48 protein-coding genes and 1 other RNA gene (1 of these 49 running past the window's edge) are annotated in these 57,671 nt (G+C 50.5%); 22 read left to right on the top strand and 27 right to left on the bottom strand.

Annotated elements, in window-relative coordinates; translation table 11 throughout:
- The 4 genes from gyrB to AS151_RS03505 all read left to right on the top strand — a co-directional run.
- Positions 1-2,052, top strand: partial view of a DNA topoisomerase (ATP-hydrolyzing) subunit B gene (gene gyrB, locus AS151_RS03520; protein WP_071515682.1) — the 3' portion only. The gene continues 393 nt to the left of window position 1, outside the view; the window shows 2,052 of its 2,445 coding nt (coding positions 394-2,445); the start codon falls outside the window, past its left edge; its stop codon occupies positions 2,050-2,052.
- A 180-nt stretch (positions 2,053-2,232) separates the two neighbouring features.
- Positions 2,233-2,574 carry a hypothetical protein gene (locus AS151_RS03515; protein ID WP_071515681.1) on the top strand — a complete coding sequence of 114 codons (342 nt, stop codon included), beginning with the start codon at positions 2,233-2,235 and terminating at the stop codon, positions 2,572-2,574.
- A 261-nt stretch (positions 2,575-2,835) separates the two neighbouring features.
- Positions 2,836-4,461, top strand: coding sequence for a S8 family serine peptidase (locus AS151_RS03510; RefSeq protein WP_071515680.1), 1,626 nt, complete (start codon positions 2,836-2,838; stop codon positions 4,459-4,461).
- 30 nt (positions 4,462-4,491) lie between these two features.
- On the top strand, positions 4,492-5,268 hold the full coding sequence (locus tag AS151_RS03505) for an ADP-ribosylglycohydrolase family protein (protein WP_071515679.1): 777 nt from the start codon (positions 4,492-4,494) through the stop codon (positions 5,266-5,268).
- Here AS151_RS03505 and AS151_RS03500 read toward each other — a convergent pair.
- The 7 genes from AS151_RS03500 to speB all read right to left on the bottom strand — a co-directional run bounded on the left by AS151_RS03500 (position 5,265) and on the right by speB (position 12,978).
- Positions 5,265-5,648 (bottom strand): LuxR C-terminal-related transcriptional regulator, encoded by a 384-nt coding sequence (locus AS151_RS03500; protein WP_071515678.1) that lies wholly within the window; start codon positions 5,646-5,648, stop codon positions 5,265-5,267. The genes AS151_RS03505 and AS151_RS03500 overlap by 4 nt on opposite strands.
- 1,087 nt (positions 5,649-6,735) lie before the next feature.
- Positions 6,736-9,030, bottom strand: a complete 2,295-nt coding sequence (locus tag AS151_RS03495; RefSeq protein ID WP_071515677.1) for a GH116 family glycosyl-hydrolase — start codon at positions 9,028-9,030, stop codon at positions 6,736-6,738.
- A 101-nt stretch (positions 9,031-9,131) separates the two neighbouring features.
- Entirely contained in the window at positions 9,132-9,689 is a 558-nt protein-coding gene (infC, locus tag AS151_RS03490) for a translation initiation factor IF-3 (protein ID WP_071515676.1), read from the bottom strand.
- 331 nt (positions 9,690-10,020) lie between these two features.
- Positions 10,021-10,569 (bottom strand): ribosome recycling factor, encoded by a 549-nt coding sequence (frr, locus tag AS151_RS03485; RefSeq protein ID WP_071515675.1) that lies wholly within the window; start codon positions 10,567-10,569, stop codon positions 10,021-10,023.
- A complete protein-coding gene (gene pyrH, locus AS151_RS03480) occupies positions 10,556-11,284 on the bottom strand; it encodes a UMP kinase (RefSeq protein ID WP_071515674.1) in 729 nt (242 codons plus the stop codon). The genes frr and pyrH overlap by 14 nt, the downstream gene beginning before the upstream one ends.
- A gap of 127 nt (positions 11,285-11,411) precedes the next feature.
- On the bottom strand, positions 11,412-11,978 hold the full coding sequence (locus AS151_RS03475) for a thioredoxin family protein (protein WP_071515673.1): 567 nt from the start codon (positions 11,976-11,978) through the stop codon (positions 11,412-11,414).
- A 43-nt stretch (positions 11,979-12,021) separates the two neighbouring features.
- Complete coding sequence (gene speB / locus AS151_RS03470; protein WP_244532842.1) at positions 12,022-12,978, bottom strand: agmatinase; 957 nt, start codon at positions 12,976-12,978, stop codon at positions 12,022-12,024.
- A gap of 1,540 nt (positions 12,979-14,518) precedes the next feature.
- On the opposite strand from speB, the gene AS151_RS22445 reads away from it, so the two are divergent.
- Positions 14,519-15,304 (top strand): hypothetical protein (locus AS151_RS22445; protein ID WP_211517507.1); only part of this gene is annotated, 786 nt, incomplete at its 5' end.
- A 596-nt stretch (positions 15,305-15,900) separates the two neighbouring features.
- Here the strand turns inward: AS151_RS22445 and AS151_RS03460 are convergent.
- Both AS151_RS03460 and AS151_RS21280 read right to left on the bottom strand, forming a co-directional pair.
- Positions 15,901-18,132: a transketolase gene (locus tag AS151_RS03460; RefSeq protein WP_071515671.1), complete on the bottom strand. Its 2,232-nt coding sequence runs from the start codon at positions 18,130-18,132 to the stop codon at positions 15,901-15,903.
- Positions 18,133-18,397: 265 nt separating this feature from the next.
- Positions 18,398-19,216: a hypothetical protein gene (locus AS151_RS21280; RefSeq protein WP_071515670.1), complete on the bottom strand. Its 819-nt coding sequence runs from the start codon at positions 19,214-19,216 to the stop codon at positions 18,398-18,400.
- A gap of 78 nt (positions 19,217-19,294) precedes the next feature.
- Here AS151_RS21280 and AS151_RS03450 point away from each other — a divergent pair, with 78 nt between their 5' ends.
- Positions 19,295-20,731: a DUF3370 domain-containing protein gene (locus AS151_RS03450; protein WP_071515669.1), complete on the top strand. Its 1,437-nt coding sequence runs from the start codon at positions 19,295-19,297 to the stop codon at positions 20,729-20,731.
- Between the two features lie 479 nt (positions 20,732-21,210).
- On the opposite strand, the gene AS151_RS03445 is transcribed toward AS151_RS03450, so the two are convergent.
- From AS151_RS03445 to AS151_RS03435, 3 genes are all read right to left on the bottom strand, one after another.
- A complete protein-coding gene (locus tag AS151_RS03445; protein WP_071515668.1) occupies positions 21,211-22,143 on the bottom strand; it encodes a DUF1517 domain-containing protein in 933 nt (310 codons plus the stop codon).
- Positions 22,144-22,435: 292 nt separating this feature from the next.
- Complete coding sequence (gene thiS / locus AS151_RS03440) at positions 22,436-22,639, bottom strand: sulfur carrier protein ThiS (RefSeq protein WP_071515667.1); 204 nt, start codon at positions 22,637-22,639, stop codon at positions 22,436-22,438.
- A gap of 50 nt (positions 22,640-22,689) precedes the next feature.
- A complete protein-coding gene (locus AS151_RS03435) occupies positions 22,690-23,751 on the bottom strand; it encodes a thiamine phosphate synthase (RefSeq protein WP_071515707.1) in 1,062 nt (353 codons plus the stop codon).
- A gap of 343 nt (positions 23,752-24,094) precedes the next feature.
- On the opposite strand from AS151_RS03435, the gene AS151_RS03430 reads away from it, so the two are divergent.
- Complete coding sequence (locus tag AS151_RS03430) at positions 24,095-25,834, top strand: DUF1565 domain-containing protein (protein ID WP_071515666.1); 1,740 nt, start codon at positions 24,095-24,097, stop codon at positions 25,832-25,834.
- On the opposite strand, the gene AS151_RS03425 is transcribed toward AS151_RS03430, so the two are convergent.
- A complete protein-coding gene (locus tag AS151_RS03425) occupies positions 25,831-26,997 on the bottom strand; it encodes a hypothetical protein (RefSeq protein WP_071515665.1) in 1,167 nt (388 codons plus the stop codon). The genes AS151_RS03430 and AS151_RS03425 overlap by 4 nt on opposite strands.
- A 139-nt stretch (positions 26,998-27,136) precedes the next feature.
- On the opposite strand from AS151_RS03425, the gene AS151_RS03420 reads away from it, so the two are divergent.
- On the top strand, positions 27,137-28,534 hold the full coding sequence (locus AS151_RS03420; protein ID WP_071515664.1) for a glycerol acyltransferase: 1,398 nt from the start codon (positions 27,137-27,139) through the stop codon (positions 28,532-28,534).
- Here the strand turns inward: AS151_RS03420 and dapF are convergent.
- Positions 28,491-29,378, bottom strand: coding sequence for a diaminopimelate epimerase (gene dapF, locus AS151_RS03415; RefSeq protein WP_071515663.1), 888 nt, complete (start codon positions 29,376-29,378; stop codon positions 28,491-28,493). The genes AS151_RS03420 and dapF overlap by 44 nt on opposite strands.
- A 277-nt stretch (positions 29,379-29,655) precedes the next feature.
- Here dapF and AS151_RS03410 point away from each other — a divergent pair, with 277 nt between their 5' ends.
- The 7 genes from AS151_RS03410 (at position 29,656) to AS151_RS03380 (ending at position 36,205) form a co-directional block, all read left to right on the top strand.
- Positions 29,656-29,868 (top strand): RNA chaperone Hfq, encoded by a 213-nt coding sequence (locus tag AS151_RS03410; RefSeq protein ID WP_071515706.1) that lies wholly within the window; start codon positions 29,656-29,658, stop codon positions 29,866-29,868.
- Positions 29,869-29,936: 68 nt separating this feature from the next.
- On the top strand, positions 29,937-30,845 hold the full coding sequence (locus AS151_RS03405) for a M23 family metallopeptidase (protein ID WP_084639375.1): 909 nt from the start codon (positions 29,937-29,939) through the stop codon (positions 30,843-30,845).
- A 115-nt stretch (positions 30,846-30,960) separates the two neighbouring features.
- Positions 30,961-31,521 (top strand): late competence development ComFB family protein, encoded by a 561-nt coding sequence (locus tag AS151_RS03400; protein ID WP_071515662.1) that lies wholly within the window; start codon positions 30,961-30,963, stop codon positions 31,519-31,521.
- 147 nt (positions 31,522-31,668) lie between these two features.
- The gene (locus AS151_RS20560) at positions 31,669-32,202 is read left to right on the top strand and encodes an LptA/OstA family protein (protein WP_343327417.1); all 534 of its coding nucleotides are present in this window, start codon (positions 31,669-31,671) and stop codon (positions 32,200-32,202) included.
- Entirely contained in the window at positions 32,199-32,927 is a 729-nt protein-coding gene (gene lptB / locus AS151_RS03390; protein ID WP_071515661.1) for an LPS export ABC transporter ATP-binding protein, read from the top strand. Before AS151_RS20560 ends, lptB begins: the two co-directional genes overlap by 4 nt.
- Before the next feature lie 56 nt (positions 32,928-32,983).
- A complete protein-coding gene (locus tag AS151_RS03385) occupies positions 32,984-34,159 on the top strand; it encodes an LptF/LptG family permease (protein ID WP_071515660.1) in 1,176 nt (391 codons plus the stop codon).
- A gap of 633 nt (positions 34,160-34,792) precedes the next feature.
- Positions 34,793-36,205, top strand: a complete 1,413-nt coding sequence (locus AS151_RS03380) for a hypothetical protein (protein ID WP_071515659.1) — start codon at positions 34,793-34,795, stop codon at positions 36,203-36,205.
- A 107-nt stretch (positions 36,206-36,312) separates the two neighbouring features.
- Here the strand turns inward: AS151_RS03380 and AS151_RS03375 are convergent, their stop codons facing one another.
- Positions 36,313-37,059: a phycobilisome rod-core linker polypeptide gene (locus tag AS151_RS03375; RefSeq protein ID WP_071515704.1), complete on the bottom strand. Its 747-nt coding sequence runs from the start codon at positions 37,057-37,059 to the stop codon at positions 36,313-36,315.
- Positions 37,060-37,487: 428 nt separating this feature from the next.
- On the opposite strand from AS151_RS03375, the gene AS151_RS03370 reads away from it, so the two are divergent.
- Positions 37,488-37,781, top strand: a complete 294-nt coding sequence (locus AS151_RS03370; RefSeq protein WP_071515703.1) for a DUF2103 domain-containing protein — start codon at positions 37,488-37,490, stop codon at positions 37,779-37,781.
- On the opposite strand, the gene AS151_RS03365 is transcribed toward AS151_RS03370, so the two are convergent.
- The 9 genes from AS151_RS03365 to AS151_RS03330 all read right to left on the bottom strand — a co-directional run bounded on the left by AS151_RS03365 (position 37,770) and on the right by AS151_RS03330 (position 45,589).
- Positions 37,770-38,411 carry a HEAT repeat domain-containing protein gene (locus AS151_RS03365; protein ID WP_071515658.1) on the bottom strand — a complete coding sequence of 214 codons (642 nt, stop codon included), beginning with the start codon at positions 38,409-38,411 and terminating at the stop codon, positions 37,770-37,772. The two genes, AS151_RS03370 and AS151_RS03365, sit on opposite strands and share 12 nt — an antisense overlap.
- A gap of 16 nt (positions 38,412-38,427) precedes the next feature.
- Positions 38,428-39,237 (bottom strand): HEAT repeat domain-containing protein, encoded by an 810-nt coding sequence (locus tag AS151_RS03360; RefSeq protein ID WP_071515657.1) that lies wholly within the window; start codon positions 39,235-39,237, stop codon positions 38,428-38,430.
- 177 nt (positions 39,238-39,414) lie between these two features.
- On the bottom strand, positions 39,415-39,657 hold the full coding sequence (locus AS151_RS03355) for a phycobilisome linker polypeptide (protein ID WP_071515656.1): 243 nt from the start codon (positions 39,655-39,657) through the stop codon (positions 39,415-39,417).
- A gap of 306 nt (positions 39,658-39,963) precedes the next feature.
- The gene (locus AS151_RS03350) at positions 39,964-40,824 is read right to left on the bottom strand and encodes a phycobilisome linker polypeptide (protein ID WP_071515655.1); all 861 of its coding nucleotides are present in this window, start codon (positions 40,822-40,824) and stop codon (positions 39,964-39,966) included.
- Between the two features lie 178 nt (positions 40,825-41,002).
- A complete protein-coding gene (locus AS151_RS21905; RefSeq protein WP_170861297.1) occupies positions 41,003-41,164 on the bottom strand; it encodes a hypothetical protein in 162 nt (53 codons plus the stop codon).
- 100 nt (positions 41,165-41,264) lie between these two features.
- On the bottom strand, positions 41,265-41,753 hold the full coding sequence (gene cpcA, locus AS151_RS03345; RefSeq protein WP_071515654.1) for a phycocyanin subunit alpha: 489 nt from the start codon (positions 41,751-41,753) through the stop codon (positions 41,265-41,267).
- 115 nt (positions 41,754-41,868) lie between these two features.
- Positions 41,869-42,387 carry a phycocyanin subunit beta gene (locus tag AS151_RS03340; protein ID WP_071515653.1) on the bottom strand — a complete coding sequence of 173 codons (519 nt, stop codon included), beginning with the start codon at positions 42,385-42,387 and terminating at the stop codon, positions 41,869-41,871.
- Between the two features lie 755 nt (positions 42,388-43,142).
- Entirely contained in the window at positions 43,143-43,436 is a 294-nt protein-coding gene (gene clpS, locus AS151_RS03335) for an ATP-dependent Clp protease adapter ClpS (RefSeq protein WP_071515702.1), read from the bottom strand.
- A 131-nt stretch (positions 43,437-43,567) separates the two neighbouring features.
- Complete coding sequence (locus tag AS151_RS03330; RefSeq protein WP_071515652.1) at positions 43,568-45,589, bottom strand: FAD-dependent oxidoreductase; 2,022 nt, start codon at positions 45,587-45,589, stop codon at positions 43,568-43,570.
- Between the two features lie 145 nt (positions 45,590-45,734).
- Between AS151_RS03330 and AS151_RS03325 the strand changes: the two genes are divergently transcribed.
- Positions 45,735-47,210, top strand: coding sequence for a leucyl aminopeptidase (locus AS151_RS03325; protein WP_071515651.1), 1,476 nt, complete (start codon positions 45,735-45,737; stop codon positions 47,208-47,210).
- Positions 47,211-48,148: 938 nt separating this feature from the next.
- Positions 48,149-49,021, top strand: coding sequence for an NF038130 family PEP-CTERM protein (locus AS151_RS03315; protein WP_071515649.1), 873 nt, complete (start codon positions 48,149-48,151; stop codon positions 49,019-49,021).
- Between the two features lie 118 nt (positions 49,022-49,139).
- On the opposite strand, the gene ssrA is transcribed toward AS151_RS03315, so the two are convergent.
- Positions 49,140-49,527, bottom strand: a transfer-messenger RNA (tmRNA) gene (gene ssrA / locus AS151_RS03310).
- A 212-nt stretch (positions 49,528-49,739) separates the two neighbouring features.
- On the opposite strand from ssrA, the gene AS151_RS03305 reads away from it, so the two are divergent.
- Together AS151_RS03305 and AS151_RS03300 are read left to right on the top strand one after the other, a co-directional pair.
- Complete coding sequence (locus tag AS151_RS03305) at positions 49,740-51,029, top strand: lipid-A-disaccharide synthase-related protein (RefSeq protein WP_071515648.1); 1,290 nt, start codon at positions 49,740-49,742, stop codon at positions 51,027-51,029.
- 53 nt (positions 51,030-51,082) lie between these two features.
- The gene (locus AS151_RS03300; RefSeq protein WP_071515647.1) at positions 51,083-51,748 is read left to right on the top strand and encodes an acetoacetate decarboxylase family protein; all 666 of its coding nucleotides are present in this window, start codon (positions 51,083-51,085) and stop codon (positions 51,746-51,748) included.
- 15 nt (positions 51,749-51,763) lie between these two features.
- Here the strand turns inward: AS151_RS03300 and AS151_RS03295 are convergent, their stop codons facing one another.
- Entirely contained in the window at positions 51,764-52,522 is a 759-nt protein-coding gene (locus AS151_RS03295; RefSeq protein ID WP_071515646.1) for a 2-phosphosulfolactate phosphatase family protein, read from the bottom strand.
- Positions 52,523-52,929: 407 nt separating this feature from the next.
- Positions 52,930-53,160 carry a hypothetical protein gene (locus AS151_RS21275; RefSeq protein WP_139240479.1) on the bottom strand — a complete coding sequence of 77 codons (231 nt, stop codon included), beginning with the start codon at positions 53,158-53,160 and terminating at the stop codon, positions 52,930-52,932.
- Positions 53,161-53,702: 542 nt separating this feature from the next.
- Here AS151_RS21275 and AS151_RS03290 point away from each other — a divergent pair.
- Together AS151_RS03290 and AS151_RS03285 are read left to right on the top strand one after the other, a co-directional pair.
- Positions 53,703-55,769: a GAF domain-containing sensor histidine kinase gene (locus AS151_RS03290; RefSeq protein WP_084639373.1), complete on the top strand. Its 2,067-nt coding sequence runs from the start codon at positions 53,703-53,705 to the stop codon at positions 55,767-55,769.
- 82 nt (positions 55,770-55,851) lie between these two features.
- Positions 55,852-57,531, top strand: coding sequence for an AarF/ABC1/UbiB kinase family protein (locus AS151_RS03285; protein ID WP_071515644.1), 1,680 nt, complete (start codon positions 55,852-55,854; stop codon positions 57,529-57,531).
- Positions 57,532-57,671: the final 140 nt, after the last annotated feature.

Raw genomic sequence — 57,671 nt, 5'->3', positions numbered from 1 at the left:
AAAGTGAAGCGCAACAATCGGATTTATCGGCAGCGTTACGAACGGGGAATTCCTGTTGGGGAAATGGAAAACCAGCCGTCGCCAGACGACCAAACGGGAACTTCGGTTCAGTTTAAACCCGACCCGCAAATTTTTACTTCGGGAACGGATTTTGATTTTACCACCCTCAGCAACCGCATTCGGGAACTTGCCTATTTGAATGCGGGATTAAAAATTACATTTAGCGATCGCCGCTTTTCCCAGTTAGAAAGCGACGAACCCGTGGTAGAAAGTTATTGCTACACTGGCGGGATTCGCGAATACGTTGCCTATATTAATCGGGAACGCCAACCAATCCACGAAGAAATTATCCACATTCAAAGCGATCGCGATGGCGTCCAGGTAGAGGCAGCGCTACAATGGTGTTCCGATGCCTACACCGACAATCTATTTGGGTTCGCCAACAACATTCGTACCATCGACGGTGGCACCCACATGGAAGGGTTAAAAGCCGTTCTCACCCGGACCACCAACAATATTGCCCGCAAGCGCGGTAAGCTAAAAGAAGGCAGTCCCAACTTGGGTGGCGAACATGTTCGCGAAGGTCTGGCAGGGATTATTTCGGTGAAGGTACCAGACCCAGAATTTGAAGGTCAGACCAAAACCAAGTTAGGCAACCCAGAAGTACGGGGTATCGTCGAATCCGTCATTGGGGAACACCTGCAAGAGTATTTGGAATTTCATCCTAAAATTGCCGATGCGATTTTAGATAAGGCGTTACAGGCTTTCAATGCAGCGGAAGCGGCGCGGCGCGCGCGGGATCTCATTCGCCGCAAGTCGGTTTTGGAATCTTCCACGTTGCCAGGGAAGCTAGCTGATTGCAGTTCCAAAGACCCCAGCGAATCGGAAATTTACATCGTGGAGGGGGATTCCGCCGGTGGCTGTTTCCATCGCGATACGTTGGTGGCGCTAGCCGACGGTCGCCAGCTTAGTTTTGGAGAACTGGTAGCCGAACAAGCGCAAGGAAAAGAACATTTTTGCTATACGGTACGTGACGATGGCAGCATCGGTGTCGAACGGATCTTGCATCCCCGGGTGACGAAAGTCCACGCTGAGGTGGTTCGGGTCACGTTGGATACGGGAGAAACGCTGATTTGTACGCCAGACCATCCCTTTATGTTGGGCGATCGCTCTTACAAACCAGCCGCCGAACTCACCCCCAACGATGCTTTGCTGGGATGGAAAACGCAGCGGTTACCGCAACCGGAATTCGCTGTGGCTGGGGAACAACGCGACCCGGCGATTCCTCCATCGGCTAATATAAAATTACCATCTACCGAACGTCGGGTGGTAGCGGTGGTTTCCCTATCGCAACGCTACGACGTATACGACATTGAAGTTCCCTATACCCACAATTTTGCCCTTGCTAGCGGTGTTTTCGTCCACAACAGTGCTAAGCAAGGACGCGATCGCCGTTTTCAGGCTATTTTACCCCTGAAAGGGAAAATTCTCAACATCGAAAAAACCGATGATGCCAAAATTTATAAAAATAACGAGGTACAGTCATTAATTACCGCCCTCGGTTTGGGTGTCAAAGGAGAAGAATTCGATTTATCTCAATTACGCTACCATCGCATCATCATTATGACGGATGCTGACGTGGATGGCGCTCATATACGTACGCTTTTGCTGACTTTTCTCTATCGCTATCAACGGGCACTCATCGACCAAGGATATGTTTATGTTGCCTGTCCTCCTTTGTATAAAGTAGAACGGGGTCGCAATCACCATTATTGCTACAGCGATAACGAATTAGACGAACACCTGGCGAGTCTCCCCAGCAATGCCAACTATTCTATCCAACGGTTTAAGGGATTGGGGGAAATGATGCCAGAACAGCTGTGGCAAACTACGATGAAGCCGGAATCGCGCCTTTTGAAACGGATTGCCATTGAAGATGCTGCGGAAGCCGATCGCATATTTACTATTTTAATGGGCGATCGCGTTGCCCCCCGGCGGGAATTCATCGAAAAATACGGTTCTAACTTGGATTTAACCGATTTGGATATCTAGTCGCTATCGCAGGGAAGCATGGGAGGAATTTAGAAATTTTCCTCCTCTTCCGACTCTTCTCAAAAATCCTCAGCCTACTCTCATCCCACCCACAGCCACCTCTCAGCCACAGGCGTCACGATAAGAATCAAAGGAGAAAATCTTCTCTTTTCGTTATCTGCCCTTTAGGAGGTTGCAATTATGCGACAATGGATTATGGCTGGTATATTTTCTCTAACCCTGGCAACCTCTTTCCCCGCCGTTGCCAACGCGCAAACCGAAACCAAAACGCAACAATTTTCCCTGAACCCCCATCAATTGGTTTCCCTCGCGCGTCAGGGAACGTTCCGCGAACTTGATATTCCCGGCTACAGCAAATTAATTGCCGGCTATCGTACGAGTAGCATCGAAGCTGAAGACCTCATGCGCGCTGCCATCGAAACCAATCGGCTTTTACCCAATATACTCAGCGATCGCTCTTTTATTTCTGCTGTCGAGTTTGAATTGCAACGACTAGCCCACGATGCCGGAGCCGGTAATTAACCATCTCTGCTTCCCAATCCCCAGAAATTGGTTACCAACCGTAAAAATTTTCCTGAGACCTGCTTCAATTTGGGGATTTCCTCCTGGGGGGTATATATAAGCGCGCGCCTTTCCCATCTTGACATATCAATATTATAAAAAATCATTTTTCACTTGTCAACCCCAATTTCCCCAAAATTGACGGAGACTTTTTTCCGATACGTTTTGCTGCTCGCACAAGTTATAACAGAAATAGCAGATACTGCGTTCTAGGTCGAGACCATGTTAGAATTTCTTTCTCCCACTACCAACGAAGCAGCCACAACGCCACAAGGGCAGGTAGGGGAGTCTGGTTTTGCTTCTCACAGCGCGATCGCTTCTTTGATGCCGCCGCAGCTAACGGAATTTTTTTCCCAAATAGCCGATAGCGCCATAGCAGACAATCTCCCTACCTTTGACGAAACGACCATTGATGCCGATGAATGGTTGGTTCCCCATTCCTTTCCGTCAGCCGAGATCCAATCCCTGGAAACCAGCGCCACCCCTACCAATATCGATCCGATTACTGGGCAACCGGAACCAGGCAACACCCCCGCCGATGCCCGGAATTTGGGGAATTTAACCGGAACCCAGGTACAATCGGACTTTGTTGGCAACAGCGATCGCGATGATTTTTATCGGTTTACTTTAGATAATCCCAAGGATATCACCCTGGAACTCAATGGCATGAGTGCCGATGCCGACCTGGGATTGCTGCGTTCTCCTGATGAAAATAGCCGTTTGCCCTCGGCAGATTTTATTGATATTTCGGTAGAACCGTTTAACAATCCCGAACAAATTACCTATAAAGGATTGCAGCCGGGAACCTATCTGGTACAAGTGCATCAATTCCAGGGAAATACCCCCTACAACCTTACCCTATCTGCCCAACCCACGCAAACAGCCTTTAACAGCGGTTACGGATTTGGCTTGGTCGATGCTGCCGCCGCTGTCAATCGCGCTACCAACGCCCCAGCGCCCTTTTCCGAAGTTCCCGATTTGGGGGGAAATAACGCGCCACGGGATGTGGTGAGAGCGCCAGAAGTTTGGAATCAGGGTATTACCGGTGCCAATACCGTTGTCGCTGTTGTGGATGGCGGGGTTGACTACGACCATATAGACTTGAATGATAATATTTGGCGCAATACTGACGAAATTCCCAATAATGGTATTGATGACGATCGCAATGGCTTTGTAGACGATACCGTGGGTTGGGATTTTGTGGATGGCGATGCTTCCCCCGACGATCCGAACGGTCACGGTACTCACGTAGCTGGTGCGATCGCGGCAGAAAATAATAACATCGGCATTACTGGCGTTGCCCCCGATGCCCAAATTATGCCCGTGCGCGCGGTGGGCAGTCAAGGGGCAGGAAACATTGCCGATATTGTGCGGGGAATCCGCTACGCCGCCGACAATGGTGCTGATGTCATCAATCTCAGCCTGGGCACTCAAATGCCTTCGCCTCTGTCTTCTATGATGTTTCAATCTGCTATAAATTATGCAAGCGATCGCGGTGCGGTTACCGTCATGGCAGCCGGCAACAGCGGTGGCGATATCCCAGCTTCACCAGCCAATTTAGCGGTACAACAAGGTATTGCTGTCGGTGCTACTGATAATAATGGTAATTTAGCTGATTTTTCCAATCGCGCTGGTGCCGTATCGTTAGATTATTTAGCAGCGCCTGGGGTGGAAATTTCTTCTACTCTCCCCAACGATAATTTTGGCAGTTTCAGCGGTACTTCCATGGCAGCGCCCCACGTATCCGGCGCAGCGGCTTTAATCCAAAGTGTCAATCCCCACCTAACGCCAACGCAAGTGGAGGATTTGCTAACGGAAACGGCGCGTTCTAATGTTAAAATTGCCTAGGTTGGATGGAAAATTTAGGGGGATGTGCTGATGTTAGGCGCGATCGCTGGTGATATTATTGGTTCGGTTTACGAATTTAACAATATCAAGAGCAAGGATTTTCCCTTGTTCTCCCAATATTGTGATTTTACCGATGATACCGTTCTTACGGTAGCTGTTGCTGATGCTATTTTAAACGGTGATGCCTACGTTGGCTATTTCAAAAGCTACTTTCATCGTTATCCCAATCGCGGATATGGAGGCAATTTCAGCCGTTGGGGGGTTGCCGACAGTCTCCAACCTTACTACAGTTTTGGCAACGGTTCTGCCATGCGGGTTTCGCCGGTGGGATTTGCTTTTGACAATTTGCAGACGGTTTGCCAAGAAGCAGAACGTACTGCACAAGCAACGCACAACCATCCAGAAGGCATCAAAGGCGCTGTGGCTACGGCGACGGCTATTTTCCTGGCACGTACGGGCAGCAGTACCGATGAAATTCGCTATCACATCGAACAAAGCTTTGGCTACGATTTGAGTCAGTCTTTGGCAAGCATTCGTCCCCACTATTCCTTTGATGTCTCCTGTCAGGGGTCGGTTCCTCAGGCAATGGTGGCTTTTTTGGAATCTACGGATTTTGAGGATGCCATCCGCAATGCTATTTCTTTGGGCGGCGATAGCGATACCATCGCTTGCATTACCGGTGGTATCGCCCATGCTTACTACGGTGGCGTTCCCGATGCGATCGCAGCCTCGGTTTGGCAATATTTGGATAACTCTTTGAAAGAGATAACCAAGCGATTTTTAGCCACCTACGACGGCAAAAACTAATCCAGCAAGTCTTCTTGCATGAGTTTGGCAATGCTGGCGGTTCTTGAAGTGACTTGCAATTTAGCAAAAATCCGACGCATGTAACTGGCTACTGTCCAAGGACTGATGTTTAATTGTTTGGCAATGCATTTGTTGGGCAATCCCTGGGCAACCAAACGCGCGATCGCTCTTTCCCGAGGACTCAAACGAATGGTATTGTGCGATCGCGGTCGGCGGCGTACCAAATAATACTGAGTTCCGTCGATCGTGGAGTCCAAAACAATTTCGTCAATGTTTTCCCGATCTTTGTGCAGAAGGGGAAATTCTTGGGCTGATTCCCCCGATGAAACTGTTTTTTCGGCTTGTTCTACCAGTTGCCTGAACATTTCCTGGGCAAGCATAGTTTGTCTCCTAGTTGCAATTGCATAGGACGGTGTCTCCGTACTTACCCTGACGGCTTTTTTGGTCGTTGGTGGCGATCGCGAGGAGACCGCCAGCGACCCAACCAGAACGAGTTACTGTTCTAGTTTCTTTATAGGAACTTCTGGAGCAAAACAGCAATTTCCGCAGACAGAAAAAAAATTGACCCGCTTTGTTCTTTACCATCAGAGAAAATACTTAGACTTCCCTCCGCCAAACGCTCTGAAAATGGCAATTGGACACTTACCATATAGCCAGTCGCACGACTGTCCCATCCCATCTGTCTCTACACCAACGTTCTAGCAGAAAGATAGTCTCTTGACAAACGGAAAAAATCGTTGTACACTATCTCTATACGCTAAAGACAACTTCATCAAAAATTAGGTGCAAAGAAAAATTTTTCTCACTGCCCGAGGAAGGGGAAAGTTTCGTTTTTGAGAATCTTTCGCTCAAACATCTAACCTGGGCAAAAATAGTTTTTTCTTGCAGGTATGTAGAGTACGGAAAAAGAGTTGACTGCCAGCTAGAAAACCAATATAGAGGATGGCGATCGAAAAAATACTGTACTCAATCAACTTGCAATCAAATACGCGATCGCTTCAAAAAACTTAACAACCTACATGCCGCTGTTCGATATCTATCCTCAACCGACTTTGGCTTTGAACTCCCAGAATGGGGAAAGTGAATTTTTTTGATGACTGGGGATTGATTTTGGGAAATTTTTGACGTATACTTTAGATAATGGGAATAGTGTCTTTTTTTCTGAAAATCGCCACTACTCCCATTATTTAGATAGCGTCTACTAATAAAATACCATATTTGGGGCGATAGTGGGAAAAAATTTCACTTTTTTCTTTCGTTTCTCAAAGACCAAGCCACAGTCTTTCCAAAAAGGGTTAATTTTCGGAAAACTCCATCATGCCAAATCCGTCTGCGAAGACCCGATAAATCCCCCAAGCTAAGGCGAAAACTTCTTGTGGTTTTCCCCTCCTCCCACTCCTCCCACTCCTCCCCCTCCTCCCACTCACCGCAAAGACCCAAGAAAGAACCCGCCCGCCCATTTTTTTGTCAATTTGTCAATACCGCAAAAACCGCCCAAACCGCCAAACCATGTAAAGAATAGCTTTCGCGAACTTGACCATCGGCGGTGAGAACGGCTGGGGTACGAAACTGCCATCCTCCCTCGTAGATGCGTTGGACCATCGCTTCGCCCAGGTGAAAGCCTGATTCGCTACGCTGGTTTTGTACCATCAAAGCAGCCAATCCCCAGGTGATACCTGTAGATCCTTCTACACCAGCTGCATCGGTTTGCTTCTCAGAAACTGTATTTTCTGCAAAGTGACTGGCTATGCTGGGAGAATCTTGCTTGTTGGTAGCTTTCACCAAGCAGGTTTGGTAAATGGTGTCGAGGGCGGTTATCAAGCGATCGCGCGGTATAATATCCGGCAAACCCAGCAATTGGGTAAAAAACGGTCCCCACAGTTGGTCGGCAACCACCACATCGGTTTCGCTGTTGTTATTGGCACGATAGTAGCGACCGTTCCAAAGTTTTTCTTGGTAGACCTGAGTTGCTGTTTCCAGCCATTGTTGGTATTTGGTAATGGCCGCTTGCGGGTCTGGTTCTATATCGATTTGAAATTCTAATAGTTCCTGACCCATCGCGATCGCAGCTTCCAAAGCCGCCAACCACAAACCACCGCCATAGGCAGTTATTCCCCCAGGTTCGGGCATGCCATCCCCATCAGCATCCAACTGTTTGGCATAGTCCAGGGTTTGTACAACCCCAGGCCAGCATTCTTGCAAAAAATCCCCATCTGTGCTAGCCGTTAATAGATAATCCCGATAAACCTGCAAAGGAAAAAGACTGGATAACGATAAATCGGTTTGCCCGTTGCCCCCGCCAGTATAGTTGGTTTCCTCGATGGGATGTTCCCCAGGATATCCCAAATCACGGGGAGTGGCACCGGGATGCTTGCGAATACTGGGATTTGGTTGGGAATAATTCTCATTTATCTCCGCTTCCCGCGCATCGGCTTTGGGAATGGAATGGGCAAACGCTAGCATCACGGATTTTTCCAGTTCCGGCCACAGCAGCAATAAAGCAAAAGAACCGTACAATCGGTCATCCAAGCTTTCGTAGTATGGGGAATCCCAGCTTGCCAATACGCCAAACCGACCGAAAGGATATTCGTTTTCCATGGCACTCCAGAACGTACCGCCAGTCGCTAGCAGGTACAGTTCGTTAAATAGCGCCATTTTGATGCTATCGGGGAGGTCGGGATGGTCGAGAATGGGTTGCTGCCAGGCTTGGATTTTTTGCCGCCAATCTTGGTGGTGTTTTAAAACCGTACGTATCACCGACCAAGCTTGATTGCCATTGCGACCGAAAAAATCGGTATAGCGGCGGTAGTAGGTGTGACCATTGCCAAAGGAACGGGTGGGAAAATCCCAAGCGAGAAAAAAAGGAATGGTACGGGTTTTGCCGGGTCGCAAGGTAAATCGAACGGCAAGGGCAACGGCAATTTGTTCGTCTTCGGTGGCTGGTTCTTCGTTTTCGATATCGTTTAAAGACCCATCCCGGACAAAGGGGTCCCAAATTTCGCTGCCGTCTCCGGTGGGATGCCAGCGGGTATGGTAAAAAACTTCTACGGCAGGATTGTCTACGGTAGCGATCGCCCATTGCCCGTCTCCAGACCCCACATCGCCGACTTTCACGCGACTCATGACGCAGCCGAGGCGATGGAAATCTTCCACCAACCGGTTGTAGTTGCCCCGCCTGGACTCGCCAGCTTCTGTGGCGGTACCAATGGTATTTTGCCAGCTCATTAACAGGCTAACGGTAATGGGGCGATCGCTGGGATTGTGGGCGACCCAGGAAAAAACGGCAGTGGGATAGCTGGTTTCCTGGTAGTTCCCCGCCCAAATGGGAGAAAATTGCTCGCAATAGAGGGAAGTTGCCAGCACTCCCTCATATTCGTACCAACTCCGCGGGTATAACACCCGGTAGGTGCTCGTACTACCAGCATCTTTTGTTTTTTGGGGATACCACTGCCAAGCCGACAAACGCCCATCAGCGGGAGGGGCTGCAGACAAAGCATAAGCGTGGCGGCGTTCCCCCGTATCCTCAAACACCGCAAACTGACAGCCGGGCAAAGATTGCCATTGGGGAATTGGGCGGTCAAATGGGCACCAGCGAAAATCCCCATGTGGGGAACGTTGCAAACAGCCAGACCCAAAGCCCCCCAAGGGCATGCCGCCTTCTGCACCTGGATGGGGGGAAGTAGAGGAAGAAGCTGTATAAAGGTCGTCCCAATCTAGACCTATGGGACGACGCCAAGAATAGGGAGGAAAGTTGGCTGGCATAGCGAACGGATAGGTAGAGGCACTGTTAGCACGCTGGCGAGATTCGGACGACTCCCCTCGCGATCGCAGCTAGAAGTTCCACAGCGGCGATCCTCCCTGCATCAATTTTTGCTTTTTGATTCCGCTTTCTTGGGACTCAGCATCATCATCATGCTGCGACCTTCCCGTTTGGGTCTTTGCTGGATTTCAGCCACCTCTTCTAAGTCTCCTGCCAAGCGTTCGAGCAGTTCTTTGGCTAGATTGGTGTGCTGAATTTCGCGCCCCCGGAACATCACCGTGGCTTTGACTTTGTCGCCATCTTTCAGGAAGCGTTGGGCTTGATTGAGGCGCACTTTATAGTCGTGTTCCTCAATCTGATAGCGCATCTTCACTTCCTTAACTTCTGCCGCGTGTTGCTTTTTCTTGGCTTCCCGCGCCCGTTTTTCCTGTTCAAATTTGTACTTGCCGTAGTCCATGACCCGGCAAACGGGGGGGTCGGCTTTATCGCTAACCAACACCAGGTCGAGTTCTTTTTCAGACGCGATCGCCACGGCATCCCGGGTAGACATAACCCCGAGTTGCTCGCCGTCGGTGTCGATCACTCGTACCTTGGGATAGGAGATGTTTTGATTGATTTGAGGTAGATTGCGCTTGTTGGATTTTTTTGGACTCACGGTAATAAAGCTAAGCGATCGGTGCCTCGTCTTTAAAAAAACGGGGGTGAATCGGCTAACAACCAGCCTTCAGATATCGGTTGGCATCGAGGTAGGTATCCCACTTGGGGCATCCCCTCCCCCACCGTTATCGATGGTTGGGCTGTCAGTAGACCGATTGAATACTATACTATCAAGACTTCACCTGCCATTTTAATCAGAATACCAAGATTTCAACAGGTGTTTGGCCGGAAAATATGATGAAGTTTTGTTATTGATGCCTGCTGTTGGGTCAATGGGGGGACCGTTGCCAGGGGGAATACCCCCCATTGCCCCAGGGCGATCGCCGTCCTGCCAATTAGACGGTCATAATCTCATCTTCTTTTTCTTTCAGCATATCATCAATTTTGCTGATGTATTTATCCGTCAGCTTTTGGATTTTTTCCTGGTTATCCCGGGAATCATCCTGGGAGATATCCCCATTCTTTTCCCGCTTACGGGTTTCTTCAACGGCATCGCGGCGTACGTTGCGGATAGAAACGCGCCCCTCCTCCGCATATTTGCTGGCTAATTTCACAAATTCTTGGCGGCGTTCGTTGGTCAGCGGTGGAATATTGAGGCGCACGACCTTACCGTCGTTGTTGGGGGTTAGCCCCAAATCGGAAATGGAAATGGCTTTTTCAATAGCACTTAGGGTGCTGGGGTCAAACGGCTGAATGGTAATCGTAGTCGCATCCGGCGCGCTAATATTGGCCAGTGCCTTTAGAGGTGTAGCGCTACCGTAGTAATCCACCGTTACCTTATCCAGCAATGACGGGTTGGCCCGACCCGTGCGAATGGTATTAAAAGCTCTTTGCGTTGCCTCTACGGCTTTTTTCATAGAACTTTCAACTTCAGATAACTTCACAGTAACCTCCTACGATGGTTCCTACAGACTCTCCCATAACCGCTCGGTGAATGTTGCCTTGCACCGAGAGGTCGAATACCACAATCGGAATATTGTTTTCCTTGCACAACGCGATCGCCGTACTATCCATCACCCGCAGGTCGTTGGTGAGGACGTGGCTGTAATTCAAACTTTGGTACCTTCGGGCATTGGGGTCCACGAACGGATCGGCATCGTACACCCCATCCACCTTCGTGGCTTTGAAAATCACTTCCGCATCCACTTCCGCAGCACGCAAAGCCGCTGTGGTATCGGTGGTAAAAAACGGATTCCCCGAACCCGCCGCACAGATCACCACCCGACCCTTCTCTAGATGGCGAACCGCGCGACGCCGAATGTAAGGTTCCGCCACTTCTTGCATGGCGATCGCAGATTGTACGCGGGTGGGAACGCCAATTTGTTCCAGGGCATCCTGCAGGGTCAAAGCATTCATCACGGTGGCAATCATGCCGATGTAATCAGCCGTTACCCGATCCATGCCAGCCGCCGCCGCCCTGACCCCGCGAAAGATATTGCCGCCGCCAACTACGATGGTAACTTGTACGCCTTCAGCCACCACATTGGCCACCTCCTGGGCGACGGCTTGGACGACTTGGGAATCGATCCCGTAGCCCATATCTCCCATGATGGCTTCCCCACTAATCTTTAATAATATCCGCTGATATACTTTCCCCATTCGATAAATATTTGCAACTCTAATAACCTCCCCCCATACGATAGCAGCACAAAGTCAATTTGCCACTATATTTCTGGGGGGATTCGTACAGCTGCCTTGCTTGGACACTGGCGGTCCCATCCCTGCTTTAGGTGTTTGTTTCCCCCCGCCATACAATGGCACTGCCAATGGCTTCTGTCTGGGGAGGGTCTACTGGCTGTGCCGCCATCACCCGGGTCACCGCATCTTGTAGGTAATTGTGCGTGACCCCCGCCGGGGTATCGGCGCAATCATCAATAGCCCCTTTGTAACACAACACCCCTTCTCGATTGACCAAAAAAACCTCCGGTGTTTTGCTAGCCCCAAAGCATTTGGCCACATCTTGGTTCACATCCCGCAGGTAGGGAAAATTGAGCTGCTGCTGTTCGGCAAAGGTGCGCATGTGTTCGAGACTTTCTTCTGGGGCTTGCAGGGTATCGTTGGCATTAATACCAATCGCTGCCAAACCGCTTTCTTGCCAGTCAGCCTGCAATTGTTTGAGTCGCTGCAAGTACGATTGCACGTAGGGACATTGATTGCTTAAAAAGACAACCACCACGGCTTGATAAATTTCCAAATATTTGGAAAGGTGATGCACTTGCGTATCCGTACCGGGTAGCTCAAAATCCGGCGCATAGCTACCGATGGGCGTACCCCTCATTTCTATTACGCTCATTGTTCTGTATCTATAAAATGGGCTTAACAAATTCGCAACTTCCTTAAACGAGCCACTGGGCAGCCAGCGCTTTATAGCCAATGACTTTGTAAAGAAGTTTGGCCGCCGTATACTGAGACACCACAGAATCCATGACGGGGGCTAACTCCATAATGTCACAACCCAGCACTTCGTGGGCAGCAAAAATGCGCCCCAGGAAAGCTGTGGTCTGATACCAGGTCAATCCCCCCGGATCGGGCGTTCCCACACCAGGCATAAAACTGGGGTCGAGACCATCTAAATCGATGGTAACAAAGACCTTTTCTGTGGAAATGGCTGCCAAAGCACGTTCTATCCAGTGGGCGTCGGCGGCAAGGTCTCGCCCCCAAATCACTGGCAGCTGTCGGTCTTTGATGAAATCGGCTTCTTCTTTACACAAATGGCGAATCCCCACATGCAGGGTGGGCACCCCCATATCCACCACGTGGCGCATGACGCAGGCGTGGTTGTTCTCCGAACCTTCGTATTCTGGGCGTAAATCCGCATGGGCATCGATTTGCACCACGGTGAAGGGTTCGTTGGGAGAAACTTGGCGGTAGGCTTGTACCACGCCCCTGGTAATGCTGTGTTCGCCACCAATGGCTACGACAAATTTGCCGTCGGCTACCAACCGAGCCACCTTTTCTTGGGTAGCGGCTACCATGCTTTCTGGAGAGATGGTTTGCCCGGCGCGAGTATCGGCGAGGGCGGCGGTGGTATGGATGCCCACCGGCCAACAGATTTCGCAGTCGAATTCGTCGTCGTAATATTCCAACTGGTCGGAGGCTTCTAACAAGCTGGCAGGTCCGTCCTGGCACCCCCGGCGGTAGGTGGTGGTAGCTTCAAACGGAACCGGCAAAACCACAACTTTGGCTTGCTGGTAGGGAACTTGCACTTCGCTACCAATAAAAGGCAACAGCGATCGCTGGGTCGCCGGTGCCATGCTGGAATCTGTTATAGTAGAGCGGGCAGTATCGGTCATGGGTGGCAATATCGCTGCAGAACACTATTTCTAACCAAGTTTGGGGATTGCTTGGCACCCAATGCTTGGGAATTTCCCATTCCCTACGGGTGGCAAGATCGAGCGCTATATTTAGAATTCCCCTAATTTGGCGATTTTATCGGTTTCCATCTCGGCAAAACCATGGAAAGTGCCGGTAATTTTCCCTTTTCAATGGCAAATTTTCTAGGATTTATCCTCCATGGAACCTGCTATTCAAGCCACTGCTGAAAATTCTCCAGTTCGCTCTCTCACCATCTCGGACGATAGCATATCCGGTAGCGAGCAAGCGGACCGAATTGTCGCTTTGGGGGGCATCGATGCGATCGCTGGTCTTGGTGGTCACGACTGGCTGGCTGGCAACACCCAAAATGACGTTCTCAATGGCAACCAGGGCAACGATACCCTCTACGGCGGTCAAGATGACGATCGTCTCTACGGCGGTGATGGGGATGATTGGCTGTTGGGGAATTTAGGGGTTGATGTTCTGATAGGCGATCGCGGTAGCGATTCTCTCGCCGGTGGCAGCGAAAACGATTCTTTATTTGGCAACACCCAAGCCGACGTTCTCAACGGCAACCAGGGCAGCGATACCCTCTACGGCGGTCAAGATGACGATACCCTCCATGGTGGGGCTGATAGCGATCGCCTCTTTGGCGACATGGGGGCTGACGAACTCTACGGCGATGCCGGTACGGATACCCTAACTGGCGGCAGCGGTCGCGATCGATTCGTTTTGTCGGAAGCAAGTGGCGGTTTTGAAGCGGCCACTGCGGATGTCATTACCGATTTTACCGATGAAGTGGACTTTTTCCAGTTGGAAGGCGGTTTGAGCTTCAATCAGTTGGAAGTGACCGCCGGAACCGGAGAATTGTCAGGCGATACGGTGATTCGCGAGTTGGGGCGCGGTCGGTATTTAGCCGTTGTATCGGGAATCGACCCCAGTGCCATTACCAGTACCGATTTTGAAGCCACCACCCCCACTGAAGAAGGAGAAAGTACAGTTTCCTTTGCTCAAGAAACGGTGCAAGTTGACGAAAATGCTGGCAATGCCACCGTCACGGTAGAACGCAGTGGCGACCCCATTAGCGAGGTCGTTGTTAACTACAACACCGGTTCTGGCGGTACAGCTACTGCCGGCAGCGACTTTCAAGCAGTCTCCGGTAGTTTGACTCTAGACGTTGGTGAAAGTAGTGCCACCTTCACCGTTCCCATCAATGACGATAGCGAGGTAGAACCCGACGAAAGCATTGAAGTACAACTCACCAAGAGTACCGGCGTTCCTCTAGGCGATCGCGCCACCGCCACCGTTACCATTGTTGACGACGACAGCGACACTGGCGATACCGACGACACAGACGGTACTGAGGATACGGACAATAGCGATGGTACCAGCGATGGCGACAATACCGATGGAACTGATAACACCAATGAGTCCGACGATACCAGCAATAGCGATGGCGACAATACCGATGGAACTGATAACACCAATGATTCCGACGATACCAGCAATAGCGATNNNGACGATACCAGCAATAGCGATGGCGACAATACCGATGGAACTGATAACACCAATGATTCCGACGATACCAGCAATAGCGATGGCAGCACCGGTAGCGATAGCGCCGTCGAACCCGTCGTTTCTGTCAATAGCGACAACCGCGTAAACTTCTCTGGCGTCGATACCAGCAACGAACAAGCCGTCGCTGCTTTAAACGGACCTTCCGTCACCATTGACAACAGCAGCCTGTACATCGGCTACGAACAAGTTTCCACCAACAATCAAAATCCCATCTTGGTTCGCTATACCGACGGAGAACTAGCTTGGGAACGCACCGATTACGAAGTTAGCAACGACGACAGCCAGGGATATGGCTTGTTGTGGGATGGTACTGACAACTTCTATGCCATCTTTAGCGCTACCGGTACCCAAGGGCAACCCGAAGATGACTTCCGAGAATTTGCCAGTAATGGATGGCTCAGCAGCTACGGTCAAGGCGGTGGCGCTGAAGTTTCTATCATTGCCAAGGTCAATCCCGAAAACGGCAATATTACCAACGCAACCTTCCTATCTGCCGTGTTAAGCAATGGCAATAGCAACACTCTCACCGTCACCGATTTATCTCTAAACGGTGAAAATTTGGTGGTCCAAGCGGAATCTTTCTTCTCCCCTAGAAAAACCGATACCACAGCTATGGAAAACACCGGTTCGGATACCAGTTCTCCCTTTGATTACGAGATTGAATTTACTCCCGATTTAAGTACGGCTGTACGGGCAGAAGCACCTGGTTTTCAGGAACCTTCCTAAATCCAATATTTGATACTCTCACAAATAGAATTCGTGAGATGCTGGCTTCGTTGGGTGTGCCTGCGAAGGGATTCGCGAACAGAGCTAGTCCATCCCCGACGACATTCCATTCCCCTCGGCAAGCATTTTTCCGCCCTATCCGAACGTACTTTAACGCAATTGTAGCACATTTTGACGGTGGCGACCGCCGCACGGGTCGCTTTTCATCCCGGCTGGGAAAGAGGCAGAGCTTGAAAGCTCTCGTCTTTTTTCGGAAAAACCACCTTCAAGTAGTAGCATATCTAGGCTAAAATAGTGGGTAATTTAATGGCTAGATTGTATCCAATACGGGAACAGGCCATTGCTCGATCCACCAAATTCAAATAGATGTCCACCCAACAAACAAGATTCTTGGTTAATCTTCATTTGTTTTGGTATTTATAAAATCGGACGTTGCCCTGACAACAACCAAAATTATTGAGGGTTTTATAAAACGGATTCGGAGAATTGTATGGAAACGAGCCAAAAATGATTTCAAAGGGGTAGGGCCGATTGGCAAATCGACCCTACATAGGGATGTTAGCAGATTGACCCTCCAAACCAGGATTTCGTTAGCTCTAACCCATCAATTCCATAGCACGTTTGGCCAAATTATCTCCCGTGATACCGTTAATTTCCATCACTTGGGAAGCACTGGCAGCCGTTTCGCCACGCTTCCAGGCAAAAATATCTCGATTCACGGTACTGCGTAGCATGATAGGTTCAAACATGGCGCTGGAACCACCAGTAATGCCAATCAACGCATCGCCGCCAAACAAACGTTGGAAACTGGCATCGCTGAGAAAATCGCCGTCGGGTTCGGCACAGGTTTCCCAAGCGGTATCGTGGGAACGATACAAACGACGCGGGTTGATAACGGAAACAATTTTAGAACCAATATTTTGTTCGGCTAGTTTTTCCGCAGCTTCGTAGGCTGGAATCAGGGTCATATCACCAATAACGGCCAGAACCACAGTTTTGTCGCCGGGGGTTTCCTGCAAAATCACTGCGCCGTCGCGCAATGCCTGGTGGCTTTGTTCAAAGGTGCTCCGTACTGGTAGCGGAGACTTACTGGCGGTGATGGTAATGCCTTTATTTTTCGCGGTTAGCGCCCAACGATAGCAGACTTGGATGCTGTTAGCATCGCAGGGGAACAAAGGGAAAACATTGCCATTGCGCATCATGGCGGCAAAGTAGTTTTCAATTTCTGGACGTTGGTGGGTCCAGCCGTTGCGCCCTTGTTCCAAAGCGCCAGCGGTGAATAGGGTAATGGTGGCTGGGGTGGGGCGTCGCAATTCGGCCATAGCTTGGGTGACGGTCTGCCAAATGGGCAAGCCATTGATGGCGAAGGATTCGTAGGAACACCACAGCGATCGCCCGCCAAATAGGGACAATCCAGCCGCCAGACCAGCACAGGCATCTTCGCTGAGGGGTTCGTATACCTGTCCTTGGGGCGCTTGATGGTAGTCTTCGTCGGGGGTGGGGTGAATAATTTTCAGCGCCATGTTGATGTTGTTAATCCCGGAAGCAGCGTTGCCGTCGGCGTTGCTGACCAGGAAGTTGGGGTCTTTTTGTCCCACTTGCGCTGCGATCGCTCCCATGGCGGTGGTGGCTACTTTTTTCTCGCCGCCTACTTCAAATTCTTCTAGGGATAGTTCCCCTAAATCCGACAGGGGTAGTTGGTTTTCAGTGACTACAGTTTTCACGGCTGGTCCGCCGCTGGAACGCTCGAAGTTTTGACGTACCAATTCCCAAGCTTTTACCGGCAGGGCGCGTTTTTGCAAAGATTCGATAATGTGGGGTTTGTCTAGGGTATCTCCAGGTTTCAGGTTGTGGGATTTGGCACCGCGGGTGTGAACGCCGGCCCCTTTGAGCTGTTTGATGATAAAGACTGTCAGCTTGCCGCTTAAAGCGGATTTGGCTGCCCGATCCAACCCTTCCAAGACTGCTTTGGTAAAGGCCATGCGCTGTTTCCAGGAGAATTCTGTGCTGTCTACGTATTCTCCCGGCTGGTTGGCGTCGTCGTAGTCTTTGGCGTTGACCAAGATAATTTCTTGGAAGCCGTGACCGCGCCAGTAGTCGATCATTTCCTGGTTGGGTTTGGTGGAAACCATACTGTGGTGTTCTTGGGAAAATCCGTTCCATACCAGGATGGGTAGGAAGTTGGTGATGTTGGGATAGGCGGTGTTGAAGTGTGCCATGCTGCTCATGACGTAGGGTTCGCCCATGCCGCCATCGCCAATGGTGACTGGGAACAGAACCCCCGGATGCAGTTTGGCCCCTGCCATGGCAAAGTGTTGCCCTTGACCGAGGGGACCGGCGGGGTTGAGCAACCCAGGAATTTGCCCGGAGAGGTGTCCCAACAGACCTTGGTGTTCCCGGAAGCGATCGCGCATTTGCTGGACGTTGTAAATTCCCATTTCTTCTAGGGAACGGTCCAGAAACATGGCGCTGTAAAAACCAGGGGCGTGGTGTCCCACTTCGGTGATGATGTTTTTATACCCCAGCATGACCAAAGCAGCGTAGACTTCTGCCTTGCTGGCGAAGCCGCCGGGGTGTCCGGACCCTTTACTGGCGGTGACTTGCAGGGTTAAATAGCGCAACGCATCCGCTGCGAGGAGGGTTTGATATACGGCTGTGGGGTCGCTGGCCTTGGCGATCGCGGTCTTTTCCGCTGCGATCGCGGCTTCGTTGCCGTAAATATCTAGATCGGGTTTGGTTTCGCAAAAATACTGAATCCCTTCGCAAAAATCCGGTAGCTCGTTACCGCCGCGATTTTCTTGTGTGGTGGCATCGGCGCTGATGGTCATGCTGAACTCCCTTATATTCGTTTCGCCAAATGGTTTTGTTTTCTGGGTATTCTCTACTGTATGAATTGTTCCCCCATTTTACAACTTTTATGTTGCCAAAGTCGTCCCTTCGGACATAAAAAATGTTATATCCACTTTCGCAGATGTTTATGGGAAATGGGAAGTCTTCAAGAGGGGGTATGGTGGCATCGGGGCGTCGGGGGATGGGAGACAAAAATAAATTTATTTTCTACATCTCCCACACTCGGTACGCTCGCTGACTTTTCTATTTTCCCGTTAACTCAACCATAGCGGCGGTTGGTGATTCCTCTTGGTTGTCGTCGTCTTCTGAATCCGCATCTTCTTCCGAATCTTCTTTTGGAGGATTTTGGGGTTTGAATTCGCCGTTTCGCCAGATACCGCGGGTGCGATCGCCGTTGGCTGCGATGTAAACCCCTTCTCCCTGGGGAACCCCTTGTACGAAGTTGCCAATAAAGCGATCGCCGCCGGGAAAGGTACAAACGCCGCGACCGTCAAGCAAATTGTCGTCGAAATATCCCTCGCAGATGGTACCGTTGGCAAATCGATATTCGCCAAATCCCTGGGGAACGCCGTTGACAAAATGCCCTTCAAATCGCGTACCGTTGGTAAACTGACAAACCCCTTCTCCGTTGAGGCGATCGTTGGCAAATTCTCCCTGGCAACGACCTCCGTTGGCAAATTGAATTTCTCCCTGACCGTGGCGCTTGCCGTGGCGAAACTCTCCCTCGTAGCGATCGCCGTTGGCCATAAAACAAACCGCTTGTCCGTGCAAGCGGCCGTTTTGAAAATCCCCTTCACAGTAGGTGCCATCTGCCCAAACAAATCGCCCCTGACCGTGGGGTTTTCCCTGACGTAACGCTCCTTTGTAGCGATTGCCGCTGGGAAACTCGCAGGTACCTTCCCCGGTTAGAAAACCATCCGGAAACCTCCCCTCACAATAAGAAGATCTGGACTCAGATGGCTGGGGTCGGTTGGGGTCTGGAGCTGCCCATACCCGATTGTTAGCGTTGGGATTCCCATGGCCAATTCCAGCTAGGAAAAGAACTGTTGCTATAATTGGCACTCGAACTTGCCACCAGATCTTTACGCGAATTTTCGGTAAAAGTACGTTTTTGGTTTGTCGTTTTACGCAAGTGCGCCCATGCTTCCACATATTCTTGTCCTTACTCTATCGCAACCTAGATCGCTTCCTACACCGGTACGCGCTTTACCTCCGGAACAAACACCTCCTGCGGAGTCTACACTACCTCCCCACGAAATTATACAACCCAGTCGGGTACGAGCCCTGCCTGGGGAACTCAACGATGTGCCCGTTTTTAACAGCAATAGCCCGGAAGTGGTCGATACGGAAGGAATTCTTTTATCTACATTTCCCCCTACAGAAAAAAAACATCCTGAAGCCCACTTAGATTTTGCTTTTCAAGGACGTTTTGATATCTTTTCCCACCATTTGGCGAAAGCCCGAACGCCGGAAGAAACCCATACTCTGTTTCAAGGAATTTTGCTGCACAATCCCAACACACAGCCGGCCACTGTAGAAATTTTACAAGGACTCAGCTATCTAACCAAACCCGATGCTCCGTTTGTGGATTTGCCGGATTATCTGCCAGATCCGCGGGGCAATGTCTATTCGGGTCCGGGAAGTCGTTTGGTAAATGAATTTTTGCGGGGCAACAGCCAAGGCAACTGGCATCCGGAAATGGTGATTCCACCGCAGGAAAGTAAAATGCTGCTGAATATGCCGATTCCAGTGGGCAGGCGGACTCCTTCTTCCAATGCCAGGTCTACGCTGATGCGCCTGCAAAGCGATCGCTCGGTCTATGTGGCGAATTTGGCGATGTACGCGCCTTTGAACGAGCAGGGTCGCGAAACCATTCCCCAACTGGATGATTGGCAAAAATTGCTGAAAACCGGTGATTTGGCTGGTCCTCGGGATTTGAAACCTACGCCGTTGGGATTGCGGGGCATGAAAACCATTTACGGTCGCGTTGCTGGGGTGGCGCGCGGTTCGCGCTGGGAAGCAACTCTCACGGATCCGGAAAGCGATCGCTTGACGATTCCTTCTTCCGGCCGAGCGATCGCCTATGGGTTGAGTACCCTTCACCGCGGTCGTTTGGGGACCAACCAAGTGCAAAGCGGCGAAATGTTGGTTCGCTACGAAGATACAGCCTACTACGCCCACGGGAACTATGGGGTAGAATACGATTTAACCATCCCCCTGCACAATCCCACCGCACAACAACAAACTGCCACCATTTCCCTTTCTACCCCCCTCAAGCAAGACGACAACGCCCAGGAATTATTGTTTTTTACACCACCCCAACAGCGGGTCTTTTTCCGGGGAACGGTACGCTTACACTATCAAGACCAACAGGGCAACGAACAAACCCGCTACGTTCATTTGGTTCAACAACGGGGTCAGGCAGGCAAACCTCTACTGCGCTTGCAGCTGACCCCCCAACAAACCCGTACGGTGGAAGTAAATTTAATTTATCCACCGGACTCTACGCCACCGCAGGTATTGACCATCCAACAAGAACCCAATAACTCGGCAGAAACACAACGATCCAATTTCTGAGAAATGATGATTTCTGAGGATTTCCCAATTTTACGAAAAAAGACGGGAGTTTGAAAGCCCTGCCTCTTTCCCAGCCGGGAGGAAAAGCTCCCCGTGCGGCTTTAGCCGCCGTCAAAATCAAGTCCATGTACTAGGATCTAGAAAAGCAGGCGAAATTTCATAAATCTATTTTTGTTCATCATGTTGACTCTCAGCTACGAATTCTCCCCTCAAACCGACATGCCGCCAGGCTCAAACGATGGAGTCGTAGTTGGACATCTGTCGGCAAGTTGGCAATGATGGGCTGAGAGAACGCAAAGATAAAGATGAGACAAAGAGACTCGATTTTTTATTGCATAGTTTTAAGAAAATTGGATCGCTTTGTTGCTTCCCCATCGCAATTTCCAACTTCCAAAAGCCAAAAACCTACAAAAAAAAGACGTACAAACAATTGCTGTACGTCCTCCTTACCTATTTTAACGAGAATTTTCGGTTACAACTTAGAGCAGGTGCAGTTGGGGATATTCCGCTAGCAGATCGTCGGCGGTGAGGGTATCCCCTTGTGCTTGGGGGGTCCATAGGGTTTCCACCGCCAACAAGCTATCGCTGGAGACGCTACCCAGCTGCCGCAAGCTCTGTTCTAAATCCTTGCTGCTGTTGATTTCCGGTAGCTTGAGCTTGTCTTGTACAGCTACCACGACCGTGACCATGATGTATTCTCCTGGTGCTTGGTCTTTGTTGGGTTCGGTAATGGCAGAGGAGTCACTGTTCTGACGGCGACCGCTGACATTATAGAGGGTTTCTTCGGTAAATTTGCTGCGTTCTTGTAGGGACAGCTGGTTAAATTTGCTTTCTGCTTGCTGGAGTTTGGTTTGTTCGCTGCTAGCAGAGGCATAAACCCAGTACTCGGGATGGCGAAGTAAGGAAAGCGTGGTTTCCTGTAGGACTTGCAAGCGACCGCTGGAGGTGTTGGTATTGACCCGTTCTGCCAAGTTGTTGAGGTTATCCTGTAACTCTCGGGCTTCGGCGAGCAAACCAACCTGCACTTTGGCAACAGTTACGTTGGGATTGCTGGCAGCTTGTTCTTCGTAGGAATCGCTGATGCGGCGGAAACTTTGTAGGAGGAAATTGGCGATCGCGATAATCACGAGAATGCCGAAAATTCCGCCAAAACCGCCAAAGCCAAAGAAGGGCAGCAGAAAGGGAAAGCCAAAACCGCCACCGCGAGGACCGCCGCGGCTGGGTCCCTTGTAGGTAGGACCGGAAGAAGGACTCCGGGGGGCACCAAAGGAACCGCCGCCGATGCGACCGCCGCTGCGACGGGCAGCTGCCTCATCTACATGAATTTGGGAGAAAGCCAGAGCGACGACGAGAGTAAAGACCAACAGCGGTTTGAGAACCGATTTGAGAAAGGTTGCGATTTTTTGATACATGGTTGCCACGATGGAAATTGCAATCGGTGTTATCGTTTTTAGCGTCTTGCGTCAGAATGGCCAGAGATGTTCGCCAGGGGCCGTCAATTCGAGTCCCCGACAATCCAAATCAAAAACAGTGGAAGCACCTATAGATTGTTTGCTTGTCCGGTTTTTGTCCAGCTTTTGTTAAACTTCTTTAACGTTCCTCTCTTCCACTCTATCGTTTTTTGCTAGAGGTCGCAGTATTGGTGGCTGGTTCGGGGAAGCCAAAGCCTTTGGTACTGCCTATCTCAGCGATCGCTTTCCAAAACTAGCCGCCGCCAACAATGGTAACAATTTCCAAGCGATCGCCGGGGGCAATTTGCGTGGTTTCCCAATGCTGGCGGTGTAAAATTTCCCCGTTGTACTCCACAGCCACCAAACGCGGGTTGTACCCAAAATGTTCCAAAAACTCGGGAATTTTCAACCCATCGGGACAGCTACAATATTCGCCATTGACTTGTACGTTTGCCATAGATATTGATTCGCAATTCACCAGAGACTGCATGGAACAGACAAAACCATTTAAGACTGCATTTGATGCATCATGCGTGCTTGGTGCAGTTGGGAAACAAAATACTGGGTCACCAGGGTCGGCTGTTCTGCCTGCATGATAGCGCGGACCACCGCTACCCGTTCGGCACCGGCTGCGGCTACTTCCTGTACGTTGTTGGTATCCACACCGCCAATAGCAAACCAAGGAATTGAGGCGTGTTCGCTGGCGTAGCGTACGTATTCCAAACCAGCCGCTTCTTTATTGGGTTTGGTGGGGGTGGTGTACACTGGACCCACACCAATGTAATCGGCCCCTTCCGCGATCGCTGCTGCCATTTCTTCCGGATTGGTGGTGGACCGTCCGATAATCTTGTGGGGTCCCAACAACTGTCTGGCAACTTCAATGGGGAGGTCCTCTTGCCCCAGATGCACCCCATCGGCATCTGCCGCCAAGGCAATATCTACCCGGTCATTCACCAAAAACAAGGCACCGTAGCGGTGGCACAACTGGCCCAATTGCCGGGCTAGTTCCAAGCGATCGCCATCGCTAATGCTTTTATCTCGATACTGCACCAAGCTCAAACCGCCTTGCAAAGCTGCCTCGACCGTTCCCAACAGGTCGTCCGATGGCGAAGTGACCAAATACAGCTGCGCTTGTTGTAGCAATTGTTGGCGTTGGTAGGAAAGTAAGTTGCTCTCTAAGGTATAGACACGATAGCGCATTTGCTTGCCAGTTTCCCCCATTTGGGGATGGTATAATTTCCCATATTCCTCAACCACGCGCAATGCCTCTTGCACGCGACCGAAGTTTGCTTGCAATAGCTGGCTGATTGTAGCGCGTGTTTGTTCGTGAGGATGGGTCAGTTCAGTTCCCGGATCGCCTGGGGTATCTCTGGCAGCGCGCATTTCCGGAAGGTGCCATTTGCCCAACTCTTGGCGCATTTCCTTGCATTCGTTCGACCATTGGGTATGGCGCACGCCAAAGCGACACCATTCTTCAATAATGCGTAATCCCTCTCGCGCCCGGTCTAGATTGGCGTCTAAAATACGGTACAAGGCCGGTTGTGCTTGTGGATACGGGACACTGGCCATTCTGGTGCCGCGATCGCTGCGGTCGATTTGGTGGGCACCATCGCGTGGTGTTTCGCCCATGGGAACATCTCCATGCATGGTTTCATCAAAACGTCTAACAAAAAAATGCGTTCGCCAACTGGTTACTTGGTTGGTGGGGTTGACGGTTCCCGAAACGTAGGCATTGATTCTATCATCTATTCCAGTCCAGTAGGGACAGCCTGCTGGGACAGAAAATGTGTCAGCTACCTGGCAGCCCTCTACCTGCAAACTTCCAGGCAGATCGAGATCGGGGTTGACAAACAGTTCTACCACCCATTCTTAACCAACCAAGCCTGATGTATTATTTACTGAGGAAATTGCCATGGCACGTTCGTACCAAAACCACGCCGCCTCTACGCGCCGGTCTATCCAAATTGTAGCTGGCATCGGTTTTGCCGCTATGGTTTTGAGAATTGGTGCTTTGGGCACCGTGGTGGGTTGGGGAACTGGGCTGGTGTCTCCACCTGCTGTTGCCCAGAACGCCCCTGCCACTTCTGCCAATCCCACAGATGCGCCCAACTACCAAGTCCTCTACGTCGATCCCAACACCGGTAGCGATCGCGAGGGCAAGGGGACCCAAGCAGCACCGTTAAAAACCATTACCCAAGCCCTAGCCGTGGCCCCATCAAACACGGTCATTCGTTTGGCAGCCGGTACCTACAGCACAGCCAGCGGCGAACAGTTTCCCCTACGCTTGCAACCGGGGGTCACCCTCCAGGGCAATCCTAACCGTCGCGGCGACAATGTGACGATCGAAGGGGGCGGCCGGTTTACCAGCGACACCTACGCCCGGCAAAATGCGGCCATTGTGGCTTCCGATTGGTCGGGATTGACAGGGGTGACGGTGACCAATCCCAATCCCCGCGGTTATGGGGTTTGGGTGGAATCCGCCAGTCCGGTTATCGTGCGCAATACCTTTACCGGCAATACCCACGATGGGGTTGCCGTGTTGGGGGAAAGCGATGCCATTGTTCAAAACAATTGGTTTTGGCAAAACGGTGCCAACGGCATTACGGTCTATGGTAGGGCTACCCCACGCATTCAAGGCAATCAAATTCGCAATACGGGATTTGGGATTAATATTGCCGAACAAGCTGCCCCGTTGGTGGTGGATAATGTGATTGCTGGCAATCGCGATGGGGTTTTGGTGCAGGGAGAGGCACAGCCTATTTTGCGGCAAAACCGTATTGCCGACAACCAGCGGGATGGGGTGGTGGCGATTAACAATGCTTTGCCTGATTTGGGGATGCAGGGGCGTCCTGGCAACAATGAGATTCGCAACAACGGTCGCTACAATATTCACAATAACGCTACTTCCCGCATTATTCCAGCGTTCGGCAATCAGGTATCCCCCGATCGCTTGCAAGGACGGGTGGATATTGCAGGTAATTTAATGCCCAATCCCACTGCCTCGACGAATAACCGCCGCGAAGCGATCGCCCAACTACCCCCCTCCCTGAACCCACAACCAGCTGGGGCATCCCCCCATCGCTCCAATCGCCAAAATCAAAGCGAGCGCAACTTCCCGGCGATCGCAGATACCACCCCTGCTCAGACAGAAGTGCCCACCAGGGCCAATCCCATCGAAATTGAAGTACCGCAACCAGCCAGCGACCGTGGTCAGGATGGCCGCCGCCCAGCTGCCAACCGCAATGCTGGCAATACCGCCCCTCAACGGCAGCGCCGCCCTTCTCCCTTACCTAATTTGGACGCACCTCCCAACAACGTCCTGCCAGTGCCCGAGGCCAATATCCCCACCTCTGGGGAGGCACCCTCTATTACCATAGATACGTCCAACCGTCAAGCCCCCGGCGTCGATAATAACCATGCCGCGCGTTTGGGGGTAAACTATCGCATCCTGGTGGATGCCCAAAGCGAACGGGAACGAGAACGCTTGCGATCGCTGGTTCCTGAGAGCTTCCGGGTGGAAGTAGACGAGCGTACCTGGTGGCAAGCCGGCGCTTTCCGCGAACGCTACCGCGCCCTCCAATTACTCTACCAACTGCGTCGTCAAGGATTGCGCACCCTCATGCAGTCCATCGAAAGCCACACAAGCAACTAATCTTGGGACCCACGTTGTTCGGAAGCGAGGATTTTCTGCAAAATCCTCTCAAACGTATCCAGCACTTTATCCAAAGCCGTTTTATCGTTCACCGTCGATAGCAAGCAGTTGGGCTGCCTGCCTTCGGTGAGATTTAGGGGCAAAGCCAAGCCAATCGAACTCAACTGACTGCGCAACTCCAACCATTCCTGTTGCTCGTTAAACGGAGGTTGCTTGGCATATTCCCGCGAATCAATCCACAACCCACCATCAATCGCCACTGTAAACAAAGTCATGGGCAGGAGATTTTTGGGTTTGACTTCCGCACTGAAACCACCGTAGGTATCCCCCGTTCCCCAGTGAACCATCACATTCGGTGCCTTGCTAATTGCCCAATCGTAAATCCAGCGAGCTTTGGCCGCCTCCTCGCTGCTGTGTCGCGCTTGAAATTCTTGGAAAAAGGAAACCGGGTCCCATTTGCGTCTCTCCCGGGTAGCACTGGCTTTGCGTTTTCGGGCACCTGCCGTTTGGCCAATCGATCGCGGTACCAACGTTTTGAGCTCTCCCTCGCCCACAAATTGTTTGATTTCCAACGCCAAAACTTCCGCCGGGCTCATTTGCTCGTTGAGAAACTCCACCACTTGCTGCAATTGCGAGGAAATTTCGTCGGAAACAAAAATCAGGCGAATTTTGGAAGCCTGTAAGTTGGTTTTTACCTGCTGCCAAAATCGTTCTTCGTCGGCTTCATCCCCCAAAAACTCGGCAAATACCTGCTCCGGGTCGCGGTCGGCATGGCGGCAGTTGCTTTCAAATTGGGAGACGATAAATTCCAAAGGCCAAGCCACCATAGCATTAGCGGCATACTCCAACAGCTGCCCGATAACTTGACGCCGGCTGGCCGTATCATCGCTATGTTTGACCGATACCAGTGTGGGAATGGCATTCTGATCGACAAACAAATGCTCCAACGACCAGCGACCGTCGCCATCTTCATCGATGGGGAGGTCGATTTCCCGGTAAACAGTCAACCACTGCCTGGCAGTGCCCCGGTCAATGCGATCGCCGGCAAGCAGGTTGGGATATTTTTCTAGGAGTTCCTGTAACTGTTCTTCCGTTTCATAAGCTTGCTCTTTCATTTCTACAAGCCGATCGTCGTTTTGAATTAAATAAATACCACCGCTCATGAGCGTCCTTCGTAGCTACCGTTTCTATGTTGCCTGAATTGCCCAGCTTCAAAAACTGTATCATTGAAGCCAATCGGTCATTGTTCCTCTATTTTGCTGTTGGTACCGTTGCTTGTCCAGTATTTTCGTAGGTTCTTTCATGTCTAATTCCGACCTGCGCGCCCAACCTGCCCTGCCTTTTTTGCCCCCTCAGTACAATCGATGGGTTTGCCAGGGGGCCCAACTGACGCTTTTACCATTGCTACGCTGGCGCACTTCAGTAGCCCATATTAAGGTGGAAAACGGGGAACAGTTGCTGCAGACCTATCAGGATTTTGCCGATGGAAAAATTCGGTGGCTGCTGGCTTTTCGACATCCCAGCGTTGACGATCCGTTGGTTCTGTCTTATTGTTTGTGGCACTGGCTGCCCCGCTACGCCAAACGCCAGGGGGTGACTTTGCCCAAGCCGGTACACACCCATTTTATCTACGACCGCGGCATTCCTTTGTGGGCGGGTCGTTGGGTGAGCTGGTTGTACCCAAAATTGGGGGGGACTCCCATTCATCGGGGGAAGGTAGACCGAGTGGGGTTGCGCTCTGCGAGAGATTTGTTTTTGAACGGTCAATTTCCCATGATGGCAGCGCCGGAAGGAGCTACCAACGGGCACAATGAAATTATAAGTCCTTTGGAACCGGGGGTTGCCCAGTTGGGATTTTGGTGCGTGGAGGATTTGCAAAAGGCAAACCGGGGCGAGCGGGTACTGATTTTGCCGGTGGGAATTCAATATGATTATTTGCAACCGCCCTGGCAGGGGATTGAAAAGTTGCTGGGGAAGTTGGAGCAGGATATGGGGGTTCCCCAGGCACCGGATCGGGATACGCTGCCGGAGACGCCGGTTGATTTGGGCAGCGACCGACAGATGTATTTGTACCGACGCTTGTTGCGTTTGGGCGATCGCTTGCTATCGGTTATGGCTGAATTTTACCGCTACCACTACCAGCAACCCATTCCAGAGTTTTCCTCGGAAACCGACCTCAATGTCAAATTCCAAAAGCAGTTGCCGGTGTTGCTGGATGCGGCTTTGCGGGTGTCGGAAACCTATTTTGGGCTGTCGGGGAAAGGTACGTTTGTCGATCGCTGCCGTCGCATCGAACAGGCGGGATGGGAGTTTATTTACCGCAGCGATATCCAGGATTGGGAAAGTCTCTCCCTACTGGAACGGGGGTTGGCTGACTGGATTGCCGTTGAAGCCAATCGGTACATGTGGCACATGCGGCTGGTGGAGAGTTTTGTGGCGGTGACCGGGGATTACGTGAAGGAAAATCCCACAGCGGAACGTTTTGCCGATACCCTCTTTTTGATGTGGGATGTGATGGCGCGCTTTCGCGGTAGCAATCCGTTCAAACGCCCCCGCTTGGGCCAGCAACGCGCTACCATTCGGGTGGGTACGCCCATCGATGTCAGCCGCCGCTTCGAGCACTACCAAACCAGCCGCCGCCAAGCGGTTTCCGAACTTACCCAACAGTTGCAGTTGGCTTTAACGTCGTTGATTCGCTAGTCAATCGACCGGTGAATACGGCTTCGGCAGGACCGCTCATGTAAACGCGGTTGTCCGACTCGCACCATTCAATGTCTAAAGGACCGCCGGGCAGTTCTACGGTACAGTTGCGATCGCACAGGTGATTGAGAACGCCGGCCACAACGCAAGCACAAGCACCGGTACCGCAGGCGAGAGTGGCACCAGCCCCCCGTTCCCAAACCCGCATTTTGATTAAAGAGGGGTTGACAATTTCCACAAATTCTGTATTCGTCCGTTCGGGGAAGGCGGGATGGTTTTCCAATTGCGGACCGATGGTTTCGAGGGCTATTTCGTCGGCGTTTTCGGTGAAAATAATACAGTGGGGATTGCCCATGCTGACGGCGGTAACCTGCCAGGGGCGGCCGGCTGCTTCTAGGGAAGTGGCGATCGCGCGTTCGTCGGGGGCGACCAAAGTGGTAGGAATTTCCCGAGCGGTTAGCCGCGGCATGCCCATATTAACCCGGACGTTGCCATTTTCTAACAATTCGGGAATCATCATGCCGGCTGGGGTGTGAATTCGGTACTGCCAACTACGACCGCTTTGCTGGCTGGGGGAAACACCCAAATCGGCGGCAAATTTGGCCAAACAGCGAATTCCGTTGCCGCACATTTGCGGTTCCGACCCGTCGGCGTTGTAAATGCGCATGCTGCAGTCGCTATCTGCTTGGGGGGGTAGTAGAAAAATCACGCCATCGGCCCCAATGCCAAAATGGCGATCGCACAGTTGGATGGCTTGTTGGGCAGCGAGTAAGGGTTGGTTTTGCTGGCGATTGTCAATCAGGATAAAATCGTTTCCCAGGCCTTGATACTTGATAAATTCCATAGTTTTTCCGGCGCTTGCGTGCGGTTTTTTCCTCAACCTTGTACTATACCAAGGGGTCTTGGTGTCTGCTTGTGGATATTATCCTTTTTTCCCCGGTACGATCGAAAGATGGTACCGGCAGGCAGAAAAGGCCCTGGCAGCAGCTGGGTGCCCCGATGGGTGGATGTTTCTATTCGCGGCGGTTTCTGATGGCTTCTTGGGGCGAGCTAAGCTATAGCTGGCTGCAAAAATGCTCCCGTTTTTTTATAAACTTGAAAGAGTTCAATTTTTTTTACCTATGGCAGAATTTGATCCTGGATTGCCAAGCGTTCGCAAAATTGCCGACTATATCAAAGAGAAAAAGGAAGTGGAATTGCAATTAATCACCGGCGATCTCTTGGTAGGGAAGGTTTTTTGGCAAGATGCGGAATGTATTTGCTTGGTGGATAGTTACGACCAACAAACTTTGGTGTGGCGTCAAGCCATTGTTTACATGAAACCCAAATTCTAGGGTTCCTTGCAGGGGACCGGTTTGGGCAAGAATTCTGAAATTCAGTTTTGGAAGAAGGATCGACAGGCATGCTGCAAGCGAACCGGCTGACTTTTCGTCTGCCTCTAGGTAGGCGGTTGCGGGGAAGATTTTTTTGGCTTGGTTGGGGACTTTTGCTGGGGATTTTGTCTCCGGCGGCGCGATGTCTGGCTTTGGAAGTTGAGTTGACCCCACAAACCCCGCGTTTGGGGGAGACGATTTCCGTTACCATCGAATCAGAGGTCCCCGGCGGTTCTCCTCCGAAAGTGATTTGGGATGGAACGAGCTATCCGGCTTTTCCCCAGGCAGACAATCGATTTCGGGTGCTGTTGCCCACAACGCCCCTACAAGAGCCCGGTCGGCGGACTTTGCGCGTTCGCGATGACCAACAGGTGAGAAATTTGGCGGTCTACGTACGCGATCGCAATTTTCCTACCCAATCCATTTGGCTGAGCGATTCTAAAGCCAGCCTTACCGGCACTGATTACGAATTCGACCGGGTGGCAGAATTCAAGCAATTGGTGAGTCCGCAAAAATTCTGGCAGGGTCCGTTCCTACGCCCCCATCCCGGTTCCGTGACCACCGTGTACGGAGTTCGTCGCTACTACAACGGTGAATTTGCCAACAATTACTACCATCGTGGGGTAGACTATGCAGGCAGAAGGGGATCGACGGTGGTAGCGCCTGCCGCCGGACGGGTAGCTCTGGTGGGCCGCGAAACCGAAGGCTTTGCCCTTCATGGCAATACGGTGGGCATTGACCACGGACAAGGGGTGGTTAGCATCTTTTTACACCTCGATCGCATTGACGTGCAACCGGGACAAATGGTGGCTGCTGGGGAAGCGATTGGTACGGTGGGGTCTACGGGAATTTCCACTGGTCCTCACCTGCATTGGGGGTTGTACGTTCACGGCCGGGCGATCGATCCGGTTCCTTGGCGTTTTCGGGGAATTGAGTAATACAATCTTTGCCAGTAGGGATTCCATCAACGAGAACCTAGTTGGGCGATCGTATTTTTGCTAGCTATCGGTCAAAATTGGTAAACAGTCTTTTTGTAGAACGCGAGTTAATTGTATGAGCATTGTCAAAATTGTCGAACAAGCTCTCAAAGATGGATATCTCACCTCGGCGATGGAAGCTGAGGTGGGGCGGATTTGCAATGCCGCCAGCGAACTATCCATTGAAGAGTATATGGCCCTCGACCGTCTCATGGGTGCTTTGTTAACTGGGGAAGTGGTGGTGCTGCCCCGCAAGCAATTTATTAACGTTATGGAAGAGTTGGTGTTGGCGGAAGCGATCGCCAAGGTGGCGGAAATCGAGGCAACCAGCGAGCAAAACCTGGATGTGGGGGATATTGCTGCTTACGCGCTCAATCGCTTGCCACCTTTATATGCTACCACCGAAGAGGGGGCGAATTTCCAACGTGCCCGTGCCAAGGAAGAATTGCAAGAATTTATCAGCAAGCAGGTCAAAGAAGCGATCGCTCAGTCCCTCAACAAACCGGAATTTTTCCCGGAACGGCAAGCTTTGGGTACCTCTTCCAAAGAGGAAGTCATTTCCCAAGTCAGCAATTTGCTGCAAGCCTACGCCCCAGAATTTGAACCCCAAAACGACCAAGGTACGTCCTCTTCTTAGGAAGGTTTTTCCCTGCCTAAGTTTTTTTTTCATTTGCATGGTATTTTCTTTACCAACATGTTCAAGCTATTGCTGCGTTCCTTTTTATCTACCTCTGGCTGGTTGTTGCTTGGATGGTTGGTGGTGGCTGGCAGTTGGACCCAACCGATGGATGCTCAACCGAGCAATTCCCCAACTGCTCAAACCTCCCCCAATACACCTGCGGGCAATCGGAAACTGACGGTGAAGTCGGACATTCAAGAAGCCGATGCCCAAACTGGAATTATCACTGCCCGCGGCAACGTACAGATTGATTATCCGGCCCAACAAATCTACGCCACTTCCAATCAAGCTCAATACTTTACCCGCGAACGTCGTATCGTCCTTACGGGCAACGTACGTGTCTTACAAAACGGCAACACCATCCGCGGGGAAACTGTGACTTACCTGATTGACGAAGGGTTGTTTGTGGCGCGACCGGCTAGCAACGAACAGGTAGAATCGGTTTACGTAGTGCCAGAATCGACCAACAACAATCCTGGCAGTAGCGGTACGGATGCCCCGGCGCTTCCTACCACTCCATCGGAATCGGAAGCCTCTGCCAATGGCAATACTGACGATACCAGGGACAATAATCCGCCGTCGCTGCCTTCGATGCCATCGGAATCGGAATCGGAGGAGTCGGAGGAATCAGTTCGGTGAAAATTGTCCTGGAGAATATTTGTAAGTCCTACGGCGAGCGCTTGGTAGTCAAAGAGGCCAACCTGGCCGTTAGCCAAGGGGAAATTGTGGGTTTGCTCGGTCCCAACGGCGCTGGCAAAACGACCATGTTTTATACCATTACAGGTTTGATCGAACCCGATTGCGGTTCGGTTTGGTTGGGGAAACGCAACATTACCTCTTTACCGATCGACCGTCGCGCTAGATTGGGAATCGGCTATCTCGCCCAAGAACCGAGCATTTTTCGCCACTTGACCGTACGGGAAAATCTGCTGTTGGTTCTGGAACAAACCCAAGTTCCCCGGCAGGAGTGGTCCCAACGTTTGCATGCTTTACTGGATGAATTTCGCTTGCATCAAGTTGCTTCCACCACGGGTGTTCGCATTTCTGGTGGAGAAAGAAGGCGTACGGAAATTGCTCGTTCTCTGGCGGTGGGTCGTTGGGGACCGAAATTTCTGCTACTCGACGAACCGTTTGCTGGGATCGATCCCATTGCCGTTTCGGAAATTCAAAATATTATTGCCCGGTTGCGTACCTATCCCATGGGAATTTTAATTACCGACCATAACGTGCGCGAAACCCTAGAAATTACCGATCGCGCCTATATTATGCGAGAAGGGGAAATTTTCGCTTCGGGAACGGCGACGGAATTATACAATAATTCCTTGGTACGCAAGTACTATCTGGGCAAAAATTTTCAACTCTAACCAGTTTCACTGGCACAGGAGCATCGTAAGCTTCGATGGGCTACCCACCACACTCTATGAAATACCAATTCGCAAAATCCTGGAACCCTTTTCATTGGTTGCCGCGGATCTCGGTGATGGACCGCTACATTATGTCCGAATTGACGGCACCTTTCTTATTTGGTTTGGGCGCTTTTGCTTCGCTGGGGGTATCCATTGGCAGCGTCTTCGATTTGGTCCGCAAGGTAACTGACGGGGATATTTCTTTCGCGATCGCTGTTAAAGTCTTTTTCCTGCAAATTCCTTATTTTTTGTCCTTTGCTTTTCCCACGGCGATTCTACTGGCAACGTTGCTGGCTTACAGCCGCCTGGCTAGCGATAGCGAATTGATTGCCATGCGCAGTTGCGGGGTCAGCGTCGCGCGTTTGCTGGCTCCGGCTTTGGCCGTGGGATTGTTGGTCACTGGCGTTACCTTCGCTTTTAACGAAATGGTGGTTCCGGCCGCCAAGTACGAAGCCACCCTGACCCTGAAAAAAGCAATTACCGACGACAGCCATCCCCTACGAGATGAAACCAATATCCTCTACCCAGAATACCGCGAACGCCCCATCGGCGGCGGCGATACGGGAATTCGCCTGTATCGGCTGTTTTATGCCGAGGAATTTAATGGCGATCGCATGAAAAATGTCACCATCCTCGATTATTCGCAACCATCATTCAAACAACTCATTCTTGCAAGTTCGGGCAGCTGGAACGTTCGCGAACAGATTTGGGATTTCTACAACGGTACCATCTACATTTTGGATAACGACGGGTCCTACCGTCGGGTAGTCACCTTCGACCACCATCGATTGCTGCTGCCCAAAGCCCCTATAGAACTGGCTTCCGAACGGCGCGATTACAGCGAAATGAACATCCTGCAGGCCATGCGCCGTCGGGAACTGCTGCGCTATAGCGGCAATGAAGACGAAGTGCGCAAACTGACCATCCGCATCCAACAAAAACTGGCGATTCCTTTTGCTTGCGTAGCCTTTGCTTTGGTGGGTACCATGCTGGGGATGAAACCGGACCGTACCAGCAAAGCCACCGGATTTGGCATTAGCGTAGTGGTGATTTTTAGCTATTACCTGTTAATGTCCATTGGCGATGCCTTGGGCTTGAGCGGTGCCATCCCCCCCGCACTGGCAGGTTGGTTGCCGACCCTATGTACTTCGCTGTTTGGCTTATTTTTGTTGTGGCGTTTCTCCCGCTGAGGCCATGCCCCTGCCTGGAAAAGCTTATATAAATTTTTGGTAAAAAGGCCGGGTAACCGAGCCAATTGCCGGCCATTCCTGGTTACGAAACAAAGATGGGAGCTTGAAAGCCCTGCCTCTTTACCCAGCAGGGAGGAAAAGCTCCCCGTGCGGTCGCCGCCGTCAAAATCAAGTGGATGTGCTAGAATCTAGAAAAACAGGCGAAATTTTATAAATCTATTTTCGTCCATCATGTTGACTCTCAGTGGATGCTACCTCATTCGATCGCTGTAAGCGGATGTGAAAGTTCCCCAACCACCTATAACTTGTGCTGAGCTACGCCGAAGCAGCGGTCATGCCATAGGAAGGGTTCCTGTACCTAGATAGAATAGCTTAAGCGCAAATCCATCTAGGCACATCCAATGAAGCGAGAATCTCACGAATTCTATTCATGAGAGTGTCAAAATAGAAAGTAATGGAAGGATGCTCGTATCCAACCCAGGTAGCGATCGCTAGCGGCAACCCGACCCACGTACCAGCCGCACGCACACGTACCGTTCTGGTGGCTACTGGTGGCTAAATGAGCACCTTTCCAGAGCCAAATTCCTTGCCGACTATTTATCAGGGAAGCAGCATTCTCTCCCTCAAAGTACCATGCTCGATCCAAATCGTCTGCCCACTCCGAAATTTCGTGCTTTTTCTCAACAGCAACTACGCCTTTTGAGAGCGCAAGCGCGTAACTTAGCCCGACCTCCCGTGTGGGGTTCGGCTCTTTTGGTAATAGCTGCCATTTCCTTGGCAGGTAGCTATGTAACTCATTTCAACGAACAGCCCAGCCAAACTGCCACCGATGCTCGCTCTTCCACAAATGCGGGGACAGATGCGGGCAATCTCGAACAGGAAGAACTGGCAAAAACCCTCGCTGAAAAAGAAACCCGCGCTCAAGCCGCCGATATCGAGAGTTCTTCCGTTTTGCTGCAAGAGCTGGAAAACACCGAACAACAGGAAAACACCATCAATCCCGAGCAAGACCTCTCCTCGCAACATGGGGTAGTTAGCTTGCAGCGAGAGGTGATGGCGAATTTGGTGCCAGAAGAAGTACGCCAGCAAATGGAAAAATCCAACGCTTCCAATAGCGGAGGGGGCGTTGTTTCTGGAGAAGTGTTCGGAATCGATAACACTTTCCTATCTAGCTCTGAGAAAGACGAAGAAAACAAAAGCAACAATCCTTTCGTGTCCTCGACAGGGTCTCCTGCCAATGGAGAAACTTCTGCCAATGCTAGGTCGGGAACTGACGGGCGTTCTCTGCCCAGTTTGAACGCTCACCCTAATTACAATCCTATTGGCGGCATCGATGTGTTTTCGGCGATTCAATCCCGTAGCGACAATTCATCGACTTCTACAAGTGCGCAAGGAGCAACCACGTCTACTGGCGAGGGGCAGGGAATGGATTTTCTATCTCCGTTGCAGGGTTCTAGCGATGGCAATCGTCAGGCTGATGGGCAGCAAACACCGATACAACGGGATGTGCGAACTGGCTCTCAGGTGTACCCACCAGGTATGGATACCACTTCCGGCAGCAATCCCTACGCCTATCCGTTGCCCGACCCCCAAACCAACACCAATAGCGGTCAAGGCAGGAATGATTCGGCGGCTGGCAACAATCCTTATGCCACGCCTCTACCGAACACCAATGGCAATGCCGGGGTAGGTACCAACGACAACAACATGCTGCCCTCGCAAAACTCAATGCCAACGCCCAATCCTTCTTTGTCTCCTGCCAATCCCAATGGCGGTGGCTACAATTGGGGAACCAATGCGACCCAAGGCAGCTTTTCTGTACGGGGCAATCCCTACAATCGAGGCAGCGGCAACGAGCGTAGCAACCGCACGGGAAACACGAACAATCGCTGGTTTGGGGATTCTCGTCAAAATACCAATCCAAATCTCAACCAACCGGCTACGAATGGCAACAACCCACAGCAAGTGCAACCGTTTTCCGCACCGCGTCCGGTTCCGGGAAGAAATATTGGTGGCGGTCGGATTAATACCTTCTCCAATCCTTGAAAAAGTAAGGTACCCAGGGCAGGCAAACCACCGGCCCTGGGTCTAGTTGCGAGGAGGAAGGAACGCTTTCTCATTTGAAAGAGCGATCGCGTTTGTTTGGGTGGCGTTTAAATATTCACAATGCCGATGAATTCCAGCATGGTCAGAATGAGAAAGGCCACAATAAAAGCCGCTGTTGCCCCACCTACAGCGATCGCCAAGATGCGGTAAGCTTGGGAGAAAGGCGGTTTTTGCCATTCCCAAATATAGTCTTTTTGCTTGCGGAAATACCCCATTGCTTCGAGCTGGGTACGGAACATGTCTCCATACCGCGGCGTTTGACGTACAAACAGCACGTCTCCTTGGCTGCGTTGGGGCAAAATGCGCCTTCTTTGATAGGGAACAATAGAATTTCCAAAGTAGCGCGCGTATTCTTCGCTATCGAGCAAATCGTCAATAAAACCGGGTAAGCCTTTGGTTGCCAACACAATAGACCAGGCGATTTTTTCCCGTTCGCTGTAAACATCGCGACCGAGCAGTCGCTGTACGCACATTTGTACGAAACGATAGTTGTTGTTGGTTTCGTAGTTACGTTCCCGGAAAGTTTCCGAGGTGGCCAAACCGCGGATGAAATCTTTTACAGAAATTTTGCGGTTTTTCAGCTGCGATTCCAAAACCGGTTGGCGGTTACTTTTGAGAAGCTGATGTTCGCTGAAGATTTGACGGTAAGCTGCTTCAATGAGTTCTTTAATTTCGTCTTGAGAGTGTAGCTGTTCCAGATCGTAGACTTTGGGTTGTTCGTCCCCTGGAACTTCAAACCCAGCCACCCGTTGGTTGCTGCTGGTGGGAGAATAGTCTAGTAACGGCAATGTCATGGGAGCCATATCAATACTTTTTATACAAACTATTCAACTGGTCAAGTTCTAAGAAAGATTCCTTAGTTTCTTTTTACAATATCTCTTCTAGAGATTCTATTAAAATTTAATAAGGTAGGATGGGGATAGATGAAATATGTTCGGGTTGGAGGTTAAAAAGCGGCATTTTGCGTTTTAAATGGGCTTGAGGCAGGTGGATGATAGTGGGGAAGAACTGATGTAAAGGAGAAAAAATATGAAATTTTGAAAACGCCCGCGAATTTTTATGAATTTTTATGAATTTTTGTTCCGTTGCTGGCAGTTCCACGACTGTGCTAGCTGCGCATTTACCGGCCAAACTTAACAAATAGCAAAACTCGATTCGCCATCCCATAGCAAACAGGCTAAAATCGGTGGGTAGCGTTTGTATTGTTCCTCCTTACCACCTCATGAGTTCTAGCGAGAAAGGCCGGTTGGTCTTAAATCACTCCACCCACCTGCCAGGTTTGATTCCGATTTTAGAAAAACTAACTCAAATAAATGGTATTCAAACAGTTACCCCAGGAGAATTGGGTCGTGTCAAGGGCCATATCCCCAAGCTCAAGGTACGAATTTCTATTCCCATTCGCGGTGGGTTTAAAGCGATCGCCCGCCAGGGAAAAACCGTACAGGAAGTTTTTATTTTAACAGATTTAAGCAAACAGGAACTGGAAACAGCGATCGAGCAAATCTTAGGTTCCTAGGCATGCAGGGGCAACTTGTAGCGCTTGATGGGCACGAGCGCGCACTGCTACTTCCGCATCTTGTTGGTATAGTGCTTGCAAGCGGTGGCGAATGGCTTCCTGTTCGCTGGTTAATTCCTCACCAAGGGCCCTTGCCAGACCTTCCAATCCCACCACCGCAGCGTAGCGAATGGACCAATCTTCAGCTTGGGTGAGTTCTAACAACGTTCCCACGGCTTGACTTTGGGCCGCACTCACGCCAGTAGGGGGCATTTTTTCCCAATGCAATCGTCCCATCCCTTTGGCAGCGGCGCGGCGGACGCTGGGAGAGAAGTCGGTGGCGGCAGCTTGCAGCAGAACCTCAAAAGCCGCCGGATCGGCGATCGCGGCTAAAGCACGAATGGAATAAGCTCTGGCACCGTAGTTGTACCCGTCGATTTTTTCTAAAATGGGCTGTACGGCAGCAGTGCCGATGTTGGTGAGTCCTTCCACAGCAGCGATCGCGGCACCGGGGTTGTTGTATCCCAGCACGTCAATTAGCGTGGGAATGCTTTTGGGATCGCGGGTAGCAGCCAAAGAACGCACCGCTTGGACAAGGCTATCGGGGGTGGTGGCTTCCTCTACAGCTTGAATGAGTTCTTGGATGGTCATAATTCACATCGAGGGGTTACAACAGCGCATCCATCCAATCCATAATTTGATTGGCGCGGGGAGATGAGAAATCATCGGATGCTTGAATTTCTGCGGCCAGTAAATTTTTGAGGGAAATGAGTTTAAAACTGTTTTCTACCTTGGCTTGCGCGATCGCTTCGGTGGCTGGTAAATACCCGGTTGCGCCCAAATCTAACAGGGCGGAACGGCGCAGTTGTACGTCATTTCCTGTCAGTGCATCTACCAGATATTGCGCGTAGCTGGGTTCGTGGGTGAGCTGGTACATGGCCCGGGCGGCCGCATACTGAATGCGGGGTAAGAAATGATTGATAAAAGGTTCAATGGCAGCGATCGCGTCATTGGCTTGCAGTTTTCCCAAAGCTTCCAGGACCGCCTCGTAGGGTTGCGTGAGATGCGGGCGTCCGGGGACCTGTTGCGCTGCTTCCACACCACCAGCTAGGAGGGTTTGCAAGGGAGGAATGGCACTGCGATCGCCGATTTCTCCCAAAGCTTGGGCGGCGGATTCGCGGACATAATAATCTTCGCAGTTCAGGCATTCAAGTAAAGCGGGTACTGCCTGCGGGTCGCCAATTTTCCCCAAAGCTCTGGCAGCGTTGCGTCGCAGGGGATATCCTCCCAATTCCGTGCGATCGTCTTCATCCTGCAAAGCCTCAATCAAAGCCGCAACGGCATCAGCAGAACCAATTCTAAATTTGCCCAACCACCAAGCCGCATAATAGCGCAGGCTAGTATCGGGATGGGAAAGATTCGCGATCGCGCTTTCCACGGTCAAGCCATTTCCAGATTCGGGATGGGAAACAGACATGAATTTCGACCTACAGCAATTTACAACCATGGGGAAATGGGAAAAAGTCCCCATCCCCAGTGACAACAAGTGGCTAACAGCTAGTAGCTTGCAGATCGAAAAAAGAGCTGCCAACCATTAGCCATTAGCCACCTGCCAAGAGAATTCTGGGAGAACAAATAGATGCTTGTCAGAGCATTACTCCGATTCTGGATTTATCGGTTCAATGTTGACAATTTTTCCCCCCATACGAGTAATGCGACGCATTTCTTCGTTCATGCGGTTGTAGGGAACGTTGATAAACACGCTGCCGCTACGGCGAATGGGATAGGTGTTTTGGTCGTTGTCTTCGTTTTGACGTAACCCTACCACCTCGTAGCGGAACATGCGGTTTTCCGAGGGAGACATTCCCATTCTGCCAACTGATGCTGCACCAAGCATATTTTGTCAATCTCCGATGCTGGTTAAGGAATGTTTTCAAAAAGCTGCCCTGTTGTCGTGACAGGCGCTAAAGGCGCGATGCCGAGCGCCTCAGAACGAATCTTGTAGGCAGCAACTACGCTGGAATATGGGCCATCCACTGGCAAAATCAAAGATAAAAGATAAAGGCTACAAGAGACGAAGGGTGACTCCGTCACTTCAACCCCTATCTCCTATCTTTCATTTTACTAGGAAACCAGTCCCACCGGTAGCGTGCCTCCGGCCTCGGCTGCCCAAATTACTGTTTTGTTTTTTGTTTTTTTGAGATTAAGCTCTGGTGACGCTGGCAATCTTTCCGCCTTGGCGCAGAACTTGCTGCATTTTGTTGGATAGCTGTTCGTAAGGAACGTACAAAACTCGGCTGCTGCGACGGGTAGCCAACTTGCCACCACCAGAGCGGGTGTCTACAATTTCCACGCGGTACATGCGGCTATCGGTAGACATGCCCACCGAACCGCCCAAAGCTTGGGTCGGCAGGTCTTGCGCGTTGGGGCGATAGCTCCAGCCAGTGAGGTTGCCGGAAGGTGCCACCACAGGAGCGGGACGGTTTAACGCCAAATCCCGCGCCAACCGCGTCCGTTTGCCTTCTAGCTGGGAATTGTCGCTGTTGGCATAGCCGCGATACAGGCGGAACATGCGGGTAAACCCAACCGTTTTTTGACTGGTTTGGGTGTTGAAACCGCGGTAGTAAGGAACGATGTTGTCACCGAAGTTTTCTATATATTCGCTGGAATCGATGTAAGAATCAATTTCGGCATCGAATCCTTGGTTTTGATAGAGGTCGAGATGTTCGATGACTTCCGACTCGTCGTACGGGGCACGACCCAACAAGTGTTTGTAGTTGAGTTCGATGACCCGGGTTTGGAAGTTGCCGTACAGGAATTTCTCCTTGTACAGCTCCGATTTCGCCACGCTGCGCACAAACTCGCGTACGGAGATGGTGCCGTTGCGTAGCAAAGATTCGGCGCTGGTGAGTCGTTGGGACTCCATGACGTAGTCGTTGCCCAGAACTTGGCGGTAAACGGCGCGAATCACCGCTTCTACGTCATCTAAATTACGTAGTTCTACCTGGAAACCTTCGTCAAAGGCAGAAGTGCCCAACCGAGGTGCTGCTGCAGTAATAGCCACAGTAAACTACTACCTCCTAAATGGGTTATATTACTTGACAATGTTCGACTTCATTTGGATTGGGGAGAGGGGGATAATTGCCCTCAAACTCCGCAAAACGCGGGGAACGTTCGCCTCGCTAAAGTGAGCGATCGGCACATTTCCAGCACACTGGCTTTTGTCAACCACTTGGACCTATCTAATGCTGCAATTGACGGGCTTGGGGCTGGCGACGCACCCCAAGGTAGGAACTTTGGCACTTACCGATAACGTAGTTGACGAACAGAGGCTGGAGCAACCGAACCATCATCAACCAGAGTGTCAGTTCATCTCCAGTGATTTGGTTCGTCCTTGTTGCCACGAATTTCCACCGAATCCTACAAAATTGCCCGGTCAGGTGTACCGATGCCAGCTTCAAACCAGCACCCGCATACCTCACCGGGCAAGCACTATCTGCTTTCTTAGCTGAGAGCGTTAATGGCGTAGTCGATGTAGGTGTTGGCTTCGTTGGCTGCCTGGCCGCTCAAGCCGTGGTTGGCTTTGATGTACTTGAGAGCTTCGATGTACCAGCTGGGGGAAAGTTCAAAAGTGGCATTGATTTCTGCCAAGCCGGCAATCAAGTATTCGTCCATGGGACCGGTGCCGCCGGCTACCAAGCAGTAGGTGACCATACGCAGGTAGTAGCCGATGTCGCGGGAGCACTTGGCTTTGCCTTCCGGGGTGGAAGCATACTGGGGCCCTTGCATTTGGGTAGTGTAAGGGAACTTGTTGTAAACGGCTTGGGCAGCCCCATCGATTAAGCGTTGGGAGTTTTGCGTCAAGGTGCGGGCAGCTTCCAAGCTGGCCATGGCCCGGTCAAAACGTCCGTTGGCAGCTTGCAGTTCGCTGTTGCTCAGGAAACGTCCTTGGGTATCTGCGGCTGCGATCGCTTCGGTAATTGGGGTTTTCATTGTGAATCTTTCTCCCTAATTTGTCCTGTGGTTTTCTAGTGGTTTTGTTTAAAACGAGCAATTCAAGCGAATTGGATTTGGCGCAACAAACGCCAAGGGTAGAAAAGGTTCGCGATTAGCCTACAGCAGCGGCAGCGCGATCGAAGTAACCGGCTACTTCAGAAACCAGGGCACTGCAATCCCCAGGAGTGATGCCGGCAGGATCGTTGATCATTTCCACGGCGGCATCTTTCATTTTTTGCACGCCTACGGCCACGGAAGCTCCGGGTACGCCCAAAGCTTGGTAGGTTTCGCGCAAGCCGTTCAAGCAACGATCGTCGAGAACGCTAGCATCACCAGCTAGGGTGGCATAGGTGACGTAGCGCAAGATGATTTCCATGTCGCGCAAGCAAGCAGCCATGCGGCGGTTGGTGTAAGCATTGCCGCCGGGTTGGATCAGTTGGGGTTGCTCGGCAAACAAGGCGCGAGCGGCGTTGGCAACAATGGTGGAGCTGTTGGAGGTCATGCGGTTAACAGCATCCAAACGTTTGTTGCTTTCTTTCACCATGTTGGTGAGAGCGTCCATGGTGGAGTCGCTGAGGAATTCACCGCGAGCATCCGCTTGAGAAACAACCCTAGTAAATGCGTCTAGCATGGAATAAATCTCCTTCTTCTTTTCTGGGGTACAGCTTCGATATCAAACTGGTTTTGATGGGCGGTTTGGTAGTCACAGGCAAAAGCCCCATCTACCAACAATCCCAGCACTGCTTAGGGAATTTCCTTAAAGGCACCGTGAAGGAATATCAAATCCGACTAGCTACCTTTAAGAATTCTGAGAGAGGAAGTTCTTGGGCGAACTCTCCTACCAGCTTTTGTCGATCGTTGGTGGTAGTAGGCTTTTGCTTTCTTTGTTTTACCCTACCAGGTATTTTTTATACAATGCTGAAGCGGTTTTTTTTATTACAGTTTATTAAATAACCTATCGTTGCCCTTACAATGCGAAACCTTTATTTGTAGCGGCTTTCAGGGTCTTGCTCGCAACATTTCTTTACATTAGGGGCACTCGATCTTTTCTCCCTGCACCGATCGAGCGGGAACGCTTCCTAGGTCCTTGCTAGATGCTATTGCCGATAGAATCACGATTTGAAAGCTTCTTTTCCCGAAGATCTTGGTTAACCAGATGGTTTCGATCTTGTTAACTAGTGTTAAGTTACAATTTGTTTACACCGATTTTTTCCGGTGGAAAACCATTTTCCCTTCCCCATTTGTTAAGTAGAATTGCTTAAAAAAAATCCCCGTCCAGAGAACTTTCTCAAGTTCGGGGATCGCCAAATCCCTCCCTCCCCCACCCGAGTCTATTGAACTAGATCTCCTTTCAAAAAAAACGCCATACCATGCCGACAGGAAAGGTTATGCCGGTTCCAAAGGTGCCATGGTGAGACCAGCACGCCGCAGCTGCATGTGGTAGAGTTCCGCCTGTTCCAGGGGACCAACCCAAACCGTGGCTTGACCTTCATAGTGAACTTGGTTGGTCAGTTCCCAAGCGCGATCGCTACTCATATCGGGAATATACTTCATCAAACATTCCGCCACATGCTGAAACGTATTGAAATCATCGTTGAGTACAATCACCTTATAATCGGGATAGTATTTGGTCTTGGTTTGACCGGTTTTTTCTGGAGCTACCGTTGGTGCCGTCGTCATGCCAACCATAGTTGGTAATCTCCTCCTATAGAAAATCTTGATAAAAACATTATTGACATTAGTGACAGTTTACCTGCCCCGAGCGATCGCGTCAGCCAAGCAGCAACCAATCACAAGTCGAAATTGCCGAACTAACGCCAATCTTGCCAATCTTGATTGAAAATCGACGTATCCGGGAACGCAATGGGATTGCCCCGTGTTCGCAAACGCCCCTGCAAAGCCTCCAACATCGGTTCCCGCCGCGGCAAATCGTCCACCAATTCCACCGGCAAAATCTCCCGTTGCAAAGCAAACACCACCGTATTGCCCACAGCCGCACCCACCGACCATTCAAAAGAATGCACCCGGTAAGCCGCCGCCGCCACGTGACTAGTCGCAATACTTTTCCCAGCCACCAAAAAATTATCGAACTGTTGGGGAATCGTCGCCCGTAAAGGAATTTGAAACGGATACGCCGCCCCCGCACCAAATCGTTCCCCAGGACGTTCAAAATTGCCCGGTGCTTCGGGTGGATGCATCCCCATACAAGGATGAAAATCAATCGCATAGTGAGCAATTCCCACCGCATCCGGATAAATCCGCGATCGCGATCGCTGCAAACGCGGTTGTGGTCCGTCAGCACGAATCGCCTGCAGCGTATCCACCCCCGCAATTTCCGTCCACAGACCTTCGTACTCCGCCGGCGTAAGATTCAAGCGATACCAATCCTGTTGAAAATTTTGCCGGGAAATATCCACCTCCCAAACCGTAAACCCTTCCGGATAAGCCGGATAGGAACGTCCAATAATGCGACGCGCCTCCCGAATGTAGGGATATTTCGACAACCCATGTGCGGTTCCCATGGGCGAATCGTACCCCTGCAAGTAGCGATAGTTGGGATGGGGTTCTTTCACCCCGGCACCCAACTGAGAATCCGTTTCCCCGCGTACCAACCAATAGAAAAATCCCCGCGCCAGCTCTTCCGCCGCCGCCAACGTTTCCACACGCAATCCCCCCATCCAACCACCAGGTTCTAATTGACCTTGGGCTTGCAACTGTTCCCGGGTATAAATCAAATTATCGCGGCGAGTTCCCGGACGATAATCGTTACCCCAGGTCCAATTTTGCATGGAAATATCCCCAACATGGATGGGATAGTCGCGAATATTGCTCGGTAGCGGTTTGTCTGGTTTGGCACTGTGAATGCGTCGGTAGGTAAACACCAGAGAAAAATCCGCCAAACGTTCCAACTCGTAGCTGTAATAAGGCTGGTAGCGATCGTAAAAATCCGGTTTGGTATGGGATGGCGGTTCTTGGGTGGCCTCCATAGCAAACGTGTAGGTAAAACCTTGGGTACAATAGCGATCGCCGTGACGAGTTGATGCCGAGGGTTCCCAAGCCGAACGCGGGTCAATCCCCAAACGGTAGGGAACATCGGCCAGAGCAATCAATTCTCCTGTTTCCGTGGCATCCACCACATACCAGTTGGGACCATCGTTGTTTTCTGTTTCCGCCGCTGGGGGATGCAGGCGAATCATGGTTTTGGTAAAATTTTCCGAATCTTGATAGCGGTAGGCTTCCGTAATAGTTTCGGATAGAGGTTTGGTATTCAAAGGCGGCGCATCAGCAGCACTTTGATGCTGGATCGCGATCGCAGATGTTAAAAAATTTCCCGGTTCATTTTTCCGGAGTTCTTTCACCACCGTATTCGGGAACCAGTGTAGCCTTCCTTCTCCCCGTTGTTCGGCATCGCGCAGCATTTGCTGGAGAATGTGGTGGGCATCTCGGGGCAGAAAACAAGACTCGCTCACCCAGCATTTTCCCGGATTGAGGCGATCGTAAAAATCTTCAATCCGCTGGCGCAGCTCCAAGTATCCCCGGGGAAAAAACAAACGACGGCGTTGGGTAGGGCGTTCGTCCAGTGCGGCAGTGCCTTGGGAAGAAATTTGACCCCCCAGCCAATCAGTAATATCGGTCAAACAAACCGTTTTGCCAGCGTGCAAACTTTCGTACGCCGTTGCCACGCCAGCCAAGCCAGCACCAGCTACCAAAATATCGCAAGCGACTTCTCGATCTGGCGTCGGTGTGGAGGTCGTTTGTGCTTGTGTCGTGGCAGAAACTCCCGAGAGACAAAAAAATAAAAAACCGGCTGGTAAAAGAAAAACGCGCTTCATATGGGAAAACTTGCAGAACTCTTTTAAGATAATTTTTCAGGAAGCCAAAAAAAGCGTAAACGCTTGCACGCTTGTGCTTGGTAGCGTCATGCTGGTTAACTGATAGCATTGTGCATTAACGAGACGCAGTAAGGAAAGGCTGTATATGGATTTTCGCGCAACCGATACCTCGATTTTGAATTGGTCTGGAGACGCTCTGGCGATCGCGTTTCACGAAGAAGCCGTGAATGTCACTGGCGATGTAGCCAAGCTAGATGAAAAACTCTCTGGCGTTATCTCAGAACTGATTGAGGAAACCGAATTTAAGGGGTCTGCCGGGAGCAGTGCTGTCACCCGCGTCGGTGGTGGTAGCCAGATTCGTAAAATTATTGTACTGGGTTTGGGCAAAGCTGAAGACAGCCCCCTCGAAAATTGGCGTTTGGCTGCGGCAACCGCTGCTAAGGTGGCTCAAAAAGAACGCTGCAAAACCTTGGGTTTGGGGTTGAACCTTTGGAACAACGATGCGTCCAATACCACCCAAGCGATGGTGGAAGGCGTGGCGTTGGGATTGCATAAGGATACCCGCTTCAAATCCGACCCGGAAGAGAAGAAAAGTTTCTTGGAACAGGTGGATTTGTTGGGACTTTCCGGACAGGAAGACGCGATTCGTCGGGGGCAGCAAATTGCTTCTGGTGTGATTTTGGCGCGGGAGTTGGTATCGGCACCTGCCAATCAAGTTACGCCGGTGACTATGGCGGAAACAGCCCAACAACTGGCTTCCGAGTACGGTTTGTCTCTGGAAATTCTGGAAAAGGAAGATTGTGAGAAGCTGGGGATGGGGTCGTTTTTGGGTGTGGCACAAGCTTCGGACCTACCACCCAAGTTTGTGCACCTATCTTATCAACCCCAAGGAACGCCCCGCCGCAAAATTGCCATTGTTGGTAAGGGATTGACCTTTGATTCGGGTGGATTGAACCTCAAACCCTCCGGCAGCGGCATTGAAACCATGAAAATGGATATGGGAGGCGCGGCTACCACGTTTGGGACGGCAAAAGCGATCGCGCAGCTCCAACCAGATGTAGAAGTCCATTTTATCTCTGCCGTGACGGAAAATATGATTAGTGGTCGCGCCATGCGTCCGGGGGATATCCTTACGGCTTCCAACGGCAAAACCATTGAAGTGAACAATACCGATGCGGAAGGTCGTTTGACTCTGGCAGATGCTTTGGTCTACACCGAAAAGCTAGAAGTAGATGCAATTGTAGATTTAGCGACTTTGACAGGTGCTTGCCTCATTGCTTTGGGAGAAGATATTGCTGGATTTTGGAGTAATGACGACACTCTCGCGGAACAGTTGCGGCAAGCGGCTAGCAATGCTGGGGAGAAACTTTGGCAAATGCCTTTGGAAGAGAAATATTTTGAAGGCATGAAGTCGCCAATTGCCGATATGAAAAATGCCGGACCCCGTGCTGGCGGCGCGATTACAGCTGCGTTGTTCTTGAAGCAGTTTGTGGAGAAAACCCCTTGGGCACATATTGACATTGCTGGGGCAGCTTGGACGGATAAGGAAAAAGAGTACACGGGCGCTGGCGGCACTGGATACGGTGTCCGCACGTTGGTTAACTGGATTCTGTCCAAGTGAATAATCGGGAGAGACTTTCATAAGCTCCTAGTTCGGCAAATTCCACCAAATCCGCGCTACGATTTCCCGAAATTCGATCGCATGGAGCGTGGTTTTGGGATTGGGTTGGCGGAAAAGGGATTTGGTATAGCCAGACAAATGAAATTGATTGGTTTTTGGGGGTGGATATCGTTCGCCCCTATTTTTTTGATGGGGGATGGTGGCTTCACTGGTCCTCCTATTTCTTTAATAGTTTGCAAGAGATAATAGCGACATTTTTGTGGTGGCGCAACGCGTGATTATCGGTGTTTCTTAAAACACCCATACCTACCAGAAAAATTTGACAATTTTGGATAATTCCCGAAAATTATTATTTTTCAGAAATGGTATTAGCAAGTTCCCAACTCGAATTGTGCCACCGTATTTCTACTTAATTATTTTCTTGGTTTTACTAATATCTACGTATTATCACTGGAAAACTTCCGTACAATTGCTTAAAATTCATAAGAAAAAATCGATCTTGCTGTCAATATTGATATTTTAAAAAGCTCTATATGTAGGTACTGTAGCATTTTCCTAGGGGCTGGGAAAGTAATTTCCTAGTTGATTTCTGGTAAAACTTTATAAAACATCGATACCCTGCCGAGAAATTTAAATCTTTGGTAAACTCTGATGAAATCCCTTGAGGTTTTACATTGCTAAAGGCTATCTTGAGAGTTGGAAGACGTGGGGTGTTTTGGGGGAACGGTTTTTATAGACGAACTCAAGAAAAATATTTCCCCATGTAGATAGATACAAACAACGAAAGCATCGGTGGTGGCAAGCATCTCTATCCCAATAATCTGCTGCGTAGCTGTTGGCAGTTTCATGTACCAGAACTCGTTGAGTTTTCCTATTGTTTTCATGTCCGTCTTTCGTTCCAGACAACCCGTCGCAATCACCAGCCAGGAGAAATAATCATGACTGCAAGCCTTCAAAAATACATACTCGGCGCTTCTGCTATTGTAGGAATTGGCGCGATCGCTGCTACCCCTGCTGCTGCCGCTAGCCTCAGCAACGTTCAAATGTTCGGCGGCGACTATCAAACTTATACAGAAGATGATGTCTACAGGAGGGACGAACAGGCAGCAGTTAATGCCTTGACGGATAGCGATCGCTATACCAACGTAGAGTTAAATTCTGCCAACGAATATTTGAGCGACAACGTAACTGGCTTTACTGGCCAGCTAGGCTCCCAATCCGTTACAGTTGAAGGCATTACAGACCAAGATTGGAATAATGGTCTACGACAGCAGTGGTTGGGTGACTTTAAGACAGCATACAAGGCATTAGACACCTCTGTTGTGATTGATACTTTATTTGGTTCATTTCCTTTGAATTTTGCTGATACTGTTGCAGCTTCCTTAGAAAATCGTTCTGGCGATCCGAACGTTGCCAGTATGACCAAAGATAATGCAACTGGAGAAATCAGTTTGGACTTAATTGGTCACTATAATATTTGGGATACACCTTGGATGAGCAATGTATATGCGAACTTTGGTGATACAATAGAGCCACTTAAAGAAGCAGTTCCTACGCTCCAAATCAGCGAAATTGCTAAAGTAACCGTTGATGGTGAGGTGTCCTATGCCTACAGTTTCTCGGCTGAGGAAACCGGTGTATTGGCGGTAGATGCGGCAGATAACGATACTTCCTCCCATACGGGACGTTATACTTGGACAACTCAAGGAACTGTGGAACCGAGTCGCGCTCAAGTTCCCGAGCCTTCTGCAATTTTAGGATTAACAGCTCTTAGCGGTTTGCTGGTCTTTGCCAAAAGAAAAACTGCGTAAAGTTGTCGCATTTGCAAATGGGGTCAACCCCCATTTGTCCCCTACGAACCATCAAAAACCATAAAATAAAGCGATCGCACCTCTTGTAGCAAGGGAAGCGCGATCGCTTTTTGTGGAGAAGTGGAGCCGAGCAGAATCGAACTGCTGTCCAGACAGGTTATTAACCCTTCGCTCCTTCACAGGCTTAGCCCTTCTGACCCTCAGGGCGGGAGCCATCCTTTATCCCGGCATGGCTGGGATCTCTGGTTTAGTTTCTTTGCTAGCTAACAGACCAGAGACCGTTAGCTAGCGCATCCGTTGGGTTTTACCCGTAGCCCTTAACGGAGTCAGACTACGAGTGCTCGCACCTGTATCTAGGTTTTAGGCAACAGTGGCTGCCTTGCGAGCGAAAGGAACGATGTTGTTCGCACTTACATTTTATGAACCTTTGATTTACGAGAGGAGGTTCGCTCTCGGCCTGCATCACGAAGTGGCTTTTGCCTGCCTGTCGAAACCATTACGGCCCCATGTGGCTAGGCAGCGTGCGGCATCGTTCCCCGTTCGTTGTTTTCAATTTCATTATAACCAAATTTTCCAGTTTGCGATCGCATCAATCCCCGGAATTGGACGTTTTTGGTGGCGAAAATGCCGAAAAATTTGAGTTCGGTCTTGCCGAAAGCGTTAGAACCTGCTTGGATAGAAACGAAAGCATCTCTATCATGGCTAAATTCAGCGAACCTTGAAACTACTTTGCCTGAGCAACGGTCACGGAGAAGACGCGATCGCCGTTCGGATCTTACAGCAACTGCAACAACACCCTCGCTGTCCGGAAATTGGCGCTTTGCCAATGGTAGGCGAAGGACAAGCCTATTCCCAACTGTCGGATGTTTCCATTGTGGGTCCGGTGCAGTCCATGCCATCGGGAGGCTTTGTTTACATGGACAGCAAACAGTTCTGGCGAGACATCCGCAGCGGTTTGCTGAAACTGACCTGGCAGCAATTTCGTGCCATGCGCCGCTGGGTTCGTCCCGATGGTGTGGTTTTGGCCGTTGGTGATATTTTACCGTTGCTGTTTGCTTGGTTGAGCGGCGTTCCCTATGTTTTTGTGGGTACGGCAAAATCGGAATACTACCTGCGCGACGAATCCGGTTGGCTGCAGCGAAAACAGTGGGGAAGCGATCGCTTGGCCAAATGGACCGGTTCGGTATATTTACCTTGGGAACGATTTCTCATGAAACGGCGTCGTTGTCGCGGTGTTTTTCCCCGGGATGGTCTGACCACGGAAATCTTACAAAAACATGGGGTACCTGCCTTAAATCTCGGCAATCCCATGATGGACAATTTACAACCCACCCAACTGCTTCCCAAAACCGCCGAAGAAATCGAAGAAATCGAAAAACAGCGATCGCTGACCTTAGCCTTGCTGCCGGGTTCGCGTCCTGCGGAAGCGCAAAACAACTGGAATACCATTCTCCAAGCCGTTACCTGTTTGCAAAGTGCTTGGGACGAACGACCGATTCTGTTTGTAGCCCCCATTGCGCCTGGTGTCAGTAGCGACGGTTTTCGGGAAATTTTAGATAATTTTGGTTGGACGGAAACTCCCGAGGCGAAAATTCCTTCTCCCTTAGAACCCAAAACCAAATGGGTCTACACCCAACAGAAAGCTACCTTAGTTTTAACCCCAGATGCCTACCAGGAATGTTTGTGGCTGGCAGATATTGCTATTGCCATGGCAGGAACCGCCACCGAACAGTTTGTGGGACTGGGAAAACCCGCCATTACTATTCCCGGGAAAGGACCACAGTTTACCCCTGCCTTTGCCGAAGCACAAAAACGCCTGTTGGGAGAATCTTTATTTTTCATCGAACAACCCAGCCAAGTGGTGTCTCTGGTGGTGGAGTTGCTGCAAGACCCGGATTGGTTGCAAGCTATTGCCGATAATGGTCGCCGTCGTATGGGAACCCCTGGTGCCAGCGATCGCATTGCTAGCTATTTGATGGAACATTTGGTGGTCGCGCCAACAACATAACCAAACAGCTACAATAGCCCATACAAACATTTGCAAAAAAAGGTTCCGTCAATATGGCATATCCTAAGTCTCCCTGGACTCTCAAAGGCTTTGTTGTCGGCACCCTCCATTGGATCGATTCGGCGGCGGTGCGATCGCTGCTACCGTCTGAATGCCAAATTGTAGAAATCTTGCCGGGAAAAACCCTAGCCAGCGTTTACCTGGCCAAATACGAAGCGGGTTCTGCTTTATCCTACAGCGAACTGATTGTCGCCCCCAGTTTGGTTCGCCATGGCGGCAAAGCAGGTGGTTGGATTTCTTATATTTATGTGGACCATCCCGACTCGGTAGCGGGGGGTCGAGAAATTTGGGGATTGCCCAAAGAAATGGCAGAATTTACGTGGGAAAAGGGAAATCCCTCCCAAGTGACCGTTCGCCAGGAAGGAACAACCCTGTTGCGTCTTGAGTACCGGCGGTCGTTGGGATATTTGCCCCTGCGAGCGCAGTTATATGGGTATAGTATTTTAGAACCAGCTTTATTGCGGTTTGCCATTCGCATGCGCGGTTGGATGGGGGGGACAGGCAGTAGGTTAGAAATTCCCGAGGAAAGTCCTTTGGCGACCTTGCCTTTGTCTCGGGGAAAACTAACCTATCGTTGCCCGATGGCACAGCTGACCGTTAGCGCACCGGAAAGCGTTGGTATCAGCCAGTTTATCCGCAAGCAGGCGATCGCGTTGTAACTCGCTAGTACCAAATTAGAGATTGGCGGCGCTGGCAAAAATGGGATTGCTTTCCTCTACCGAACTGGTTTGTAAAGGCAGTACGTCCAAAATATCTAATTGAGCGCAATATTTTAGATCTTCGTGGCGTTCCAATCCCAACAAGCGCCGGCCGTGGCTGGAAAGCTCCATCAGACGCAGGAGTTGGTTTTGCCATTGAAAATATAACGTGTGCGCCGCGATCGCTTCGTCGTTGCCAGCCACATCGGCGAGGGTGGCTTGGGTCGTCTGCAGCCAACCATCAATAATTGCACCGGCACAAACCGTATCTTCTAGGGAATAGCTGCCTTCCCAGCCAGAACCGACAATCCACAAAGTTTCCGGTTGTTTTTGCACCAGATAGTCCACCACCACTTGCCGGTTAACCAAAGCCGCAGCCACAGCCACCGGAGCAGCTTTGATTTTTTGTAAAGCACGGGTACCGTTGGTGGTACTCAGAAAAATTTTCCGTCCGCTCACCTTTTCCGGCGTACAATCGAGGGGAGAATTTCCCATCTCGCAATCAGAAACTTGCTTGCCACCGCGTTCGCCAGCGCGCAGCCGTTGGTTGGCGGGAACGGACTCGCTCGTTTCCATGAGTAGCTTGATATCGGAAAAAGCCTGTACGGACTTGGCACCAGCTGACAAAGCCGTTGTCATGGTGGTGGTGGCGCGCAAAACGTCCACCGCAACGGCGCAGTTGGGAACGGGTTCGGTGGGGGTAAGTTCGGGGGTATGATAAACAAATAATTGCACGAAAACCTCTCAATGATGAACGGCGATTTCCCAAAAAAACCTCATGGCATTTAGCGGCCCCTGCTACGACCGCAGTTAATTTTATATTTATTATGCCGATATGGGACATGCCGTCAAGTTGCTCTGTATTGGGGGGTGTCCCCAATTTTGAGAAATATTAAGTATTTCTTACGTATTTGTACTCAAGTTCTGGAAATTGAGTTATCGTAATCGGTTGAAGTCAATATAGCGGTGGGAAAGCAATCGTCAAGCCTCCTGGTTGTAAGACCTGCGGAGAAACTGGCAGAATCACGCCATACCAGGGTGCGATCGCAAATGGGGATGGGTTGTTCTTATAACTGGCAGGTTGTGGGTGGAGAAATGTGCCTCAAAATCAATTTGCTTTTTTCCGCTCTTATTCCGGATAATTACGGATGTTTAAACCGTCTCGCCAAAGCTAAGCTAAAAGAGTTATCGTTGGAGGCCTCGACGACAACCACGCCTGCGGAAGTTCCCCATTGATAGCAGCAGCTAAAGACGCGATCGCCAAATTCAGATTGCATAGCTCTGGCTACATAGGGAACTAAGTACAACCGACAACAACCATCCCCCGGAATACCAAGCGATCGCCAACCGTAAAACAGCGGTTGCCCAACCAAGCAAGTCAGCCCACCCGGCTAAAGTACAGGGGCTTCATGCCTCCAGCTTCAGGTAGCCGATCGGCCCTTCGCCCTTTGGGGCGACGTTTTTAGGGTCATGGCACCTACAAATGCTTTCGGTGTTTGTAGCTTTGCCGTTAACGGTTAAACCGCCCTACCAGGGGTCAGGCCGTGCCGTTAGCTCCACCAGCCCGAAAAACATCGGCGAGGAAAACATAACGCTGTGCCAGGTAGGCGATTCCGGCTAGAACACCGAAAGAGCGGAAACTGCACCTCTTTCTGGTGGGGAAGGCGACTTTAGTCGCCGTTCGTTTTTCCTCCCGGCGCTAAAGCGACAGGGCTTGCAAACGTATCGAAGATTTTCCGTGACATCGGTCTCACCGAACATAGGTGCGGGTATGGGTTAGCTCTTTGTTTGGTTGTATATGCGGGCACTTTAAGCTCAAACAATTCCCAGACCGGACTCCTGTCAAGTCTTGGGAAGTTGGAATAGGCGAAAGGTTCGGGCTGTCTGGTTGTGGCAAGTATCTTTCCCATTCGCTATGATAGAGTCTCTGTTTGGGATGTCATCTTTTATGATTCACTCCCCACAGGAGCAGCAACCATCAGATGCGAACCTGCTCTACCAACGGATTTGTTCGACAATCGTGCATTCACTCGATGCAGGTTCCTTGCTACCCGCCATCACGGAAATCGTGGGGAAGTGGTTTGGGGCGGATATATGTTTACTTGGTGTGGCATCTAAATCAAATTGGAAGGCAAGTACCTTAGGTGCTGCCGATAGCGAACGGGAAATTCAACCAATATATACCTATACTTCCTCACCAGTTGATGAGTCGGATTTTCCCGATCTAACAACTTGGCAAACCCCCATGCAGGAAGATCCTTTGGTGGTATGCGACTTGCAACAGTTGCAGCAGCAGTACCAGGAGAAATTTGCCAAGACAGGTCAATCTTTTCCTAGGGGGATTTTAGCAACCAAAACTCAATTTCAAGGGCAGGAAAACGGGGTGGTGGTCCTTATGAAGTTTCAACCATATTCCTGGAAAGACGAGGAAATTGATTCGCTGAAAATGGCCGCCGATCGCATCGCCATTGCCATTTTCCAGATGCAAGTGCAGCGGCAGACAACGATAACTACCCAATATCAATCGATTATTGCCGATCTGACCAAAGCCGTGCATAACTCTTGGCAACTAGAAGATATTTTCCAGCTGGCTATAGAAGGCGTCCTCAAAGTTTTGCAGATGGAGCAGGGAGAGGTCTTGCTGCTCAAATATACGACCCCGCAGCTATCGACAGTTCGCCACGGTTCGGAAGCTGCTGGCATTCAAGATCCAGCTTTCCCAACGGTAGAAGCGCCACAACCATCCATGCCGCAAAGCAAAGCCACCGTGGTTGGTTCGCAATCCAGCCGCCAAAAAGATCGAACTTGGGTGGATACCAGCTTTACCGCTTCCGATTGTTACTGGTGCCAGCAAGCGTATCGCCAAGCACCAGAAGTTTTAGCGATCGCCGACCAACGTCCCATTTTACGCAACCATCCCCAGCGCCGCATCGCTCCCATTTTCAATCCTCACGAGTTTCCGGCTTTGGCATTGGTTCCCTTGGTGGGAGCGCAAAACGAAGACAACCGCAAACATCCCTCGGTTTTAGGCTTCATGGCGCTACAACATGCCGAACCCAGAGGTTGGCGAACCGATGAATTGGATTTCCTGCAACTCATTGCCGCGCAGTTGAGTACCGCCATTATTCACAATCAAACCCTCACTTCCGTACAAGCTTTGGTGGAAAAACGCACAGCGCAATTGCAGCGCAGCTTGGAAGTACAAGCCAAACTGTACGAACAAACTCGCAAGCAAGTAGACCAACTGCGACGCCTCAATCAACTGAAAGACGAGTTCGTAGACACCATGTCTCACGAACTGAAAACGCCGCTGACCAGCATGCAACTGGCGATTCGTATGCTACGCCAACCCAACCTACCACCAGAACGGCAAGCCTTGTATCTGGATATTTTAGAAAAACAGTGCCACCAAGAGTCCAAATTGGTCAACGATGTCTTGACCCTGCAACGGTACGAATCCCAACAAGTAGAACTGCAAAATTTGCAGTGGGTGGATCTAGCTAGTACTTTGCAAGAAGAAGCAGCGGAGTTCCAGCAAAAGTGGCAGCAAAAAGGCTTGAACTTAGATGTAGCCATCTCGCCAAATCCCCTTTATTTGCATACGGAAGCAGAAAATTTCCAGCGCATTCTCAGCGAATTGTTGGTCAACGCCGGTAAATATTCCGATAAAAACACCACTGCCGAACTTAAAGTGAGTTCCCAGATGCAAGACGGTACCGAACAGGTGGTTTTGCAGGTGACCAACTACGGCGATGGGATTGCGGAAGAAGATTTACCGCATATTTTTGAGAAATTCCGCCGCGGTCAGGGAGTAACCCAGCAAGCCGTTGCCGGAACGGGGTTGGGGTTGACTCTGGTAAAATGCTTGGTCGAACATCTCGATGGCAGCATTACTGTTAGCAGTTCCCCTTGCCAAGACCAAAGCGAACAGTGGCAAACTTGTTTTACGGTGACTTTACCGCAGTTACGAGAAAAACGCTAAAGCCAATTGGATGGATGTCTCTAGCTTCCAAAGTTTGTACAGTGTAGAGTGGTAGATTGGTTAACATGTACGCAGATATCTCGTGGTGAAGCCTCTACACTGGCAAAAAACGAAATACGCTCCTCTGGCGCGCCAAGCGGAAATTTTCTCGGCTGCCGCCAAGTTTCTGTTTTTCCTGTGGTCGGATAGCAAACTGGGAAGAAATTCAGTAGCGCGCAAAAAACAGCGATCGCAGTGGCTGGTGCAAAAGCTGCTGGATTTGGGACCTACTTTTATTAAAATCGGACAGGCTTTATCTACCCGCGCCGATTTGCTGCCACGGGAGTATGTGGAAGCGTTGGGGGGATTGCAGGATAAGGTTCCTCCTTTTCCCGCCGAAGAAGCGATCGCGTTGGTAGAAACGGAATTAGGCAGTTCCATTTACTCTTTATACCGCGAATTCGACCATTTTCCCATCGCTGCCGCCAGTTTGGGTCAAGTTCACAAAGCCAAACTACACACCGGCGAAGATGTGGTGGTCAAAGTTCAGCGACCCGGCTTGGAACGTTTGTTTCAACTAGATTTTCAAGCCTTGGGGAAATTGGTACGTTTTTGCCACCGCTACCTGCGATGGACCCGACAGTACAATCTAGAAGGCATTTACAACGAATTTTTTAACATTCTCTACCAAGAAATCGATTATATTCAAGAAGGTAGAAACGAAGAACGCTTTGCCGAGAATTTCCGCGACTACGAAGGGGTCATCGTTCCCAGAGTATACTGGCGCTATACTACCACTAAAGTTCTCACGGTGGAATATATCCCCGGCATCAAAGTAGACGACCGCAAAACTATAGAAGACTGCGGGTTAGACCCAGCCAAAATCAATCAAATTGGCATTAGCTGCTATCTAAAACAGCTTTTGGTGGATGGTTTTTTCCAAGCGGACCCCCATCCGGGAAATTTAGCCATCCATCCCGAAACCGGTAGCATTATTTTCTACGATTTTGGCATGTTAATTGAGGTGAATCCCCTCAACAAACAGGAAATGCTGCGAACCCTGTTTGCGGTTTTGCGGAAAGATACCAACGAAGTGGTGGATACGTTGGTGGCGATGGGATTGTTGGAACCCATGGGGGATATGAAACCGGTACGGCGATTGGTGGCGTTTTTGTTGGATAAATTTACGGAAAAACCGGTGGATTTTCAAGCTTTTGGGGAAATTAAACAGGAATTGTATGTCATGTTTGAAAAGCAGCCTTTCCGCCTGCCACCGGAGATGACGTATATTTTAAAAGCGTTAACTACGTTGGATGGCATTGCGCGATCGCTGGATCCGAAATACAATTTGGTCGCTGCAGCCAAACCATTTATTAAAAGTTTAACGGGAATTCCCAACACTGGAAAAACCGGCAGCAATTTGGTACGGGAAGTTGCTATCCAAACCAGAGATTTTGTTCGGTCTCGCTTCAACCAACCCAGCAAAGCCGAAATTATATTCCAGCATTTGGATCAACGCATTCAGCAGGGAGAATGGGAATTGCAAGTACGTTCCATTGAAAGCGATCGCGCTTTAAAACGCCTCAACTTAGCCATCAAAAGTTTAATTTATACTGGTATTGCTGGCTTTACCTTTTTGGTCGGTGCCTTTTTAACCATGCAATCCTTGCCATCTTGGGCAATTTTTGCCTTTGTTATTGCTGGTGTTTTTACTGTTATTTTAATACGAAATTTGAGTACATTGGCTATGCGAGAACGAATGGATAAAATGGTAGAAAAATAATACGAATATAGAAAAAAAGAATTTTATCGCATGGAAAATGCCCATACCAAATTTTCTTGTTATTGCTGGTATGCTTCCTATTATTTTAATAACAAATTCTGTAGGGTGGGCAATGCCCACCCTACCGATCTACTTATTTA

This window comes from Geitlerinema sp. PCC 9228 (genome assembly GCF_001870905.1).
Lineage (GTDB): Bacteria > Cyanobacteriota > Cyanobacteriia > Cyanobacteriales > PCC-9228 > PCC-9228.
The sequence above is the reverse complement of the archived record's forward strand: the minus strand, read 5'-3'. Positions and strand labels throughout refer to the sequence as shown.

Bases quoted from the DNA above. Each gene is read 5' to 3' on its own strand.
- AS151_RS03435 (WP_071515707.1), bottom strand. From the start codon at position 23,751: ATGGCCAGTGTCCCGTATCCACAAGCACAACCGGCCTTGTACCGTATT.
- AS151_RS03405 (WP_084639375.1), top strand. From the start codon at position 29,937: ATGCTGCAAGCGAACCGGCTGACTTTTCGTCTGCCTCTAGGTAGGCGG.
- cpcA (WP_071515654.1), bottom strand. From the start codon at position 41,753: ATGAAAACCCCAATTACCGAAGCGATCGCAGCCGCAGATACCCAAGGA.
- pyrH (WP_071515674.1), bottom strand. From the start codon at position 11,284: ATGGGGAAAGTATATCAGCGGATATTATTAAAGATTAGTGGGGAAGCC.
- AS151_RS03450 (WP_071515669.1), top strand. From the start codon at position 19,295: ATGCTTCCACATATTCTTGTCCTTACTCTATCGCAACCTAGATCGCTT.
- AS151_RS03425 (WP_071515665.1), bottom strand. From the start codon at position 26,997: ATGAGCGGTGGTATTTATTTAATTCAAAACGACGATCGGCTTGTAGAA.
- speB (WP_244532842.1), bottom strand. From the start codon at position 12,978: ATGACCGATACTGCCCGCTCTACTATAACAGATTCCAGCATGGCACCG.
- AS151_RS03495 (WP_071515677.1), bottom strand. From the start codon at position 9,030: ATGCCAGCCAACTTTCCTCCCTATTCTTGGCGTCGTCCCATAGGTCTA.
- AS151_RS03445 (WP_071515668.1), bottom strand. From the start codon at position 22,143: ATGTATCAAAAAATCGCAACCTTTCTCAAATCGGTTCTCAAACCGCTG.
- AS151_RS03355 (WP_071515656.1), bottom strand. From the start codon at position 39,657: ATGCTTGGTGCAGCATCAGTTGGCAGAATGGGAATGTCTCCCTCGGAA.
- AS151_RS03510 (WP_071515680.1), top strand. From the start codon at position 2,836: ATGTTAGAATTTCTTTCTCCCACTACCAACGAAGCAGCCACAACGCCA.
- AS151_RS03315 (WP_071515649.1), top strand. From the start codon at position 48,149: ATGACTGCAAGCCTTCAAAAATACATACTCGGCGCTTCTGCTATTGTA.
- AS151_RS03360 (WP_071515657.1), bottom strand. From the start codon at position 39,237: ATGTCTGTTTCCCATCCCGAATCTGGAAATGGCTTGACCGTGGAAAGC.
- AS151_RS03340 (WP_071515653.1), bottom strand. From the start codon at position 42,387: ATGCTAGACGCATTTACTAGGGTTGTTTCTCAAGCGGATGCTCGCGGT.
- AS151_RS03370 (WP_071515703.1), top strand. From the start codon at position 37,488: ATGAGTTCTAGCGAGAAAGGCCGGTTGGTCTTAAATCACTCCACCCAC.
- AS151_RS20560 (WP_343327417.1), top strand. From the start codon at position 31,669: ATGGATGCTCAACCGAGCAATTCCCCAACTGCTCAAACCTCCCCCAAT.
- AS151_RS03385 (WP_071515660.1), top strand. From the start codon at position 32,984: ATGAAATACCAATTCGCAAAATCCTGGAACCCTTTTCATTGGTTGCCG.
- clpS (WP_071515702.1), bottom strand. From the start codon at position 43,436: ATGACGACGGCACCAACGGTAGCTCCAGAAAAAACCGGTCAAACCAAG.
- AS151_RS03290 (WP_084639373.1), top strand. From the start codon at position 53,703: ATGATAGAGTCTCTGTTTGGGATGTCATCTTTTATGATTCACTCCCCA.
- AS151_RS03430 (WP_071515666.1), top strand. From the start codon at position 24,095: ATGGCACGTTCGTACCAAAACCACGCCGCCTCTACGCGCCGGTCTATC.
- AS151_RS03420 (WP_071515664.1), top strand. From the start codon at position 27,137: ATGTCTAATTCCGACCTGCGCGCCCAACCTGCCCTGCCTTTTTTGCCC.
- AS151_RS03505 (WP_071515679.1), top strand. From the start codon at position 4,492: ATGTTAGGCGCGATCGCTGGTGATATTATTGGTTCGGTTTACGAATTT.
- dapF (WP_071515663.1), bottom strand. From the start codon at position 29,378: ATGGAATTTATCAAGTATCAAGGCCTGGGAAACGATTTTATCCTGATT.
- AS151_RS03380 (WP_071515659.1), top strand. From the start codon at position 34,793: ATGCTCGATCCAAATCGTCTGCCCACTCCGAAATTTCGTGCTTTTTCT.
- AS151_RS03330 (WP_071515652.1), bottom strand. From the start codon at position 45,589: ATGAAGCGCGTTTTTCTTTTACCAGCCGGTTTTTTATTTTTTTGTCTC.
- AS151_RS03365 (WP_071515658.1), bottom strand. From the start codon at position 38,411: ATGACCATCCAAGAACTCATTCAAGCTGTAGAGGAAGCCACCACCCCC.
- AS151_RS03500 (WP_071515678.1), bottom strand. From the start codon at position 5,648: ATGCTTGCCCAGGAAATGTTCAGGCAACTGGTAGAACAAGCCGAAAAA.
- AS151_RS03325 (WP_071515651.1), top strand. From the start codon at position 45,735: ATGGATTTTCGCGCAACCGATACCTCGATTTTGAATTGGTCTGGAGAC.
- AS151_RS03400 (WP_071515662.1), top strand. From the start codon at position 30,961: ATGAGCATTGTCAAAATTGTCGAACAAGCTCTCAAAGATGGATATCTC.
- AS151_RS03375 (WP_071515704.1), bottom strand. From the start codon at position 37,059: ATGACATTGCCGTTACTAGACTATTCTCCCACCAGCAGCAACCAACGG.
- AS151_RS03410 (WP_071515706.1), top strand. From the start codon at position 29,656: ATGGCAGAATTTGATCCTGGATTGCCAAGCGTTCGCAAAATTGCCGAC.
- AS151_RS03460 (WP_071515671.1), bottom strand. From the start codon at position 18,132: ATGACCATCAGCGCCGATGCCACCACACAAGAAAATCGCGGCGGTAAC.
- AS151_RS03515 (WP_071515681.1), top strand. From the start codon at position 2,233: ATGCGACAATGGATTATGGCTGGTATATTTTCTCTAACCCTGGCAACC.
- AS151_RS03475 (WP_071515673.1), bottom strand. From the start codon at position 11,978: ATGAGCGTAATAGAAATGAGGGGTACGCCCATCGGTAGCTATGCGCCG.
- thiS (WP_071515667.1), bottom strand. From the start codon at position 22,639: ATGGCAAACGTACAAGTCAATGGCGAATATTGTAGCTGTCCCGATGGG.
- AS151_RS03300 (WP_071515647.1), top strand. From the start codon at position 51,083: ATGGCATATCCTAAGTCTCCCTGGACTCTCAAAGGCTTTGTTGTCGGC.